We start from the raw sequence: 57,671 nt of genomic DNA on the forward strand, positions 1-57,671 counted from the left end.
ATCATTGCCGCTCCGACGAGCGTCACTTTGGCCCATTCTCACGACAACAATATCGCAGCTCCCTTGGGTGCTCGATTCGGGCTCAGGGCGTTGGGAGATTCGGATAGACCAGAAAAAATGGGTCTATCCGAATCTCCCAACAGAGGTGGTCAAACCTTCACAACATCCCTCTTTTTCCAGGACTATGATCGATCAGGTAAGCACCATTTTTCCCCATAAATACTCTGAATCCGAGTTGAAAACTTTTAGCGAACAGCTGTTCAAGTTGCACTGTAAAATCTTCGCCGGAGTCGACAAGGAAGCTTTTGAACATTACGTTGTTAAATCACCAGCCTCCTTTACCAAAATCCGTATTTTAAAGAGCAAGGGGATATGGGTAGGGTATGTGGCTGTGCATTATTTTACTGTTCATCTTGAAGGAAGAGGTATTGTTGTCCTGAGGGGTGAAATCGGGGTGCTGAGAGAATACCGGAAACAAATTAACGCCACAAAGATTGTTATCCACGAGGCTTTACGGTGTAAGTTGAAAAACATCGGCAAAAAGGTCATGGTTCTCGGTTGTTTTGTGAATCCTGTCATGTATTACGCTTTAGCCAAACTGCTCTATGAGATTTACCCGAACTACCGCAGACCAACGCCAATAGCAGTTATCAGGCTCATGGAAAAGCTGGCAGGAATTTTCCATCTTGAAAAGGTCAACGAGGAAAATCCATTCGTTCGACGAGTCGGTTGGCAGGTGAGAGAGCAACTTGATGAGCATAGGGCTGCGGCACACAGCAACAAGTCCGAAATCTTATTTTTTATTCAACAAAACCCCTGTTACAACAAAGGGTATGGACTAGAAATCATCGCACCTGTTACCTTTGCCAACCTGTTTATCTCATTCTACAATTCAATTATCGTACAACTGAAACCTCAGTGGCGATACTTTAAAAACCTGTTTGAGGTTTCAGCCTAGCGCAATGACGTGTCTGGCTTAGAGGGGTTCTGCTTGTAAACCGAGACACTCCATAAAAAATAAGAAATGGCTAAGAGCTATTGAAGCAGGAAACATCCCTCTTAGCAGTCATGATTTCCTGGAAAAAGGTTGACTCGATTTCAGGATGAAGAAATGGGTATCGTCTCACCGAATCTCCCGCTTACAGAATAAGGCAGAATAACTGGCTGGACGCAAACAGGACAAAAGGATTAGACATGAAATACATAGAAGGTGGTCGATTCGGAAGAATCACCAAACACTTACGGAAACAAGGACATGAAAAGGAGATGGAAGAAATCCTCTATGATTCCAAAAAATTTCCCAAATTGAAAAAGCCCGAACAAACCAAATATGTTGAAACTGTGATCAGTAGAATGGAGGAGATCATTGGCAAAAAAAATTCCGAAAAAGTTCTCTTTGAATGCGGAGCACAATGCTGCGGTAAATCGTGGTCAAACTTTGTCAAGCGTATTTGGAATCAATCCGATTCAACAACCGACTTTTTGAAAAAACTGAATAAAGAAGAGGAAAAGTACCACACTCATTTCACCTATGATACAGAGAGAAATTCAATCACAGTAGCAAGAAGCAAATGCATATGCGGCCTGATAAACAAGGGAAACCGCTTCAGAGAAAATAACAGTTACTGCAAATGTAGCATTGGACACATGTTCGCTTTTTTCAACGCCGTGCTCAAAGTCAAGAAGATAGAGATACAGCAATCGATATATTCAGGTTCTGAAAAATGCAAATGGAAAGTCCAACTCAACTAATTTTAGCCAACAACACGACACGCTGACACATCAGAAAACAAACGACAGCTTTGAACATCCGCCTAAAGTGAAGGTCTTTGTTGATTAGTTGCGTATTGGCAAAGGATCCAGGGTAACCAAATAGGGAATTACCGTCTGACCGGGACCGGTTCTGATTACATGGAAACAGCTTGACCCGATTTCAGGATGAAGAAATGGGTATGTGTCCCCGGGGCTGCTGCCTTTGAGCACCGGCTTGCCGCCCTGGCGGCGAATCCGGGATCCGATGACCTTCATCCCTGGAACATCAACCAAATGCCTGGCGTAAAGCTTCCCCACGGCTTGCCCTTGACTGAAAAATCTAATCTTCCAAATCACCCATTAGACAAAAAATGAGCATATACGAGCCATGAGACCTGAGCAAATTATTAACTTTATCCAAGTAATTGAATCATTTAAAACATGCGAGAGAACATGCCGAACGACGGGCAAAAATAGGTTCGAAAGTGACGCCGAACATTCCTGGCACCTGGCACTATTTTTAATGTTAATTGAAAGCGATTTTAAAAACGTAGATTCTTTAAAGTTACTTAAACTTGCCTTGATACACGACCTTCCTGAAATTTACGCAGGAGACACTAATCCATACAGAGATGACACTAAAAACAAGGAAGAAAACGAGGCAAATGCAGCAAAAAAGTTATTTTCAAACTTAGCAACTGAGGATAACTTACATTTCAACTCTTTATTTCAAGAATATATCGACCAGAACACTACAGAGTCCAAAATTGTAAAGTCGGCCGACAAGCTCATGCCACTCATTCAAAACTTATGCACAAACGAATCACATTCTTCTTACAGAGAGAAGCAAGTAACTTACCAAGAAGCAAAAAACTATATGGATGAATATTTTACATCAGACGATATACTGAAAGATTTTTATGAGATACTGATTTCAAGAGCTGACACCGCAGGAGTTTTTTTTGATAAAAAGGCAGACACATAACAATAAAGTATCTATCTAAAAACAGTTAAAACCTGAACCCTGGCTGGCCCAAAGCAACCAGCTTAATTCAAATATAAAAATATTAAATTCTCATCTTCACTGCTAATTAGTCAGCCACTCCCGCTTAAAGCGGGAGTGGCTGACTAAGAGAGGGCCAACCTCCCGGCAACCCCTTTTCCGTACCTGATTGACCAACCACTGAGCAAGCCTTGCTTGCTCAGCAAAATATCTACCTCCCCCCCCAAATTCCGGAGTCTGCAAGGGTGCCCAAATTTGCGCGCTTTTCATTGACCGCTAGAGTAAGGCTCTGCGGTCAATGAAAAGCGTGTGAAGGTGGTGCGCCTTTGAAGGCTCCTACTATTCGACGGTGACGCTTTTGGCCAAATTCCGCGGCTGATCAACATCACAACCCCTGCGATGGGCGATCTCATAGGAGAGCAGCTGGGCCGGAATGGTATAGAGCAGCGGATTGAGATCCTCCAGCACCTCGGGCAGGTAGAGCACATCCTCGGAGAGCCCGGCCAGGTGTTGGTCGCCACCCGTGCCGATCAGCACCAGCCGTCCCTGGCGGGCCTTGATCTCCTCCAGGTTGGAGACCGTCTTCTGGTAGACCCCGTCCCGGGGCACCAGGCCCAGGACCGGCATATCATCATCGATCAGGGCAATGGGCCCGTGCTTCAACTCTCCGGCTGCATAGCCCTCGGCATGGATATAGGAAATCTCCTTGAGCTTGAGCGCCCCCTCCAGAGCGATGGGGAAGTTGACCCCGCGGCCGACAAAAAGAAAGTCCCTGGCCGTGTAATATTTTTCGATCAGGGCCCGGATCTCTTTCTGGAGCCGGGGCAGCTCGGCCTCGATCACCCCGCAGAGAGCGATCAGACCACTGCCATACTCCCGGCGAAGCGCACTGTCCATGGTACCCCTGACCTGACCCAGGTAGAGGGTGAAGAGAAAGAGGGCAGCCAGCTGGGAGGTGAAGGCCTTGGTCGAGGCCACCCCGATCTCGGGTCCGGCATGGGTATAGATCACCCCATCCGCCTCACGGGTCATGGTGGAGCCCACCACGTTACAGATGGTCAGGACCTTGGCACCCAGGGAGGAGGCCCTCCGGATCCCGGCCAGGGTATCGGCGGTCTCACCGGACTGGGAGATGGCAATGGTCAGCACCCGCTCGTTGAGCAGCAGGTGGCGGTAGCGAAACTCCGAGGCAATATCCACCTCCACCGGGATACCCACCCACTTCTCCAGCCAGTACTTGGCCACCAGGGCCGCGTGCCAGGAGGTGCCGCAGGCCACCAGGGAGATCCGTTCAAGCTGGCGGATGTCTGCCTCGTCAAGGCCGATCTCGGGCAGCTCCACCAGCCCGGTATCCGGGATGATCCGGCCGCTGACCGTATTGAGGATGGCCTGGGGCTGTTCAAAGATCTCCTTGAGCATGAAGTGCCTGAAACCCGCCTTTTCGGCCATGGCAGCGTTCCAGTCGATGGTGGTGACGGCCTTGTCCAACAGCTGCGCATCATCCACCCGGCTGATGGTATAGCGCCCCTTCTCCAGCACGGCCAGCTCCATGTCATCCAGGAAGATCACCTCACGGGTGTAGGGCAAGAGCGCCGGGATGTCCGAGGCGATGAAACAGGCCTCCTCACCCACGCCCATGACCAGAGGGCTCTGGTTTCTGGCCGCCACCAGCAGCTCCGGCTCCCTGGCCCAGAGCACACCGACCGCGTAGGAGCCTTCCACCTCGGCCAGGGCTGCCCGGACCGCAGCCACCAGGTCATCCTCCAGGTGTTCTTCAATCAGGTGGGCCAGCACCTCGGTATCGGTCTCCGAGCTGAAGACATGCCCCTTGGCCGTCAGCTCACTGCGCAGGCTGCTGTAGTTCTCGATGATGCCGTTATGGACCACCACCAGCTCACCGCTGCAGTCGGTATGGGGATGGGCGTTGTCCTTGGTGGGCGCGCCGTGGGTGGCCCAGCGGGTATGGCCGATGCCGGTGCCGCTGGCAACCCCGATATGTTCGTCCACCACCTCCTCCAAATTGACCAGCTTACCCTTGGCCCGAAATCGCTGCAACTGCCCCTGGTGGTGATAGACCAGGCCGGCTGAATCATAGCCCCGGTACTCAAGCCGACGCAATCCCTCGAGAAGAATCGGCACTACCCTGCGTGGTCCTACATAACCGACTATTCCGCACATATCCTGCTTCCCCTTGTTGGTAACCTTGTTATTAATGTACTCACTGTCCAAGAGCGGCTGCCTTGATCCCCGTTGTTCTGCGCCAATGACGCTCCTTGAGACAGAGTGACGGCGGCAGGGCGGTCTGCCCGGCTCAACAACACCCTGGCCTGGTCATGGCAAAAAAAACGGATTCTTGAAGTTAGCCTTCGGTAATTCGAGAACAATGTAAAAAATTATGGTATCACAGCAGGCAAATTATCGACAGACAAATATGGGGTGCCTTGAATAATTGCCGGCAGGGAAAGCACGGTTTCAGACTCAATCTTTTAGCCAACAATATTAAAAAGATAAGCCGGAGAAACTGTTCCCGGGCACCCGGGGCCCTGCTGAGCAGGGCGGGCAGACCATCCCCTCTCAGGGGGGATGACTCCCCATCGACGCCGGTGCAAAAATCATTTTGCATGCACAAAAAAAACACTGTATCCTTAACCAAACATCTAACCAAGGAATATTCCGCATGAATGAACGACAGCGACTTCAAGAGCTGCTTCTCGACAAGTCCTACCGCCAGGGCACCTTTACCCTGACCTCGGGCAAGACCTCTGATTTTTACGTGGACGGCAAACAGACCACCCTGGACGCCGAGGGCGGCTACCTCTGCGGCCGACTGCTCTACAAGCTGATCCAGGACCACTCCGAAACCATCAGCGGAGTCGGCGGCATGACCCTGGGGGCCGATCCTCTGGTCACCGCGGTCTCCCTGGTCAGCCACCTGGCTGACAACCCTATTCCGGCCTTTATCGTCCGTAAGGAGGCCAAGGGCCATGGCACAGGAAACTATATTGAGGGTAAGAACAACCTGGCTCCCGGGGCCGTGGTCGCCCTGGTGGAGGATGTGGTGACCACCGGCGGCACCCTGCTCAAGGTGATTGAAAGGGTCGAAAACGAAGGCTTCAAGGTCGGCCTGGTGGCCACCATTGTCGATCGCCAGGAGGGTGGCGCCGAGGTCCTGGCTGCCCAGGGCTACCCGCTGAAGGCGGTCTTTACCCGTGAACAACTCATTGGCAAGGGATAGATCGTGAAGTGTCGAAAATGTGAAGGTACCCTGAAGGTCCTGCGTCGCTGTCGTCAGGTCCGGCTCCAGTGCAGCAGTTGCTGCCACGAGTACCGGATCCATGAGGTTGCCGCCGATCTGGATGCGGCAACCGAGGCGGAGCTGGAACGGTACACCGCCATCATCTATGACTGAGCTGCCCCGCTGCCATGGCCACCGTTAAAGCGTACGTCCGTGCCAACCACACGGCCACCATCTCCTGTCCCGCCTGCGGCGCGACCAAGACCATCCAGCTCAATCAGCTGAAGAACCGCAGGCGGGCCATCAAGATCCGCTGCCGCTGCCAGGCCGTGTTTGAGGTCCAGTTTGACTACCGCCACACCTTCCGCAAACTGGTGAACCTCCCCGGGACCTACCTGATCCTCCAGGGCGGTCAGGGCGGCGGGGTGATCCACATCCAAAACATCTCCAGGGGAGGGATCGGCTTCACCGTCTCCGGAATGCACCAGCTCCGTGCCGGCCTGCTTGTGGGGATCGAGTTTCAACTCAACGACAAGAAACAGACCATCATCAAGAAAAAGGCCGAGGTGCTCTCTGTGCAGCAGAACAAAATCGGCTGTCAGTTCAGTGAACAGGGTGATATCGGTAAGGACCTGGGCTTTTTCCTCCGCTCCTGAGCCCCTGGCCAAGCCCCTTTAGAGGGACAAGGCCGGCCGACCTGAGTCAGCAGCGACCCTGTACCGCCCCCCTGTAAGCCCTCCTTAACCTGCCTGCAAGGAGCGCTGCAGCAGGTGCTGGGCCTTGACCAGGAGCGGCTCCAGGCTGGCCGCATCAACGGCACTGATCCCCACTCCCTGCTCCCGGGCCATCTCCTTCAAGGCCTCCTCCTCCACCTGATCCAACTTGTTAAAGACCTTCAGACAGGGCAGTTGCCCCAACTCCAGCTCCTGGAGCAATGCCTCCACCACGGCCACCTGCTGCTGCCACTGGGGATTGGAGAGGTCGATCACATGGAGGAGCAGGTCCGCCTCAAAGAGCTCTTCCAGGGTGGACTCAAAGGCCTTGAGCAACTCTGCGGGCAGGTTGCGGATAAAGCCCACCGTATCGGTGATGATCACCTCCAGATCCTGGGGAAAACGCAGCCGCCGGCTGGTGGGGTCCAGGGTGGCGAAGAGCAGATCCTCGGCCTGGATCTCGCTGCGGGTCAGGGTGTTGAGCAGGGTGGACTTGCCGGCATTGGTATAGCCCACCAGGGAGATCACCGGCACATCCCGCTTGCGGCGACGGTTGCGGCGATGGTAGCGCTGGCTGCCCACGGCCTTGAGTTCCTTGGCCAGCCGGGCGATCCGGTCATTGATCCGCCGCTTATCGATCTCCAGCCTGGTCTCGCCGGGACCACGGGCTCCGATGCCGCCGGTCAGCCTGGAGAGGGCATCATCGCGGGTGGTCAGCTTGGGCAGCATATACTTGAGCTGGGCCATCTCGATCTGGAGCTTGCCCTCCCGGGAACGGGCCCGGCTGGCAAAGATATCCAGGATCAGCTGGGTGCGGTCGATCACCCGCAGATCGGTGTGATCGGTCACCGAGCGGATCTGGGAAGGGCTGAGTTCCTGGTCAAAAAGGAGAAGATTGACCCCCAGGCGCAGACTGGTGAGCATGATCTCCATCAGCTTACCGCGGCCCAGGATGAAGCGGGGATGCATCTGCTTGCGCCGCTGGATCACCTCGCCCAGGACCTCCACCCCGGCCGAGCGGGCCAGCTCCACCAGCTCGGCCATGGAATCCTCGGCCAGGACCCGGGAACCGGTGGTGACGCTGATCAACAGGGCCCGATCCTTACCCCGGGCCACCTCCCTGATGGGCCGTTCCCGGACAAACTCCCGCTCCAGGGATTCGATCAGCTCCAGGCAGGAGCCCTGCTGGTTGGCCGGATGCACCGGGCTCAGCTCGGCCCAGTCACGGCCATCCTCCTGGCGAGGCAGGAGGTGAGCGGTGTAGAGCAGCTCGGGCAAGCCCTCTTCCATGGTCATGACCGCCATCAGGTCCAGCCGCAGGCAGGCCATGTCCATCACATCCTCTTCATTGACCCCGGCCTTGCGAAAGCTGGTATGCACGCAGCGCAGACCGCGCAGGCGACCGCCGCCGGTGCCCACCTCGGACAGGGCAGGGATCACGATCCGATCATGGTCCCCCACCACCACCTTGGCAATGGCGCCGGAACGATGGATCAGCAGCCCGATCTGGCGATTCAGCTCGGTGGAGAGGGCTGCCATGGTGCGGGCCGTCTCCCGGCCGATCACCTCCTGGGGACTGATTTTTTTCTGGGCCAGCCGTTCAAGGGCACGAAGCTGCTTGCTCTTTAAACCGCCTTTATTGCCGACTACTGCAGCGATGGGTTCACCTCCACGTCTCTACTCCTCCTCTTCTTGTCAACCATGCCATCAGCAGGGGGCATTGCCCGGAGTACGGGGAAAGGGGATGACGTCGCGGATGTTCTGCATCCCGGTCACCAGCTGGACCAGTCGTTCAAACCCCAGGCCAAAGCCGGCATGGGGCACCGAACCGTAGCGGCGCAGATCCAGATACCAGCCATACTCCTCAAGATCCAAGCCCGCCTCGATCATCCTGGCCTTGAGCACCTCGTAACGTTCCTCCCGCTGACTGCCCCCAACCAGTTCTCCGATGCCGGGCACCAGGATATCCATGGCAGCCACGGTCTCGCCGCCCTCATCAAGACGCATATAAAAGGGCTTGATCGTCTGGGGATAATTGGTGACAATCACCGGCACCCCGGCCACCTCTTCGCAGAGGTAGCGCTCATGTTCTGCCTGGAGATCACCCCCCCACTGCACCGGAAATTCAAACTCCCTGGCAGCCTTCTCCAGTTCCCGGACCGCCTCGCTGTAGGTCATGCGGACAAAGGGTTTGCTCCGGATGGTCTCCAGTCGCTGGAGCAGCCCCTTGGAGACAAAGCGGTTAAACAGATCCAAATCATCGCCGCACTCCTCCAGGACCATGGCCACCAGGTTTTTGATCATCTCCTCGGCCAGATCCATGTTCCCCCGGAGATCGCAGAAGGCCATCTCCGGCTCCAGCATCCAAAACTCGGCCAGATGCCTGCTGGTGTTGGAGTTCTCTGCCCGAAAGGTGGGGCCAAAGGTGTAGACCCGACCATGGGAGAGGGCAAAGATCTCGGCCTGGAGCTGACCGCTGACCGTCAGACCGGCCCGGCGCTGGAAAAAATCCCGGGCAAAGGGGTCCTCGCCCCTGATGGCCTCCGGCTCCAGGGCGGTGACCGTGAACATCTCCCCTGCCCCCTCGCAGTCCGAGGTGGTGATCACCGGGGTCTGGACCTGGAAGAAACCCTGCTCCCGGAAAAATCGATGGATCCCGAAATTCAAGGCACTGCGCACCCGGGTCACACCACCCAGGGCGTTGGTGCGGGCCCGGAGATGGCTGATGGAGCGCAGGAACTCGAAGCTGTGCCGCTTCTTCTGCAGAGGGTAGTGTTCCGGGTCTGCCCAGCCCACCACCTCAAGTGCTGCCGCCTTGAGCTCGACCTCCTGGCCCTTGGCCGGTGAGGCCACCAGCTCGCCCCGGACACAGACCGCACAGCCGGTGGTCAAGCGCCTGACCTCGGACTCATAATTGTCCAGGTCCCCTTCGGCGACCACCTGGAGGCTGGCCAGACAGGAGCCGTCGTTGAGCTCCAGAAAGGAGAGGCTGCCCGAATCCCGCCGGGTCCGGATCCAGGCCTTGACTTCAACCCGGCTCCCCACCGGTGCGGACTGAAGCAGGGTCTTGATGGTCTGCTGTGCTGCTGATAAACTCTTCATGGCATCTGGTCTATTGTATATGGGTTCAATCGTTAAATTTCCCCTGAAAGGAGGGAGCGCCCCTGGCCTGATCAGGCCGCCGTAGCTGCCCCCTAGAGGTGGAGGACCGAGGCTTCCAGCATCCCGGTGCGAACCGGGATCAGCCAGTAGCGGTCAGGATCCTCCAGGACAGCCTGCTCCAGCCTCTTGCTCACCCGATGGGAATCCTCCACCAGGCTGTAAAAGACCGAGTCCACACCGATGAAGCCATCCAGCAGATGGGTCAGGGTATGGAGCGCCTTGGTCAGGTAGCCCTGCTCCATCTCCAGCAGGTCGCCCAGGGTCTCGACCCCCTCCTGGTGGAGAATATCCACCATGGAACGGCCGAACTCCATGTTCTTGGCCACGGCCCGCTCCACCGTCGGCCAGAAACGCGCCTCCCTGGCAGCGATGATCTCTTCCGCTCGGATCACCAGGTCGGCATAGCTGATCAGTTGGTTACCCTTGAGGTAATGGGCCACCTGCTCCGTAGCCTGGCTCGGGTTTTCGGCCAGGACCAGGAAAAAATGGGATATCTTGTATCGGGCCTGTTCTGCATTCATGGCTTCTGTGGAGTTGGATTATCTAGAGGTGATGTATCAGGGGCAGGCATAGTACAGACCGGAACCACAAAGTTCAAACAATTTATATCCAGGACTCCGGCATAGCCCATGTCCAGGTTGACATACCAGCCCTCATGGTTGCCGTGGAGGTCACAGCTCCACAGCCAGCGGGAGCCATCCCGGATATGGGGAAAGTCCCCGGCGCTCCCCTCCAGCTCCAGCAGGCTGAGCAGCTCATCGACCGTGGGCAGGCGCCAGTGGTCATGGCCCAGGTGGTGATGGCGATTGAGTTGATCGATATATGCCCGGGCCTCACCCTGGGTCAGGGGATAGGAGCTGGCCCGGCGGCGCCAGATCAACCTGGAGAGGGGATCACGGGCCAGCTGATCCCTCAACTCGAGACAACGCTCCACCACGGTGATGGGCCGAAACTGCTCATTGAGCCGGAACCGCTCGCCTGCCCTGGAGCGGCAGACATTGAGCGGCTCACTCCTCAGCCTCAGCTCCTCGCCCGGGGCGACCCGGCTGCAATGAAGGGGCATCCGGGTCTCCTCCCGAAGCAGGCGAAGCCCTTCAAAGGCTCCAAGCATCTCGCCGGCCGAAGCAAAGCGCTCATCGCGGTTCCAACTCAGGGCCTTGCGGAAAAAGGCGTCCCAGCTCTCATCGTAGAGGGGGTTGACCTGGGAGAGGCAAAAGCTCTGCATCCCGGGAAAGGTGCCGGTGAGCATCCGGTAGAGCAGCACTGCCGCGGAGTAGAGATCTGCCCGCCCATCCACTCCCGAGGGTTGGCTGCGCTGCTCCGGCGGGGTATAGAAGGGAGAGCCGATCTGCATGGTCTCCGGTCCGCAGAAGGCCACCCCCTCCACCAGGGCCATGCCGAAGTCACAGATCTTGACCTGATTCTGGTCAGTCACCAGGATGTTCTGGGGCTTGATGTCCCGATGGATGATGCTGTTATGGTGGAGAAAGGCGAGGGCCTTGAGCAGCTGGCCGCCATAGTGGAGAACCTCCTGGGCAGGGATCACCCGGCAGTTCTTCTCCATCTGGAACTCTTCGCCGATCATGTCGCCCAGATTTTTACAGATATACTCCATCACAAAGAAGGGACGCCCCTGTGCGTCTTCGGCAAAGTCGTGGGCCGTGACCAGAAAGGGGTGCTGGAACGAGGCCATGGTCCTGGCCTCAAAGGTGAAGATCTCCCGAAGCTTGGCCATCCCCAGGATATCTTCCATGATCTCGGCAGGATCAAGAATCTTGATCGCCACCACCTTCTCAATCACCGGCACGATCCCCTTATAGACCGCACCCATGCCGCCCTTGCCGAGACGACGGATAATCTGATATCGACCGATTTGCCTCATACCTTCCTCATCGCAGTCGCCTGGCATTGGAGAGGGGAAAGCCCCGCTCTTTCAACAGACGGATGGTGGTCTCCACATCATAGTCCAGCCCCCTGATCTCCACCTCCCGGCTGGCCTGATCCCAGAGCAGGTACTTGGCCTGGGGGCCTAGGGCATCACGGGGTTGGCCTACACTGCCGGGGATGATGATATAGCGGCTCTCAGGCGCCAGGGAAAAGCTTCCCAGCTTCAGCCGGTTCTGGCTGAACTGTTGCCCCTGGTAGCGATAACAGAGCAGGCTATGGGTATGACCGCAGAAGCAGAGCTGTTCAGGATAGGAGGAGAAGATCCGCTCCAGCCGCGGGGCTGAAGGGGAAAAGAGGTAGGTGGTCATGGATTGCGGCGGACAGCCGTGGACAAAGCGGCTGTTGTGAGCCAGCAGAAAGTCTGGCAGATCCTCCAACCAGCTACAAGATCCTGCGCTGAGCAGCCCCCGGCTCAGATCCAAGGACTCCCTGGGAGCCGGGTTGAGGCGCTTATAGTAACCGGCAGAGATCAGGGCCAGTTCATGGTTGCCCATCACGGAACGCACGCCGCGCGCCATCAGGGCCCGGACCACCTCCTCGGGCTGGGGACCATAGCCCACATTATCGCCCAGGGAGATGATCTCTCCCACCCCCTGACGGTCCAGGTCCCTGAGCACCGCCTGCAACGCCTGATAGTTGCCGTGGATATCAGCCAGAATCGCAATCCGCACGCTTTACCCCGCCTGCAGGGTTTCGGAGGCCAGGAGCACGGCTGAGCCGATGCGAAGATCCGCCTGGGGGTGGTCTGCCCGGAGATGGGCCAGGACCGAACTGCACTTGACGGTAAAGAGGAAGACGATGGGAGCCCGGGCCTCGGAGAGGCATTCAAAGTTGCCCATGCCCTTGCTGATGATGAGCTCGGCCCCTGCAAAGGCCTGGCGAAACTCTGCTGAACAGCGCTCAAGTGAGGTTCCGGGCACATCCGCTCCGTTGGAGATCACCGGGCACAACTCCTCCAGGCCGCAAAAGCGGGCATCCTCCAGGGTGGCATCGTTGATGACCGGCGAGGCCCGCACTGCCAGGGTGAGGCTGCAGCCCCGTTCAAGCAGGACCCTGATCACCTGTTTATCAAAGACAATCTCACCACAGTTATCGGCAAGATAGAGCACCCTGGGACGACGGGCCAGGGCAGCCTCCAGCTGGGGATAGTGGTCTATGGCCAGCCCGCCCTGCTGACATTCGGCCAGGGTGGTATCCAGGTCGAGCTGCCTCTGGGCACCGTTATCCAGGACATTGGCGCCTATGGCAAAACGAATCGCAGCCAGCAAGGGATCGGCGGCCTGGGCCACGGCAGCGCTCATGGCAGGTTCCATGGACAGGGCCAGCCGGTTGGCCTGATCCTTGATCTCGGCAAAGGGGTCCGCCACCCCGGTCATCTCGGCGATCAGCCGATAGTAGGCAGCGGCATTCTCCGGTGGCGAGGCCTCTGCCGGAAAATCCTCCAGCATGGCCCCCACCCGGGTCAGCACCCGGCGTTGAAGTTCGGGGTCTTGGCTGCAGAGCTTGACCGTGGTCAGCACCTGCCGCATAAAACAGACAAGACAGTCATTACCGGTCTGCATCAGGTCCTCTTGGTGGTGTTGGGGGAGAGCAGATATTCCTGCCGCACATTGCCCAGGGCCGCAAAGATATGTTCCTTGGCATCGGGTACGCTGGCATAGATGGTCTGCACCAGTTGATGGATCTCTTCCCGCCGGGTCTGCTCGGACAGGGGACAGGCCGAACGGATGGGGCTAAAACCGAGCCTGCGGCCCAGCTGATCGACATCCTCCTTGTCACAGTAGGCCAGAGGACGGATGATGGAGAGTCGTCCGGAGAACAGGGCCTGACAGGGCGACATGGTACTGAGGTTGCCGGCAGAGGTCAGGTTCAGGAAGAAGGTTTCGATGATGTCGTCCCGGTGATGTCCCAGGGCCAGTTTGCTGAAGCCGTGGTCCCTGGCATGGGCAAAGAGTTGGCTCCTCCGGGAACGGGCACACTGAAAGCAGACATCCTTGCGAGCCCCGCTGGCCAGTTGTTCCGGGCTGGGGCGCCAGGCAGCCGGCAGGACGACCGGGTTAAGCCCCAGCCGCTCCATGGCCGCCCGCACCTGGAGAGCGGCAGGCCCGGGTTGGTCGGCATCGCCCTCCATATCGACATGAACCGCGGTCAGTTGATAGCTGATGGGGGCCTTGTTGTGCCAGGAGTCGAGCAGCCAGGCCAGGATGAGGGAGTCCATGCCTCCGGAAACCGCCACCAGAACCCGATCGCCGTCGGCCAGCATCCCATAGTCGTGCATGGCCCGCCCTACCCGCCTGTTCAACCGACGCAGTTCGGCCTTCATGCCCAGGGACGCACCAGTAGTTTCAGCCACAATCTCACCTGCCCCCGGGTCAGGGTGCCTGGAGATAGGGGCACTGGTCGATTTTTTCCTCAAGTCCCTCCTTGAGGAGCTGCTCACCGGTAATCCAGGTAAAGCCGGGGCTGCGGGCCCGTTTCCAGTTGTAGAGATTTTCCATGAAGGTTTGCTGGACCTCGTCGAAGCTGCCGTGACAGAGGACCTGACCGCTCTCAACCTCGTAGAGACGATAGTCAAAGGCCACCGAGGCAGGAGTCTTGGCCGTATAGTCGCCACCCACCCGGTCGTGATAACGGCTGATAATGACCTCCATCATCCCGTTGCAACTGAGCTGCTCTGCAACCAGTTTGACCCCGACCGGCCCGTCGGCCTCACTGCTGTTCTTGAGGCCATAGAGCTGGCTGCTGGTGACAAAACGAACATCCCGCCGCCCGGCAAAGGCCCTTTCCAGCAGGCTGTCCAGCAGGGTCGCCCCCTCTTTGAGCTGTTTGCTCTGGGCAATGGAGAGGCTGTCATCGTAGTCGACGGCTGTTTGCACCGGCAAGACCCCGATACAGTTCAAGACGACCTTCGGATCCCTGGACACGGACTCCTGGGCCTGTTTCTGGCTGCAGGCAGGCAGCAGGAGCAAGGATGCTGTGCCGAGAAGGAGTATCCCCTTAAGATGTTGAATCATTGTACCTCCTTAAAAGAGTGGTCTACGGGCTATCTTCTATACTTGGATTATGCCATCAAGGTCAAGTTCCCCTCAAGGCAGGTGATCGGTTCCTGCCCAGACGCCTGGCAACGGTGGTCGGCTGAGCTGGTTGTGCATGGCGCTCACCCCCTTGAAAAGAGCGCTATCCGGTGGCGTGGCGGCCCTGTTCTCCCTGGCCCTATACAAGAGGAACAAGAAGAGGGAGGACTAGAGGCTCCCCTTGGAGGAGAGTTGACCGCTGAGCTGCCCATGGGCTGTCACAGCCTGGGCAACGGCCCGTCCCAGCCCCTTGAAAATTGCCTCGATGATATGGTGGGAGTTTTCCCCGTGGAGGAGGTCGACATGGAGGGTGAGGCCGCCATGGAGGGCAAAGGCCCGCAGAAATTCCTTGGCCAGGGGAGTATCAAAGGTGCCGACCTTCCGATCCTCCAGCTCCACCTGATAGTGGAGGTAGGGGCGATTGGAGAAGTCGACGCATACCCGCGCCAGGGTCTCATCCATGGGTACATAGGCATGACCGTAGCGACAGATCCCGCCCTTATCACCCAGGGCCCGGGCAAAGGCCTGGCCCAGACAGATCCCCACATCTTCCACGGTATGATGATCGTCAACCTCCAGGTCGCCCTTGGCCTGGATGGTCAGGTCGAAAAAACCATGCACCCCGAACAGGGTGAGCATATGATCCATAAACCCCACTCCGGTATGAATATCGGTGGTACCGGAGCCGTCGAGCTTCAAGACGAGTTGGATGTCGGTTTCCTTGGTGGCACGGACAATTTCCGCCGTGCGGGGGGACTGTAGCACCATTGGCCACTCCTGTGTGGTGAAAAGATAATCTGCCCCCGGCTGCAACATCTCACTGTTATACCGGGTTAAGCGAGCAAAAAGAAGAGTTTAACAGCACCTCTCTGCAACGCCTGTTGCTCCCTTCATACTATTCGGCTTCGGGAAGATTCGCAACTGTTCTTGCTCGCCGAAAACGGGTTTCACCGGCCTGGATTCCAGGAAAAAGAGCCCGCCGTGTTTTTTTTCATTGACACAGACCGGCTAACTCTGCTAATTTGCCCGGCGTCAACAGCACACGACTGAGCGGGAATAACTCAGTGGTAGAGTGTAACCTTGCCAAGGTTGAAGTCGCGAGTTCGAATCTCGTTTCCCGCTCCATCAAATATACTCAAGGTTCGGACCACCGTTCGAACCTTTTTTTGTTAATTCGCGGGGCGCAAATAATGAAAACATATTATACGCCAGTAGATGAAATTTCCCGTCGCTGGTTTGTCGTCGATGCCGACGGAAAAGTTCTCGGTCGTATCGCTACAGAAATTGCCAATCACTTGCGTGGCAAACACAAGCCAACTTTTTGTAACTTTGAGGACAATGGTGATTTTGTTATCGTCATCAATGCCGATAAGATTCACCTGACCGGCAACAAGTGGGATGACAAGATGTACTATCGTCACACCGGTTATGTGGGCGGAATCAAATCCATTACTGCCAAAAAGCTGCTTGAGAAGAAGCCTGAAGAGCTGATCCGCAACGCCGTTAAAGGCATGTTGCCCAAAAACAAGCTCGGCCGGGCCCAGTTCAAGAAGCTGAAGGTCTATACCGGAGCAGATCATCCTCATCAAGCACAACAGCCTGAAAATCTCGAGCTTTGATAACGGAGCATACCATTATGTCGCAGGAAAAAACCTACGCCACCGGAAAACGTAAAAGAGCCGTTGCTCGCGTCTGGATCAGCCCTGGCAGTGGCAACATGGCCATCAACAAGATGTCTCTGCAAGATTACTTTGGCAACATCTATTTTGAGCCCAAAGTGGCCAAGCCCTTTGCTGTCACTGAGAGTATCGACAAGTTCGATATCCAGGCCACAGTGTGCGGTGGTGGTAAGTCTGCCCAGGTCGATGCCTTGGTTCATGGTATCGCCAGAGCCCTGCAGGAGCGGGATCCGGACATGCGTCTGCCCCTGAAGAAAGCAGGCCTGCTGACTCGTGACCCACGAGCCAAGGAACGGAAGAAATACGGACAACGTGGAGCACGCGCCCGGTTCCAGTTCTCCAAGCGTTAAACGGTGTCAACGGCTGCCTCTGCAGCCGTCATCGTTCATTTGTTGGCTCAAATGTTCAGGGAGTAACGATTTCTTCGTTACTCCCTTTTTTTTTGCCGGGTGGTTTGTCCAAACCTCTACCCTTACAGGAGCATTGTCATGTTGAATGTCGGTATCGTTGGTGCCTCGGGATACACCGGGGTCGAGTTGGCCCGCATCCTTGCAGGTCACCCTGAAGTACGAATCACCGCCGCCACCTCCCGAAAATACGCCGGTCAACCCTTGAGTCAGGTCTTTCCCAACCTGCGCAAGCGGGTGGACCTGGTCTGCGAGAATCTCTCGGTGGAGCAGTTGATCGAGCGCGCCGACTTTTTCTTTACCGCCGTACCCCATAAGACGGCCATGGATATCGTCCCCCAACTCCTTGCCGCCGGCAAGAAGGTGGTCGATCTCAGCGCCGACTACCGCATCCGCAGCGCCGCCACCTATGAGGCCTGGTACCAGGAACACTCCAGCCCCCAACTGCTGACAGAGGCGGTCTACGGTCTGCCCGAGCTGAACCGCGAGCAGGTCACCGGCTGCAGGCTGACCGCCAACCCCGGCTGTTACCCCACCTCGGTTATCCTGGCCCTGGCGCCCCTGCTCCGCAACAGGCTGATCGCCCCGGAGACCCTGGTCATCGACTCCAAATCCGGCACCTCCGGGGCTGGACGGGCCGCCGCTGTGGGGACCCTCTACTGCGAGGTGGCCGATGGATTCCGCGCCTACAAGGTGGGCGGCAGCCATCGGCATATCCCGGAGATCGAGCAGGAGCTGTCCCTGTTGGCCGGAGAGGAGCTCACGGTTTCCTTCACCCCCCACCTGCTGCCCATCTCCCGGGGGATCCTCAGTACCATCTATGCTTCCCTGAAGACAACCGTGGAACAGGCCGAACTCCAGGAGCTCTATGCCGACACCTACCGGGACGAGCCCTTTGTCCGGGTGCTCCCCCAGGGCAGCTTCCCGGCCACCCAGCATGTGCGCGGCTCCAACTGCTGTGACCTTGGCGTCCAGATCGATCAGCGCACCGGACGGGTCATCGTCCTCTCAGCCATCGATAACATCGTCAAGGGCGCCTCGGGTCAGGCTATCCAGAACATGAACCTGATGCAGGGGTTTCCAGAGACCACCGGCCTGATGCACGCGCCCTTCTTTCCCTGATGTCCCGCCTTATCCGCCTACTGATCTCCTATGACGGCAGCGGCTATCACGGCTGGCAACGACAGCACAACGGCATCACCGTACAGGAGGTCGTGGAAGAGCAGCTTGCCGTTATCTGCCGACATCCGGTGGCTCTCCATGGTGCCGGTCGAACCGACGCCGGTGTCCATGCACTGGGAATGGTTGCCCACTTCCAGACCAGTACCTCCATCCCGGTGCAGGCCTTCAGCAGGGGGCTCAACTCCATGCTGCCCCGGGATATCCGCATCCTCGCCGCCCAGACAGAGCAGCCCGACTTCCACAGCCGTTTCAGCGCCCTGGGCAAGACCTACCGCTACGATTTTTTCTGCGGCGAGGTCCAGCTGCCGATGAGCAGAAAGTACTGCGCCCACTATCCCGGTGCGTTCGAGTCCGAACGCATCCAGCCTGCGATCGAGGCTCTCATCGGCAGCCATGATTTTGCCAGCTTTGAACGCAGCGGCTCCAGGGATCCCTCCCGAACCGGCGGCCGGGGTGCGGTCCGCACCCTCTACCAGCTCAGCTGTACGCCACAACTCGGCCGGCCCGAACACTGGTCCATCAGGGTGAGCGGCGACGGTTTTCTCCGCCAGATGGTTCGGATCATCGCCGGCACCCTGATCCAGATCGGCTGCAGCAGGCGTGAGCCCGACTCCATGGCTGCGGTCATCGCCGCCCGTGATCGTACCGCCGCCGGGATGACCGCACCGGCCTGTGGGCTGTACCTGGAAAAAATCTATTACCACCACCTCTTTGACCACTAATCCCGGCCCACCATGAGCGCACCCATGTTTGAGCAGACCTGTCCCTTTATCCTGGCCTCCGCCTCTCCCCGCCGCAAGGCCTTTCTCCGGGATCTGGCCCTCAGCTTCACCACCCGCCCGGCGGTCATCGACGAGACGCCCCACCAGGGAGAAGCACCGGAGAGCTTTGCCCGCCGCATGGCCCGGGAAAAGGCCCAGGCCCTTGCCGCGAACCACCCGGAGAGCTGTATCATCGGCGCCGACACGGTGGTGACCCTGGAGCAACGGATCTTCGGCAAACCCGAGACCGCTGCAGAGGCCGTAACCATCCTCAAGACCCTGAGAAACCGTAGCCATGAGGTGATCACCGGAGTGGCACTTATCCAGCGTCAACGCCGGATAGAACACGTCTTCAGCGTCCGTACCCAGGTCTGTTTTGCCGATTTCCCGGATCAACTCCTCCGGGCCTACGTTGCCAGCGGCGACCCCATGGACAAGGCCGGGGCCTACGGCATCCAGACCATGGGCGGCCTGCTGGTCGAATCCATCCACGGCTCCTACTCCAATGTGGTGGGCCTGCCCATGTGCCAGCTGATCAGGGAGCTTGTTGACGCAGAGCTCCTGCTCCCCAAGCCCGAATGAGGCTGAAGATGTTCCCTTGACTTCAGAGTTCGGCATGCTATTCTATTTGGAGACAGTCCATCTAAAGGATAACAAGAGAGGTTGGAGCCATGCCGACATTCCTCAACAAATATTATCCTGTCCGCAAGATCCTCTTCTTCTTGGGAGAGAGTCTGCTCATCTTCACCACCTTTCTCTGCGTCACCCTCGCCGCCACAGGCTGGCGAATCTTTGTCCTTGATCTTCTCCAGGTCAGCATCCGGGCAACGGTGGTCACCATTATCTTTCAGATCACCCTCTACCTCTTTGACCTCTACGACCTGAAAAAAACGCCCGAAGCCACCGCTGACACCGCCGTTCGCATGGTCCAGTCCTTTGGTGTCGGTTGTGTCATTCTGGGTCTGATCTATTACCTCCTGCCCTCACTGATCATCAGCACCAAGATCTTCTGGTGGGCCTATGTGATCGTCTGCGGGGTCCTGCTGGCCTGGCGCGCCCTCTACTATATCATCCTGAAAAACAAATACTTCACCAAGGAGATTGTCATCGTTGGTACCGGCGAGATGGCTGCCAAGATCCACCAGGAGATGTGCGCTGACCAGGAATGCGGCTTTAACCTCCTGGCCTTTGTCCTCGGCAGCAGGCAACCAAGCTTCCAACTGGAGGGAATCCCCCTGCTCCCTGACCTGGCTGCCCTGGAGCAGCAGCAGTTCGCCCACCGGATCAAACACATCGTGGTCGCCCTGGACAACCGCCGGGGGACCATGCCCATCCCTGAACTGCTCGAGCATAAACTCCAGCAGATGGGGATTGAAGACGGGATCGCCTTCTATGAGGGGCTCACCGGCAAGCTGCTGGTGGAAAATGTCAACCCGGCCTGGCTGATCTTCTCCGATGGCTTTGCCTGCGGCTGGTTGACCGCCCTGCTCAAACGGCTGATGGATATCACCATGGCCATCCTGGTCCTGGTCTGCTCCCTCCCGTTCTGCCTGCTTACCGCCCTCCTGATCAAACTGGAATCCCCGGGCCCCATATTTTATCGTCAGGAACGGGTCGGTCTGCGTGGCCGGAATTTCCAGGTCATCAAATTCCGCTCCATGCGCAACGATGCCGAAAAAAACGGTGCGGTCTGGGCCAGTAAAGATGACGCCCGGGTCACCAGGGTGGGCGGCTTTATCCGTAAGGTCCGTATCGATGAGATTCCCCAGATCTGGAATGTCATCAAGGGGGAGATGAGTTTTGTCGGTCCTCGCCCGGAACGTCCGGTCTTTGTCGAGCAGTTGCTTCGCTCCATACCCTACTATTCCCTCCGCCACTTTGCCAAACCCGGACTGACCGGCTGGGCCCAGGTCTGCTACCCGTACGGCGCCTCAGAGCTCGATGCCCTGCGTAAACTGGAATATGACCTCTACTACATCAAAAACCAATCCATCTTCCTGGACCTGCTGATCATCTTCAGAACCGTGAAAACCGTGCTCTTCCGGAAAGGATCCCGCTGAGCCCTGACCGCTCCTCCCCCTATGCCTTGGGCATTGCTTGCTAAGCTGGAGGTATTATTGTATCCTCAGCACAATCTATTATCTCAATTGTCCAGCGACGATGGTGAGCGGAATCATGCACAGTCCCCCTTCCAGGCCCCCTCAAGAGAGCAGTCAAGATCTGCTCGAATTTCCCCTGCGTATCTATACCGCGCTGCGGACCATGCGTCTCTATCCTCCGACCAACCCCCAGGTCATCCGCACGGTGGATAGTGCCTACCAGGCATGCAAGAGGTTGCTCGATGCCCAGCCGGAAGAAGATCTCAGCCTGGCCCTGAGCGGAGACACCCTCCTGATAGCAGGCCAGCAGCTCGATGAAAAAGATCAGAACCGGCCGCAGATCAAAGGGCTGATCACCTTTCTCCTCCGCCTGAATATCCACAGCCTCACCTTTAAGCAGTCATTTTCCGGCCATCAATGCAGTCTGCTGATAGAGGTCCTGGCCCAACTCTTTGCCCAGCAGGAGATCAGCGTCAAACTCGCCGAGCTGTTGGCAGAAAAAGATATCCAGTCCGTCCATATCGATGAAAAGCGCTATGTGGCGGTCCACAAAGGCGAACAGGTTGTCCGTGACGACCAGGTCGGGAGCGGCCCCGGCATGCCGATCAACGATGAGGAGTTGAGCCAATATATTCTTGGCCACCCCATCCAGGCCGGCTCCCTTGGCCAGATCTCCTCCCATGAGCTGGAGCCCTTTCTCGAGCAACTCGCTGCGGTGAGCAAACACCATCAGGCTCCGGAGGAGCTCAACGCCACCCTGCTCAAGGCCTTGCAGGGCGGAGAGCAGGATGATGGCGGCGACCCCAGCCAGGCAAACCATGAGCTGCAGGCCTCTGCCACCTCCCTGGCAGGCCTGGACCCGACCCTGCTCAACCGGCTCCTGGCCGCCCTGCCGCCAAGCAGGCAGAGTGAGCAGGTGCTGAACACCACCCTGGAACAACTCTCCCCCCATCAGCTCAACCGCCTGGTTGGCCGACTGCTCAACCAACTCAACCAGGAACAGCAAGAAGGAGAGGGAGAGGAATCAGCAGCCACGGGGCCGGATAAGCGCTTCATCAAGCGTCTGCTCCACTCCAACCGGAGCAGGGAAATTAAACAATCCATTGCCCGCAACGCCGATGCCAGACAGCTCCTGGAGAACCCGGACACCACCCTGGCCCAGCTTCCGGCGCACCTGCTGGAGCGCCTCCGGGAGCCCCAGTGGTCCGCACCGGTGCTGGTCGAGGGGATCAGCCAGGCCATGGAGCCTGCTGCAGACGGCCAAGCCGTCGATCCTGCGGCAATCAACCGGATGCTCAGCCACTATGAACAGCTCCTGGACCAGAATCAACAGCAGCAGGTGGCGGTCCAGGCAGGCGCCCAGCTGGCCCAGCTGGCCTCCGGCCAGGGGCTGGCCCTGGGCAATATCATGGCCCAGCGATTCAAGGGCCTCTTTGGCGAACAGCTCTACAGCCAGCTCATCTCCCAAGTCTCGGACGAGCTCCTGGATGAGACCATCGAGCACCTGGACAGCAAACAGCTCAACCGGATGGTGGCCATGCTCTCCGCCAACATCCCCCTGGCCGTCAACAGGGAGGGAGACCCGGATTTCACCACCCTGGATGACGAGGCCCTGGCCAGGCTGACCAAGAGTTCCAAGGGCGACGAGGTCAGGCAGGCCATGACCCGGACCATGGATGCCAGACAGCTCCTCGAGAATCCGGATATCAGCCCTGAGGCGCTCCCCCCCCACCTCCGGGAGCGCCTCAGGGAGCCCCAGTGGTCCGCACCGGTGCTGGTCGAGGGGATCAGCCAAGCCATGGAGCCTGCTACAGAGAGCGAAGCCGTCGATCCTGCGGCAATCAACCGGATGCTCAGCCACTATGAACAGCTCCTGGACCAGAATCAACAGCAGCAGGTGACGGTCCAGGCAGGCGCCCAGCTGGCCCAGCTGGCCCAGCTGGCCTCCGGCCAGGGGCTGGCCCTGGGCAATGTCCTGGCCCAGCGATTCAAGGGCCTCTTTGGCGAGCAGCTCTACAGCCAGCTCATCTCCCAGGTCTCGGACGAGCTCCTGGATGAGACCATCGCACACCTGGACAGCAAACAGCTCAACCGGATGGTGGCCATGCTCTCCGCCAACATCCCCCTGGCCGTCAACAGGGAGGGAGACCCGAACCTCACCGCCCTGGATGACGAGGCCCTGGCCAGGCTGACCAAGAGCTCCAGGGGCAACGAGGTCAGGCAGGCCATGACCCGCACCATGGATGCCAGACAGCTCCTCGAGAATCCGGACACCAGCCCGGAGCGGCTCCCCCCCCACCTCCGGGAGCGACTCCGGGAGCCCCAGTGGTCCGCACCGGTGCTGGTCGAGGGGATCAGCCAGGCGGTTTCTCCGGATAGATCCGCTGACAGAGAACAACTCAACCGACTGCTGGCCAACTACGATCAACTCCTCAGCCCCAACGAGCAGGCGCAGGTTGCCCAACTGGCAGGCCTCCAGCTGGCTGACCTGGAAGAAACCGAGCTGGGCCTGCTCCTGGTCCGGCGTTTCAAGGGAATCTTTGGCAAGCAGCTCTACAGCCAAATCATCGAGCACCTCAGCGATGCCCAGCTCGGTCAGCTGGGCCAACAGCTCCACCGCTTGGCCACCGGCCTGGAGGAGCTCCCTGCCGACCGGTCCAGTGAGGAGATCAGCGCGGCCTACAACCGGCTCAAACAGACCGCACAACAGCAGAAGATGCGCGCTGTGGTGGACTTACATACAAAACATACCAGGCAACAGGAGCAGCAACGTCAAAAACGTGTCCAGGAGGGTATCCAGTCATTGCTGGCAGGTGAAGGCGAGGTCCTGGAGCAGGAAGAGCTCTGTCAGGCCATCCCGGAAACCATCAGCCGCCTCTTAGACGACAAGGAGAGCCAATCGGCAGATAATCTTCTGATCCAACTGGCCATCACCCTGCAGTCCCCTTCCCGGCAACTCCGTCACAACGGGGCTGCAGCTCTGGCGAGCACAGCCGAGCAGCTGGCCGGCGACCTCCAGTGGCCCAGGCTGATCAAACTCCTCCCTGCCCTGGAACAGGCGCTGCAACTGCTCCGGGAAGATGAGCCCAGCATCAAGAAGATCATTACCTCCATCAGCCGGTTGGCTGAACATTATCTGGATGAACAGGACTACTCCAAGGCCTATCAGATTGTCCATCTTGTCAAGACCTTCAGCTGTGCAGCCCCGGGCACCCTCAGCCATGCGGTTCAACAGCATGGCATCTCTGCCCTGGACCGAATAAGCTCCAGGAAGCTCCTGGAACAACTGCTGGCAGACTTCCTCCATGGCTCTGAAAACAGTGAATATGCCGCCAACCTGCTCACCGACCTGGGGAAAAAATCCGTACGCCACCAGCTCCAGTACCTCATGGCCAGCGACAGCAAGAGTGAACGCAAGCAGTTGCTCAGCCTGATCCGGCAGAGTGGTCAAGGGGCGGGTGAGGTACTCATCGAACAACTGGAACAACCCTCACCCTGGTATGTCTGCAGAAATATCATCCGCCTGCTGGGGGAAATCGGTCGCCCTTCCCTGCTGCCCGCCATGGCCTCCTTTACCGGCCATAGCGACCTCAGGGTTCAACAGGAGACCCTGAGCACAGCCGCCAAGCTGGGAGGCAAGGAGATTCAACCCTTTCTGGTTCAGGCCCTGGCCGCCGTGGATGATTCCCTCAAGGTACGGGTGGTCCACCAGATGAACAATTTTCCCGCTGCCTCCTATGTGGCTCCCCTCAGCGATATCCTGGAAGGCAGGCAGGTCGTGCAGCCGAAGAATAAACAGATCCTCCAGCTCGCCATCTGCCGGACCCTGGCCACCATCGGCTCCAAACGGGCCATACCGGCCCTGCAACATATTCTCAGGAGTAAAAACCTCCTGGGACGTCCTAACTATAGTGACGAACTCCGCAAGACCGCCAAGTATGCCCTGGATCGCCTCAGACGATCAGGAGATCCCGACAACCATCAACCTTCTGTGACCACAAGCATGAGCGAACAGCAACCACCCCCCGCCCAGGATCAGGACCAGCCCCTCTCCATCCAGGAGGCAGAGGCTGCCCTCTTTCGCCTGGCTGAACAGGGGAAAACAGAAGAGGCCAAGAGAACACTCTTTGAACTGATCGTTGCCACGGCCAAGGCCGGCGACTTTGCCGATGCCGAACGCTTACGGGAACGGATCTACGAGATTGACCCCATGGCCCTGAGCGAAATCATTCGCTCAGGTGAGATTATTGAGCAGGAAAAGAGCGGCTCCATCAATGAGGAGGACCTCACCATCTGGGCTGAGCTCACCGATCAGCTGAGCAGCGAAGAGTTTCAGACCATCTACCACGAATTCCATGAGCAGATCTATGCCCCGGAGGAGAACATCGTCAGCCAGGGCGACGAGAACGATGCGCTCTACTTTATCAACCAGGGAAGCATCAAGGTCTCCCATCAGGTAAACGAGAGGGAGATCTTCATCACCAGTCTGGGCCGCGGCGAACTCATCGGCGAAAATTTTTTCAGTCCCTCGGTCTGGACCATCAGTCTCACCGCCCTGACCGAAGTTCGGCTCTACAGCCTCAAACAGCAGCAGCTCGACAAGTGGCTGGAACGCTTTCCCGGCCTGCGCGCTAAACTCAAGACCTTTTACGACCACTGCAACAAGGTTCCGGCCACCCTGAAGAAAAAACGGCTGGAACGCCGCCAGGATCAACGTTTTACCCTCTCCCGCAAGATCCAGGTGCAGCCCCTGGACAAACAGGACAAGGCCATCGGCCGCGGCTTCAGGGCTGAAATTGCCGATATATCCCGGGGAGGTCTCTCTTTTCTGATCCGAATCAGCAAACAGGAAAATGCCAGGCTCCTTTTAGGCAGAAGGCTGCAGGTCATCCTGCCGGTGGGCGGCAAGGCCAACTACCTCTACCTCAAGGGGCGCTCCATCGGGGTCCAGCCCCATGATGCCCTGACCAGTGACTACTCGGTGCATTTTCAATTCGCGAGCCAGCTTGATCAGGAGAGTCTGCAACATATCTTAGGCTGAGCCCCCACAGGCTGCCCCGGGTGGCGACACTCTCCGGAGTTTGCACGCTCCTCCTGCACCGGCCCTCTTCCCGGTCAGGTCCATTTCTCCCCATGCCGCTTTAGCGGCCGAACAGAGCAGAAAAATATCACCCGGAGGTGCCTGTATGTCGGATGCTGTCAGCGAATTCTACCAAAACGCCGTACCTGAAGCGCTCCTCAGCAACAAGGTCCTCAAGGCGCCCTGTCCCTTCTGTCGTCTCCAGGGGAAAGAAAAACCCGGTCAGTTGACGGTCTTCCTCAATGAAGAGAGCTTCTTTCACGGCTATTTCCAGTGTCAGAGCCGCTGCAGCCCGGGAGGATTCCCCCTCTCCTTTGCCCGGCAGCTGGGGCTGGATCTCCACACAGTTCCGGGCTACGACCCTGAGCGGGAATACCTGGGAGGCGAGGTTGATCTTCCCGTAAAAAACATCAACCAGGAGGTCATCGATTTTACGGAGAAGATGACCACTGAACTGCGCCAGAAGTTCGAGCGCTACGGCATCTCCCCCCAGGTATTGAGCGCCCTGCAGATCGGCTATAACGGCCGTTACCTGGTCTATCCCTATATCCAGAGCGACGGCAACTACTATGCCGCGCGCTGTGTCCACCCGGATAAGGCTGAAGATGCCTTCTGGTACGGCAACGAGCAGTTCACCACCCCCAGGTTCCATCTGTTCAACCAACTGGAGATCCAACGCTGTGAAAACGGCGCCCTGATTCTGGTGGAGGGCGAACAGAGTCTGCTCACCCTCAAGGAACTTGGCCTGCCGGTCATTGCTCTCCCTGCAGCCTCTGACCTGGAGCAGCTTGATCCCCTCCACTTCCGGTGGATAGAGACCCTCTACCTCTGGGTCAACAACAGCGCCGAGTCCATGGCTGCTGCCCGCAACTTTGCCACCAGGACAGGCTACAAAGTCCGCCTGGTCCGCTGGCAGGAGAGCCAGCCCCGTGACTACTCCCTGCCGGCCATGGCCCATGAGTATGGTAGCCGCTTCCAGCACCAGGTCTTTGCCATGCTCCAAAAGGCCCGGGCCTTTTCTCCCTTTGCCACTCCGGAGCAGGAGTATCAGCACTTCAAAGAACGGCTCCACCGGGAGACAGAAAACAGCCTGACGGCTCCGCCCCCCGAGTTCCTTCGGCTCAGCCAGGCCCTGGGAGGTTTTAAGGGGATCAATATCATGGGCGGCACGCCCAAATCCGGAAAATCGTGTCTTTTCATCCAGCTCGCCTCAGAGCTTGCCCGACAAAAGAGAGCGGTGATCTACTATGACTTTGAAAACGGGAAGCAGAAGATCTACCAGCGTACCCTGGCGCGACTCAGTCGACTGGCCGTGGGGCAACTGGCCGCTGGCGGTCTCGATGCAGAGGAGCAGCAACGCCTGGACCGTGCCCGCAAACAGCTGCAGGGATTGCTGCGCTGGTTCCGGGTGGTGAATGACCGCAAGTTGAGCCCGGAGACCATGCGCCGCCACATCGATTTTCTCCAACACGAGACCCGCAGCAACCATACCGTGGTGGTGGTGGACAGCCTCCACAAGCTCCCGTTCAAGGATCTCAGCCAGCGCCGCTCGGGGATCGACGGCTGGCTACGCCAGATGGAAGCGATCCGCGACGAACAGAACGTCACCTTTCTGGTCATCTCCGAGTTGACCCGGGGCCAGGACGGCCAGTTCGAGCGAGTTCCCCAGCTGGGCTCCTTCAAGGGCTCAGGGGACATTGCCTACTCTGCAGACAATGCCCTGGTGTTCCTGCCCCAGTGGGATCCCTTTGAGCAGAGCCCCCCGGCAACCAGATGCAACGATCTCTGGCTGGTTGCCAGTCGGGAGCAGCCCCCGGGGAAAATCAGCTCCTATCGACTGGACTACCCGTTCTGGGGATTTGTGGAGCTCTGCGAGTAGCCCGCCCCTGGGAGAGCTCAGCCCCTGGCGGAGAGGCTCTCCTGCCACGACTCCAGCAGTTCCAGGGCCAGCTTGGCCCGGAAAGGGCCCCGCTCCTTTTTGCGCATCTTCTGCCTGAGTGGAGGAAAGAGGCCGAAGTTGACGTTGCTGGGCTGAAAATGGCCGGCATCGGAGGCGGTGAGGTGTCGCACCAGGGCCCCCAGGGCGGTGGCCGCAGGTGGTGGCGGAGTTGGAGCGCCCCCCAGTGCCAGGGCCGCGGTATTGATCCCTGCCAACAACCCCATGGCCGCACTCTCCACATACCCCTCCACACCGGATAACTGGCCGGCAATAAAGAGGCCGGGCCGCTCTAAGAGCTGGAGAGAAGGGTCAAGCAGTTTGGGGGCACAGATAAAGGTATTACGATGGATCGATCCCAGGCGCAGGAATTCGGCCTGCTCCAGTCCTGGAATGGTCCGGAAAACCTCCTGCTGGGCGCCATAGCTCAGCTTGGTCTGGAAACCGACCATATTGTAACTGGTCTCCTCCCTATTCTCCGCCCGCAGCTGGATCACGGCATGGGGCATCTCACCGCTTTCCGGGTGGGCAAGGCCCACTGGCTTCATCGGTCCGAACCGCAGGGTCTCCGGCCCCCTGGCGGCCATCACCTCGATGGGCAGACAGCCTTCAAAATATTTCGCCTCTTCAAAATCCTTCAAGGGAACCGTTGGCGCCGCCATCAACCGGGCCAGAAAGGCGGTATACTCCTCTTCGCTCAGGGGGCAGTTGAGATAATCCCCGGGTGTGTCATCATCCCAACGGGACTTGCGATAGATCTTGGCCCGGTCAAGGCTGTCCGCGTCGATGATGGGAGCAATGGCGTCATAGAAGGCCAGGTTGTCCTTGCTGATGCGCTGCAACTCTTCTGCCATGGCTGCCGAGGTCAGGGGACCGGTGGCCAGGATGACCGGAGCCTGCTCCGAGGCCTGGGGCAGGCTGGTTACCTCCTGACGACGGATCTCGATGGCCGGATGGGCCTCCAGGGCCCGGGTGATATGGGCGGCAAAGCCCTGTCGATCCACGGCCAGGGCCTTGCCCGCCGGTACTGCCGTGGCAGCGGCGGCCTCCATGACCAGGGAGTCCAGGCGCCGCATCTCCTCCTTGAGCAGGCCCACCGCCGAATTCAGGCCATCGGCTCGCAGGGAGTTGGAACAGACCAGCTCTGCCAGGGCCTCGGATTCATGGGCCGGGCTGAATCGATGGGGCTTCATCTCATAGAGCACCACGGAGGCCCCCCGTGCTGCCGCCTGCCAGGCAGCCTCACAGCCGGCCAAACCGCCGCCGATGATGGTAATGGTCGTATTGTCTTTCACGTCTTGTTCACCAATCTATTTGTACTTCAAGATGTTTGCGGCCCCACTGCAGGGCCTCTCCATGGGACTCAAAGTAGAGATCCAAGCGCGTCGGCCCCTGGATGGCCCCTCCCCGGTCGGTGACCACCCCCCAGCCATAGCCCGGGATATGTATCCGGGTGCCGAATGGGTAGTAGTCGGTATCTGCAGCCAGGGTGCCGTCACGCTGACTCCATAACCAGGGAAAGATGAGCCGCACCGGGATCATCCAGGGGTGGGTCAGGCTGTCCAGAGAGAGAAGGCCGGCCTGGGGCTCCACAGGCACGGTGTTTGCCGCGGTCTTTCCGCTATAGGGTGCGCCCCTGCGTGATCCTGCACTCACATACCTGTTCCAGAAGTCGAGTTTCAAGAACAGCCACCTCCCCCGCTCCCAGGAGCAGCAGGCGCCGCAGCCGCAGTAGGCGGTGGTTTCCATCACCCTGGTCTGGTAGCCTGTACAGCTACAGAGACCAAGGACAACAACCAGCAGGATCGAGCAGACAGAGATATGGCGCATAAAAAAAAAGGGCAGAATGGTATGCTCACTCTGCCCTGTACCCAAAAAAATGGAAAAAAAAGACCCGTTAATACCGATAGTAATCCGGCTTAAAGGGACCGCTCACCGCTACCCCGATGTAGTCGGCCTGCTCCTGGGTCAACTCGGTCAAAGTGGCACCGATCTTCTGAAGATGAAGACTGGCCACCTTCTCATCCAACTGCTTGGGCAGGAAGTAGACCTGGTTCTCATACTGCTGATGATTCTGCCACAGTTCCATCTGGGCGAGCACCTGATTGGTAAAGGAGTTACTCATCACAAAGCTGGGATGACCGGTGGCGCAGCCCAGATTGACCAGCCGTCCCTCTGCCAGGATGATCAGCCGCTTCCCATCGGGGAAGATCACGTGGTCCACCTGGGGCTTGATGTTCTCCCAGGTCAGTTCGCGCAGACTGGCGATATCAATCTCCGAGTCAAAGTGACCGATGTTACAGACAATGGCCTGATCCTTCATCATGTCCATGTGATGACGGTTGATCACCCGGAGGTTACCGGTACAGGTGACGAAGATCTCACCCACCTTTGCGGCCTCCTCCATGGTCACCACCCGGTAGCCTTCCATGGCCGCCTGCAGGGCACAGATCGGATCGATCTCGGTGACCAGGACCGTGGCTCCCATCCCCCGGAAGGCCTGGGCACAACCCTTGCCCACATCTCCGTAGCCGGCGACCACGGCAATCTTGCCGGCCACCATCACATCGGTGGCCCGCTTGATGCCGTCCAGCAGGGACTCGCGACAACCATAGAGGTTGTCAAATTTTGATTTGGTCACCGAGTCATTGACGTTGAAGGCCGGGGCCAGCAGACTGCTGTCATTGGCCATCTCGTTGAGGCGCAGTACCCCGGTGGTGGTCTCCTCGGAGATCCCCCTGATCTCCTCCATCAGCTCAGGATACTTCTGATGCATCACCAGGGTCAGGTCGCCGCCGTCATCCAGGATCATGTTGGGGCGCCAGTTCTCCGGGCCAAAGATGGTCTGTTCGATACACCACCAGAACTCCTCCTCGGTCTCTCCCTTCCAGGCAAAGGTGGGGATACCGGCGCCGGCCATGGCGGCAGCGGCATGATCCTGGGTGGAGAAGATATTACAGGATGACCAGCGCAGCTCGGCACCCAGGGCAACCAGGGTCTCCATCAGCACGGCGGTCTGGATGGTCATATGGAGGCAACCGGCAATCCGGGCACCGGCCAGGGGCTGCTGGGCTGCAAACTCCTCGCGCAGGGCCATCAGGCCGGGCATCTCGGTCTCGGCAATGGCAATTTCCTTGCGGCCCCAATCGGCCAGGTTCATATCGGCTACTTTATAATCGGTCATGCTCTACTCCTGCACTCCCCGGAGGGGGCGTACTCAAATTGTGGATAAATGGGGCTTACAGTCCGGCGGCCGCTTTCAAGGCCTCTACCTGATCGGTTCGTTCCCAGGTAAACTCTGCCAGTTCCCGACCGAAATGACCATAGGCCGCGGTCTTCCTGTAGATGGGCCGTAACAGATTCAGGTGCTGGACAATGGCCTTGGGCCGCAGGTCAAAGACCTGGCCGACAATACGCACCAGCTCCGCCTCGCTGACCTTACCGGTGCCAAAGGTCTTCACATTGATGGAGACCGGTCGGGAGATGCCGATGGCGTAGGCCACCTGCACCTCCACCTCACTGGCCAGGCCGGCGGCCACGATATTCTTGGCCACGTAGCGGCCCATGTAGGAGGAGGAACGGTCGACCTTGGATGGATCCTTGCCGGAAAAGGCCCCACCGCCGTGGGAGCCCCGACCACCGTAGGAGTCGACGATGATCTTTCTGCCGGTGATCCCGCAGTCACCCACTGGTCCGCCGATAACGAAACGGCCCGTGGGGTTGATGAAGTACTTGGTATCGGCATCGATCATTGCCGCAGGCAGGATGGGCTTGATGATCTCTTCCATCACGCCTTCCTTCAGATCGGCATAGTTGACCTCAGGGCTGTGCTGGGTGGAGAGGACCACGGCCTCCACCCGCTTGGCCACATTATCTTCGTACTCGATGGTCACCTGACTCTTGGCATCGGGACGCAGCCAGGGCAACACCCCGGCCTTGCGCACCTCGGCCTGACGCTTGACCAGGAGGTGGGAGTAGGTGATGGGCATGGGCATCAGCACCTCGGTCTCATCACAGGCATAGCCAAACATCAATCCCTGATCACCGGCGCCCTGATCCAGATCAAGGCCGCTGCCCTCATCCACGCCCACCGCGATATCGGCAGACTGCTTATCGATGGAGGTCATCACCGCGCATGACTGCCAGTCAAAGCCCATATCCGAAGAGTTGTAGCCGATCTCCCGAATGGTCTGACGCACGATATCAGGCATATCCACCCAGGCCGAGGTGGTAATCTCTCCGGCAATGAGGGCCATGCCGGTGGTCACCAGACTTTCACAGGCCACCCGGGCGTGTTGGTCCTGTTCGAGGATGGCATCAAGGATGGCATCAGAGATCTGATCGGCAACCTTGTCAGGATGGCCTTCAGATACCGACTCTGAGGTAAAAAGATGATTTGACATAGAGATATGTTCCTTACAGTTTAAAGAAAAGTATGGTGAAGATGATGATAGTATTAATCAGGTTCGAAGAGGCGTCTGCGGCGGCAGCTCACCCGGGGGGTTGGGCTGTCGCGGAGCTACAGCCGCGCCTGCAGGGGATACCTGTTACAGGTACAGTAGAGCAAGAGGGTCCCGCCTTCTTCCCCTACCCCTTGCCGCCGGCAGCCTGCAGCTGCTCCCCGGGTCTGAGAAAATACAGCTGCAAATGATCTCAAGATTTCAGCTGAAACGACCCTATAGCTCTACCTGCATCTCAAAAAAAACTCAACCCCAATGCGCAGCTTAGGCGAAAATAATCTGTCTGGGTAGAAAAGGCGCTGCAGAACCCGCTCCTGGCCATGATTCGGTGACGATCCCTGGTGCCTGGCCAACTGGAAGAGTACAGGCCACCTTGCAAGATTGCCTTTTCTTCCTATCTTTGCGTTATGGTGAAAATTGTACCCTCGGAATAGGTATCATATGCCTGGGATACAAGTTTCCCCATGCCTTGAGCTTGATCGAAAAATCTCATTTTTCAAGGTACCCTAAAGTTTATCAGGCCAAGGTACATTGATGCCACCACCGAATTCCGCAGGCTCAGGGCCTGGAGTTCAAGAGCAGGCGACGCAGACTGTTCTTCAGGAAACGAAAGGGGTTGAAACGAATGGGCATGAGTTCATCGGGCAGACAAAAGCCGCGAACCGCCAGCTCCTCGGGCCGCTGAAAGAGCCAGGATATTTCCTCCAGTTCGACCCCTGCCCTGCCCAGCCGCCGGGCAGCACCCCAGAGGGGGCAGCTGGAGGGAGCCACGTCCAGGACCTTCAACAGCGCCGTATCCAGGGCCACCCCATTGCGGGCACAGCCCAAGAGACCGAGCTGAAAGGGTCTGCCATGGACCGGGCCGGTGACATGCATGGCCCTGATGCCGTCCAGGAGGGCGACCCCGGGCGGCAAAACTGCCGGGAGCTCAACGATCCGTTCCAGGAACGATCCCGCTTCACCGCCATGGACCATATGCCACCAGGGCTTGCGGAAACCGACCACACAACCAAACAAATTTTTCACCGCCATGGTCAGCCTGGTCTGGGCATGGGCCTTGAGGCGCGGCAGGTTGACCAGCAGATCACACTCCCGGGCAGCCGCGGCCAGGCCTACCTTCCCCCCTCCGGGCAGGACCAACTGCTCCGCCTGGTCAAATTCCCGAACGCCCACCCCGAGTCGTTGCAGGGGAGCCAGGGCCCCGATGCGATCAAGGACGTTCCCGGCAGTGCCAAAGGCCGGTGAATCACCCACCTCCACCCGAGCGCCACGATCGATGAACCAGCCACAGACCGCAGCCAGGACGGCAGGCTCGGTACAGGCCAGGGCCCTGCTCGCACTGATCAGGTTCGGCTTCACCAGGACATGACAGGAATGCCAGGAAGACCTGGCAAGAACAGCCGTCAGGAGTTGATCCACCCCCAGGGCCAATCCGCTGGAATCATAGTCTGCACAGGCGAGCAGGCCGACGCTGCTCTTCTCTTCAGCCATCCAAAAACCCCCACGAAAAAAAAACCGGCTTAACCCAGAGAAGAGTCAAGCCGGTAAAGGAGAGAAGAGATGAAGTATCTCTGCCCTGGAAATATGCAGAAATGATACCACAACAAAAACAGAAGCCTCAAACTTTTTTCCTGCCAATACAACAACCACTTACAAGAGACCAGCAGAGAGAATCCCGGGATAGCGGCTCGACCTTAAGTTCAAATATTTGAACCTCACGTTTCGATGATTCAAGCCCCTCCTTTAAAAAAATGTGTTTCAACAGAAAGTTACCTTTTTTTTTACCTCACCGGCAGCTGTTGGATATTTTTTACCCGGTTTGACCACGAAATCACTGGAAGGCAATAACCCGGGTCCGCAGCACCCCTTCCTGCTGGCAGATCTCTTTCTCCACCTCGGCAGGAACCGGACCGGCACAGTCGATGATGTTGTAGCCCAGGGAACCGTTGCTCTTGTTGGTATAGTTCATAATATTGATATCATACTTGCCCAGGATATTACTGACCAGGGCGATCATCCCGGGCTGGTCGCGGTTGACCACGGTCAGGCGGGTATGGACATCCACGGTGGGGATGGTCTCCACATTGGGAAAGTTGACGCTGTGGACGATATTGCCGTACTCCAGGTAACTCATCAGCTCCTTTACCGCCATGGTGGCACAGTTTTCCTCAGACTCTGAGGTGGAGGCACCCAGATGGGGCGTGACGACGATCTTCTCATGACCGATAAAGTTGACCGAAGGAAAATCAGAGATATGACCACGCAGCTTGCCGCTGGCCAAGGCCGCCAGGACCGCCTCTTCATCGACGATGGGACCGCGGGCATAGTTGATCAGGATGGCGCCGTCCTGGAGAAACTCCAGGAAATCCTTGGTCGTGACATAGCCGCGGGTATTTTTGTTAAGGGGGATATGGACACTGATGAAGTCCGCCTGCCCCAGGGCCTCCTTCCTGGACCTGGCCAGGATCACCTCCGAGGAGAGTCCGTGGATGTTGTCCATGGCAGGAAAAGGATCAAAACCGATGACCCGCATGCCGTGATGCAGTCCGGCATTGGCCACCCCGACCCCGATCTTGCCCAGGCCGATCACGGCCAGGGTCTTGCCGGCCATCTCCTCGCCCTTATAGAGTTTCTTCTGGGCCTCCACCTCCCGGTTAATGGACTCATCATCACCCAGTTCGGTGAGCTGCTTGCAAAAGGAGATACTCTTTTCCACGTTGCGCAGCCAGATGCCCAGGGTGGTATAGACCAGCTCCACCACGGCATTGGCATTGGCACCCGGGGTGTTGAACACACAGATACCCTTTTCCGAAGCCTCATCCACTGCTATATTATTAACACCAGCACCTGCCCGGGCTACGGCCAACAGTTCAGGGAACTGTGACAACTCCACCTTGGAACTGCGGACCACCAACCCCAGGGGGTTGCTCTCATCCGAATCCACACTGTAGCGATCTGTGAACAGGGACAAGCCTTCCCGGGCAATGGCATTCATGGTTTTAATTCGAATAGGCTGCATGGGACTTCCTCATGGTTGTAGTCGCCTGAACAACGCTTGGCTGCCGGCGCGATTTTGTGTTCTCCTCGCCCCATGATCCAGGCTCAGGGAGAGCTGAAGCAGATCCGGGGCAGCAGGGATAGAAACCGATGAAAAAAGAAGCAAAGATGAGCCAGAAACCTACAATGAACCATTGCGCATTGTCAAGAGCCAAGGGGGGCGCCAACCCAGGCTTCCCTTCCCTATCCCGGCAGGATGCTTATGGTTACCGCTATGATCCTCGCCCCTGCCAATCCCAACAAGGCGATACCCTATGAAAACAGTGACAGGCCTTCTCTGGCCCCTCCTCCTGGCCCTCCTCCTGAGCCTCCCCCTGGAGCTCTCCGCGGCCCAGCCCACCTCGCTGCACCACACCATCTCCATCAGCTTTGATCTCAAGGAGCAGCTCCTCCGGGGTACCTCACGGCTCTCCATTCCGGCCAACAGAGGGCTAGGGCTCCGTTGTGGGTCCTTGACCGTCACCGGCACCGTCCTTGAGCGGGCCGGACAGACCCCGCAGACACCGGCCATGGGAGCTGGCAACATCCTTCGGCTTCCGCCCTCTCCCCAGGCCAGGGAACTCTACCTCTCCTGGGAGCTCTCCACCAGGGATCAGCAGGACCAGGACAACCTGATCTCCGCCCAGGGAATCACCCTGGCCGGCTCATGGCACCCCCTGGCAGACCAGGCGATGACCTTCACCCTCAAGGCGCTTATCCCCAGGCACTTCACCGCCATCAGCGAGGCCGAGACCATCATCAGCCGGGTCCGCGGCAAGCAGAGAGAGATCCAAACCAGTTTCACGATCCCCTTGGCCGGCATCCATTTCGTTGCAGGCCCCTACCAGGTGCAGTCCCGCCGGCTCGGTGAGCTGACCCTGTCCAGCTATTTCTTTGCAGAAGACGCTCAGCTGGCTGCAGAATACCTGGATCGGGCCCAGGAGTATATCCGCTCCTATGAGGGGCTGATCGGCCCTTTCCCCTACAACCGCTACAGCATAGTCGAAAACCGGCTGCCAACGGGTTTGGCCATGCCCACCTTCACCCTCCTGGGCCAGGCGGTCATCCGGCTGCCCTTTATCAAAGACACCTCCCTGGGCCATGAGATCCTTCACTCCTGGTGGGGCAACGGGGTCTTTGTCGCCCCGGCCTCGGGCAACTGGTCCGAAGGGCTGACCAGCTACCTGGCAGATCATCTCCAGGCAGAGCAGGGGCAGCGGGCACAGAGTTACCGTAAAAACCGACTCCTCCGTTATGATGCCGCTGTGCCTGAAGACAACCTCTTCAGCCTGGCGCAGTTCCGCGACGCCGGGCATGACCAGGCTGATTCCAGACTCAAGCGGGCGGTGGGCTATGACAGGGCTGCGATGCTCTTTCATATGCTCCGCCAAAAACTGGGCACAACTCTCTTCCAGGAGGGGCTCAGGGATTTTTACCGGAACAACCGCTTCAGCTATGTGGGCTGGGAGGAGATTGAGGCCTCCTTTAGCCGGGTCTCCGGCCAAAACCTGTCCCCGTTTTTCAGCCAGTGGCTGCAAGGCAGCGATATCCCGAATCTCGGCCTTGAGCAGCTGGAGATCAGCCAGGAACAGGGTGGTTCGGTGATTCGCTTTGAGCTGGTCCAACAGAGCCGGGAGCCCTACACCCTGGAGATCCCCATCCGAATCACCACCCTGGGCGGAATCAGGGAAGAACGCATCACCACCAACAGCAGCAGGGAACAGGTTGAACTGCACAGCGACTACCTGCCCCGCAGTCTCAGCATAGATCCTGGTTATGATCTGCTCCGCCGCCTGTCCCGCCAGGAATGGGTCCCCACCTGGGCACACTACCTGGGAGCCGAGCAGGCCAGGATCCTGGTCCCTGCCGTCGATGCTGAGCCATATCAGCCCCTAATCCAAAGGCTCCGCCAACTGGGCGCCGAGCTGAAGAGGGAGGAGGAGGTCAGCAACCGGGAGCTGCAGCAGGGCGCCTGGCTCTTCCTGGGCAAAAGCGGCCAGCGCAGCAGTCTCTTTGCAGACCCAGGCGGAACAACAACCGGGTTTTCCCTGCAGGTCCGGGAAAATCCGCTCAAGCCGGAAGGAATCATGGTGCTGGTGGACAGTGCCTCCAGGGAGGAGACCCGCGCCGCGGCCGGCAGGCTGGACCATTACGGCAAATATTCCACTCTGCTCTTTCAAGGGGGGCAGATCCGGGAAAAAAGAGTCCAAGCGAGCGTGAACGGCATCCAGGCCCCGCTGATCGCTCCTCCCCAGGGCGTACCGACCCGGGCCTTGCTGGACTTCAGCCAGATCGTCGGCCGACTTGCAGCGAGCCGGGTCATCTATATCGGCGAGTCCCATACCGATTACAGCGCCCACCTGCTCCAGCTCCAGCTGATCCAGGCCCTCTACCTGCGCAACCCGAAGATGGTCATCGGCATGGAGATGTTCCCCCGCTCCTCCCAGGCAGCCCTGGACCGCTACAGCAGCGATCCCTCCTTCAGTGAGCAGGACTTTCTCCAGGCATCCCGATACTTTCAGGTCTGGGGCTATGACTACCGCCTCTACAGGGAGATCATCAGCTTTGCCCGGGCCCACCAGCTGCCCATGGTCGGCCTCAACCTGGACAAGGCCCTCACCTCCTCCCTCTTTCACAGCGGCAACACAGACCAGCTCTCCAGCGAGCAGCTGGCCACGGTTGCCGCCGAGCGGGACCTCAGCCTGCCCGGTTACCGCCAACGGCTGGAACCGATCTTCCGGATGCACCGGAGCCGTGGATCAAAGGGATTTGCAGGCTTTATCCAGGCCCAGGCGCTCTGGGACGAGACCATGGCCGAGTCGGTTGTCTTTGCCCTCAGGAAGTTCCCGGAGCACCAGCTGGTCGTCATCGCCGGCAGGGGTCATGTCGATCGCCGGAGCGGTATTCCTCCCCGGGTCCAGCGGAGACTGCCCGCGCTGGTACAGCGGGTGGTCATCCCGGAGGGTGGCAGCAATCCCGGAGGAGCAAGGGAGGAGGAAGCAGACTTCCTGATCCCTACCAGGCCCATGGAACTGCGGCCGGCGGGAAAGATGGGAGTCGTCCTGGAACAGCGGGATGAGGAGACGGTGCGGATCAGCCGGATCAGCCCCCATGGTCAGGCTGCTGAGGCAGGCCTGCAGGCGGGCGATATCATCACCGCAGTGGCCGGGACTCCGGTGACCAGCGTGGCTGATCTTAAATGCAGTCTCCTGGACCGCAGCCCCGGAGATCAGGTCGATATCCGGGTCCGGCGGCAGGGGCAGCAACTCCACTATCGGCTGGAGTTGTCCAACCTGCAGCCAGGGAGGATGCCCAGGGAGCATCCCCGGTTCAGCGTGCCCTGATACAGGCCACTGCCCCGGAGAGCTGGAAGCTCAGGGCGTGGCCGCCCCTCCACAGACCCGGGCCAGAGCCACGGCCTGACGGTTCTCTTTGACCGCGTGGACCCGGAGGATGTCCACCCCCTGGAGGGCACAGAGCGCTGACACCACGGCCGTGGGCAGGTCCCGCTCCAGCGGGGAGAGCTCAAACAGGGTGTTGAAAAAGGATTTTCGGGAATGACCGATCAGCAGAGGGCAGCCATGTGTTGTAAAGGACTGGATATGGCTGAGGATGGCCAGGTTATGGTCCAGGGTCTTGCCGAAACCGACTCCCGGGTCCAGGATCACCCGCTCACGCTTGATCCCCTGCTGCTCGAGCCAGGCCAGACGTTCGCTGAAAAAGGCGTTGATCTCGCTGATCAGATCCCCGTAGCTGGGGCTGAGCTGCATGGTGGCGGGATCGCCCTGCATATGCATGATGATCACCGGCCCCTGGTAGGCCTGGACGACCTCGACCATGGCAGGATCGTGCTGCAGAGCCGAAATATCGTTGACCATGGTGGCGCCGGCGGCCAGGGCGGCCCGGGCCACCCGGGCCTTGGTGGTATCAATGGAGACCGGGATGGTGCTGCTGCAGCCGCGGATGGCGGCAATGGCCGGCAGAACCCGGGCAAGCTCTTCCTCCTCAGCCACCGGCTCGGCAAAGGGACGGCTGGATTCCCCACCCACATCGATGATATCCGCCCCCTCGGCCAGCAGTCTTCGTACCTGGGCCTCCAGCTCCTTTGGCCGTACAAAGCGGCCACCGTCTGAAAACGAGTCCGGGGTGACATTGAGAATCCCCATGATCCGTACCTGCTCGTCTGCCATGCTCTCCTCCAGCTCGACCTTCTCCACCACTGCCATAAAAAAAGGGTTGATTGGCTGCACCAGCCAATCAACCCCTGATCATGCCGTTCTGTTCCTCTTACACCTCGATGGTCTCTTCCTCGTCCTTGCTCTCGACCACGGCTTCGGCCACCGGTTCCGCAGAATCGGCGCCCTCTGCGGGGAGTTCTTCACCCCGTAATTCGGCAATGATCCGATTCATGTCTTCCAGCATGATGGTCTCTTTTTCCAGAAGCTCTTCAGCCACGGCCTTGAGCACATCCATGTTGTCTTCCAGCAGGCGGGTCACCGAATCGTTGGCATCCAGGATGATCCGCTTCACCGCCTCATCGATCTTCTGGGCAGTGAGCTCACTGTAATCCCGGTGCTGGGCGATCTCACGGCCAAGGAAGATCTGTTCTTCCTTCTTGCCATAGGCCAGGGGACCCAGTTCGTCGCTCATACCCCACTCACAGACCATCTTGCGGGCAAGTTCACTGGCCCGCTCGATATCATTGCCGGCTCCGGTGGTGATCTCATCAAAGACCAGTTTTTCCGCCACCCGGCCACCAAAGAGGATGGCAATGGAGTTGAGCAGGAAGCCGCGGGCATGGGTATACTTCTCATCCATGGGCAGCTGCATGGTCAGGCCCAGGGCCCGGCCGCGGGGAATGATGGTGACCTTATGGATGGGATCGGTTCCCGGCAGAAAGCGCGCCACCAGGGCATGACCGGCCTCATGGTAGGCGGTGATTTCCTTCTCCTTCTCCGAGATCATCATGGAGCGGCGCTCCGCACCCATCATCACCTTGTCCTTGGCCCGTTCCAGCTGTTCGGCGTCAATCTCCTCCTTGCCCTGACGGGCAGCCATCAGGGCGGCCTCGTTGACCAGGTTCTCCAGATCAGCCCCGGAAAATCCAGGGGTACCGCGGGCGATGACCGCCATGTCCACATCATCGGCCAACTTGGTCTTCTTCCCGTAGATGTGGAGGATCTGTTCCCGACCCTTGACATCGGGAACCGGGACCATCACCTGGCGATCGAAACGTCCGGGCCTGAGCAGGGCGGGATCGAGCACATCGGGACGGTTGGTGGCCGCGATGATGATCACCCCGTCATTGCCCTCAAAACCATCCATCTCCACCAGGAGCTGGTTCAGGGTCTGTTCGCGCTCGTCATGACCGCCGCCGAGACCGGCGCCGCGATGACGGCCCACGGCATCGATCTCATCGATGAAGATGATGCAGGGGGCATTTTTTTTGCCCTGGTTAAAGAGGTCACGTACCCTGGAGGCACCAACCCCGACAAACATCTCCACAAAGTCAGAGCCTGAGATGGTAAAGAAGGGCACCCCGGCCTCGCCGGCAATGGCCCGGGCCAGGAGGGTCTTGCCGGTACCCGGGGAACCGGCCAGGAGCACCCCCTTGGGGATGCGACCGCCCAACTTGGTAAACTTCTGGGGATCACGGAGAAAATCGATAATCTCCTCCAGCTCCTCCTTGGCCTCGTCTATCCCGGCCACGTCCTTGAAGGTGACCTGGACCTCGCCCTCACCCTGGAGTTTGGCCCTGGTCTTGCCGAAGGAGAGCGCCCCACCCTTGCCCCCACCCATCTGCATCTGGCGCATGAAGAAGATCCAGACTCCGATCAGGAGCAGCATGGGGAACCAGGAGATAAAGATCGTCAGATACCAGGGAGTTTCTTCAGGTTCCTTCACCGAGATATCCACCCCTGACTGCCTGAGCATGGGGATAAGCTCGGCATCGTCGGGAGCCACGGTGACAAAGGGACGACCATCAAGACCCGCACCTGTGATTTTCTCTCCCCTGATATTCACCTTATTGATCGCCCCGCTCTCCACACTGGACCAGAATTCGCTGTAGGTCATGGAGTTGCTGGTGGAGTGGGGTTTGTTGAAGAGGTTGAAGAGGAGAATCATGGTCAGGCCAATGACCAGCCACATGCTTAGATTTTTATAGAAGGTATTCAAAAAAAACTCCCAAAATAGTGTCGTTAAACGAGTGTCGGCGGGGCCTGAGCAGTCCCACCGACACCTCTCGTGCACAGCTTTGAACTTATAGTAATACCATTTCCATCTCAGTCAATGCTTTCAGAGAATTCCTGAACCGTTTTCACCCCGACATCCTTGGCCATCAGCGACTCCACAGCCAGGGCCATGGACCAACCGCCGGTGATGGTGGTGGTATAGGGGATATGGTAGTCCAGGGCCGCCCGCCTGATGGTGTAGGAGTCTTCGGTGGTCCGGGTACCGGCGGAGGTGTTGAGAATCCACTGGACCTCACCGTCTTCGATCTTATCCAGAATATGGGGTCTGCCCTGGGAGATCTTGTTGATCTCGGTGCAGGCAATCTCCTCCTCCACCAGCCGGGCCGCGGTTCCCTTGGTGGCCAGCAGGGTGTAGCCCAGCTCCACCAGCTTGCGGGCAACCCTGACCACCGCGTCCTTGTCACCGTGACGAACCGAGAGAAAGACCGTGCCCTCCAGGGGCAGATCCGTGCCTCCGGCCAGCTGGGCCTTGGCCAGGGCCTGGCCCAGATCGTCATCGATGCCCATGACCTCGCCGGTGGACTTCATCTCCGGCCCCAGCAGGGTATCGACATTCTCAAAACGATCAAAGGGAAAGACCGCCTCTTTGACCGCCCAGTGGGACAGCTGCTTCTCCCGGGTAAAGCCCAGTTCCTTGAGGCTCATGCCCATCATCACCTTGGTGGCGACCTTGGCCAGCTGCACGCCGGTGGCCTTGGAGACAAAGGGCACCGTGCGGGAGGCCCTGGGATTGACCTCCAGGATGTAGAGGGTCTCGCCCTTGACCGCGTACTGGACATTCATCAGACCGATCACCCCGAGCTCTTCGGCCATGGCCTTGGTGGCCCGGCTGATCTCCTCCACCATGGCCGCAGACAGGGTATGGGGCGGCAGCACACAGGCAGAGTCACCGGAATGGATCCCGGCCTCCTCGATATGCTCCATGATCCCGCCGATCACGGTCATGGTGCCGTCACAGACCGCATCCACGTCCACCTCGATGGCGTCTTTGAGGAACTGATCCAGGAGCACCGGGGCCTCGCTGCCGGCCATGCCAGGGATATTCATGAAGTCCCGGATCCCGGCCTCGTTGTAGACGATCCGCATATCACGTCCGCCCAGGACATAGGAGGGCCGCATCACCACCGGGAAACCAATCTTTTCTGCCACCTGGAGGGCCTCTTCCAGGGTGTGGGCAGTGCCGTTGTCCGGCTGGCGCAGACCCAGTTTCTGGAGCAGCTGCTGGAAGCGTTTCCGGTCCTCGGCCCGGTCAATGGCATCGGGCGGGGTGCCGATGATGGGTACCCCCATCCTGTCCAGGGGTACGGCCAGGTTCAGGGGGGTCTGGCCGCCGAACTGGACGATGACGCCGTCGGGCTTCTCCCGTTCAATGATGTTGAGCACATCCTCCCGGGTCAGGGGCTCGAAGTAGAGCTTATCCGAGGTGTCGTAATCCGTGGAAACGGTCTCCGGGTTGGAGTTGACCATGATCGACTCCACCCCGATCTCACGCAGGGCAAAGGAGGCGTGGACACAGCAGTAATCGAACTCGATGCCCTGACCGATCCGGTTGGGCCCGCCCCCCAGGATCATGATCTTCTTCCGATCGGTGAGCCGGACCTCATCTTCCTGCTCATAGGTGGAGTAGTAGTAGGGGGTATAGGACTCAAACTCGGCTGCACAGGTGTCCACCAGCTTATAGACCGGCTCCAGCCCCAGCTGGAGACGCAGCTGGCGGATATCGTCCTCCGAGGTACCGGTGAGTTTGGCCAGCTGGACATCGGAAAACCCGTACTGCTTGGCCGCAAACAGGGCCTCCTGGTCCAGGCCGCTGAAACCCAGGTCCTCAATCACCTTGCCCTGTTCGACAATCTGCTGCAACTGGTCCAGAAACCAGGGATCGATCAGGCTGAGCTCATGGATCTGCGGGAGCTCCATGCCCCGACGCAGGGCCTCAAAGAGAAAGGCGAGCCGCTTGGAGTTGGGCTGGCTGAGGCCGCGCTGGAGATCATCCTGGTGGAGTTCGTTCATCTCCTCCTTGCCGTCAAAGCCAAAGCCCATCCGGCCGATCTCCAGGGAACGCATCCCCTTCTGAAAGGCCTCTTTAAAGGTCCGGCCAATGGCCATGGTCTCGCCCACGGACTTCATGGCCGTGGTCAGGAGATCCTCGGTCTCCGGAAACTTCTCAAAGGTCCAGCGCGGAATCTTGACCACGCAGTAATCGATGGTGGGCTCAAAGGAGGCATAGGTCTCCCGGGTGATATCATTCTTGATCTCATCCAGGGTATAGCCCACGGCCAGCTTGGCGGCGATCTTTGCAATGGGAAAACCGGTGGCCTTGGAGGCCAGGGCCGAGGAACGCGAGACCCTGGGGTTCATCTCGATGATCATCAGCTCGCCGTCTTTGGGATTGACGGCAAACTGAACATTGGAGCCGCCGGTCTCCACCCCGATCTCGCGGATGATGGCGATGGCGGCATCCCGCATCTCCTGGTATTCCCGATCGGTCAGGGTCTGGGCCGGGGCAACGGTGATCGAATCACCGGTATGGACCCCCATGGCATCGATGTTTTCGATGGAACAGATGATGACCACGTTGTCATTTTTGTCCCGCATGACCTCAAGCTCATACTCCTTCCAGCCCAGCAGGCTGCGCTCCACCATGATCTCGGTGGTCATGGAGAGGTCGAGGCCGGCGGTGGCCAGCTCGCGCAACTCGCTGCGGTTGTAGGCCACCCCGCCTCCGGTACCACCCAGGGTGAAACTGGGACGGACGATGATGGGGAAACCGATGGATTCACCGGCAGCCATGGCATCATCAAGGGTCTGGACGATGAAGGACTCGGGCACCTTGAGCCCGATCTTGAGCATGGCATCACGGAACTCTTCCCGGCCTTCGGCCTTCTGGATGACAGCGACGTCTGCGGCCAGCATCTCCACCCCGTACTTCTCCAGCACCCCCATCTCCGCCACCTTGATGGCGGTGTTGAGGCCAGTCTGGCCGCCCAGGGTAGGCAGCAGGGCATCGGGCCGCTCCCGCTCGATCACCTTGGCCACACACTCGGGGGTGATGGGTTCGATATAGGTCCGGTCAGCCAGGCCGGGGTCGGTCATGATGGTGGCCGGATTGGAGTTGATCAAGATCACCTCAAATCCTTCCTCCTTCAGGGCCTTGACCGCCTGGGCCCCTGAGTAATCGAATTCACAGGCCTGACTGATGATGATCGGACCGGAGCCAATAATTAAAATCTTCTGGATATCTGTTCGTTTAGGCATGGATATATGTCAGCTAAGAGGAGAGATCAACGGGACTGCTGCATCAGTTCTATGAAACGGCTAAAGAGGTACTCCGCATCATGGGGGCCGGGTGCATATTCGGGGTGGTACTGCACCGAGAATGCCGGATAGTCGCGGTGGCGCATCCCCTCGAGGCTGTTGTCGTTGAGGTTGATATGGGTGACCTCAACCTCAGGGGGCAGACTTTCGGGATCGACGCAGAAGCCGTGATTCTGGGCCGTGATCTCCACCTTGCCGGTGGTCAGGTCCTTGACCGGCTGGTTGCCGCCGCGGTGGCCGAATTTCAGTTTATAGGTGGAGCCGCCATAAGCCAGGGCGAGCATCTGATGGCCCAGGCAGATCCCGAAGATGGGTTTTTTCCCCAAGAGTTGGCGGACGTTTTCCACCACGCCCTGGACTCCGTCCGGGTCACCCGGGCCATTGGAGAGAAAGATACCATCAGGTTGCAGGGCCAGAATCTCGGCGGCACCGGTGGTCGCCGGCACCACCATCACCTGGCAGCCGTACTGGCTCAGCAGCCGCAGCTGGTTGTACTTGGCACCAAAGTCAAGCGCCACCACCCGAAAGGCAGCAGAGCCGCTTGCCGGAAAGGCAGCCGCCTCCCGGGGACCTTCCGCAGTCCAGAGATAGGGGCGAGCACAGCTGACCCTGGCCACCATATCCCGGCCCACCAGGCCGGCCCAGCTCCGGGCCTTGGCCACCAGGGAGTCGCCGTCCAGGTCCTCGGTGGAGATAGCCGCCTTCATGGCCCCGCTCTTGCGGAGCAGACGGGTCAGCATCCTGGTATCAAACCCCTCTATCCCCAGAACCTGATGGCGCTGCAGGAGGTCGACCAGGGTCCCGGTGGCCCGATGGTTACTGGGCAGGGCCTGGTACTCACGCATCAGAAAGGCTCTGGGGTGAACCCCGGCAGACTCCATATCTTCTTCGTTTACGCCATAGTTGCCGATCAAGGGGTAGGTCATGGTCACCAGCTGGCCGGTATAGGAGGGGTCGGTCAAGACTTCCTGATAACCGCTCATGCTGGTATTAAAGACCATCTCTCCCATCACCTCACCGGGTCCGGTAAAGGATTTTCCGGATATCACAGTGCCATCTTCAAGCCCGATCAATGCTTTCATAAATCATTCGTTATCTAAGGGTTAACTGAAAATTCCGACCAGCAGCCAGGTGTAGCCTCATGCCCCACAGCTAGGCTTCAGGCTGCAGCAGCTCTTTCACCAGGGCAAGCTGCTGCTGGACAATTGCGGTCTGCCCGCTCTTCAATGCCTCTGCCTGCAGACAGGCAGCTTGATACGCCTTCCGGTCGGTCTGGTGGTGCAGGAGCAGCGCGGCCAGGGCCTCACCATCCTCTACCCGGAAACCGCAGCCGGCTGCCTCCAGCTGGGCAGCGGGACCCTGAAAATCAGCCATACTCGAACCATAGTACACCGGACGCCCCCAGCGGACGGCTTCCATGATGTTATGGCCGCCCTGGTCCACCAGACTGCCGCCGCAGAAATTATAGGCACCAACGCTGTAGAGTTCGGCCAGTTCACCCATGGTGTCGATCAGGACCACGGCATGGCCGCGCTGCCCCCCCTTCTCCAGGGTGGAGTAATAATCAAAGCCGATCCCGGCCCGGTACAGGAGCTCTGCCACCTCTGCCAACCGCTCGAGGTGCCGCGGAGCAAGCAGCCAGACCACGGGACGGCAGGCAGCCAGTTGCTGATAGACCTGAAGAAGCAGGGCCTCTTCGCCCCTATGGGTAGAGCCGCAGATAAAAACCTGTTCACGGTTCAATTGCAGCAGCCGGCGATAATGGGCCCGGGCCGTACCGCCCGGAGGCGCGACGGCTGCCGACTTGACATTGCCGCAAACCCGTACCCGCGCAGGGGCGACTCCCAGACCGATGAATCGGCGGCCATCCTCCTGACCGATGGCCGCGACCCCGGCCACGCCCTGCAGCAGCCAGGACATCAGCCCGGCGACTCGAGAGTAGCGGAGAAAGGAGCGTTGGGAGATCCGACCGTTCAATACCACCACCGGCACCCCGCTTCGCCGGCTCTCCCGCAGCATCGCCGGCCAGAGCTCGGTCTCCAGACAGATATAGAGATCAGGCTGCAAACGCTCAAGACTCTTGCGGACCAGCAAGGGCACATCCAGGGGCGCCATCAGGCAGGGGATATCCTCTCCCAGACGCAAGCGGGCCACCTTGTTGCCCTGCTCGGTGGTGGTGGTCAGCAGATACTGCAGCCCCGGCACCTCCCGGGCCAAGGCCTCAAGGATAATGAGCGCTGCCTGCACCTCTCCCACCGAGGAGGCATGCACCCAGAGACGCTGCTGCCCGTTTTTCGCTGCTAACAGCCCCTGGGGCACGCCATCCAGGCGCTGATCAAGGCCATGGCTGTAACGGCTTGGCAGGCGTCTGAGTAGAGGGCGCAGCAGGCGCAACACCATCAGGCCTGCAAGGCCCAGGAGGCCGTAGCCGCTATAGAAAATTTGTACCACCGTAGCACCGATCCCAAAATGCGAATTTGCAAAACCATCCATTAAAACAGGATTCAATCTAACCGTCAACACTGTTCGGCCATTATGCGGTAAAAGGGTACTTTTATGCCTTTGCCCTCCCCCTGACGCTCTTTATAACAGCAGCCGGAGCCGAGACCGGCCAGGGGTCTTTTTCATTGACAAGCCGTGATCCAACCTGTAAGCAAGCCTGACCATTCAAGGCTTCCCCTGAAGGCCATCCCAGGCCCAAAAATGGGCATCCCTGTTGATGTTCCCGGGTAGGTTCTTCTCCAAGCCATAATGACTGGCCCCTGTACCACCAGTACCCTAAGGCGACCGTGGGCGACCTTGAACAGCTCTTTTTTCTGGAAAACCCGGCCTCACGGACAAGGGTTGATCATCGGCTAGCCGGCCGCTGCCCATGACCGACAGCTGATCCTGAGCCGGAGACCGGCGGAAAAAATCTTTTCAAGCTCCCCTGCACAACCCTAATCACCTGCTCATCCAACTTTTTTGTACCGGAGAACTCAATGAACAAATTGCTCATCCCACTGGTGCTGACAGCCTTGCTTTTTTGTTCCGGACAACCGGTATCAGCCCTTGAGGAAAAAAAAATGAAAGACGGACTCTACGCAAAGATAGCAACCAACAAGGGAGACATCCTCCTTAAGCTCTACTACGACAAGACCCCCCTGACTGTGATCAACTTTGTCGGCCTGGCCGAAGGCTCACTGGAGTTGGGCGGCGCTGACAAACCGACAGGCACACCTTTCTATGATGGCCTCGCCTTCCACCGGGTGATCAACAACTTCATGATTCAGGGCGGTTGCCCCCTGGGCACCGGCACCGGTGGCCCCGGCTACACCTTTCCCGACGAGTTTGATCCGGCCCTGAAACATGACCGTCCAGGCATCCTCTCCATGGCCAATGCCGGCCCCGGCACCAACGGCAGCCAGTTCTTCATCACCCATCTGCCCACCCCGCATCTGGACGGCAAGCACACGGTCTTCGGCAAGGTACTCGAGGGCCAGGAGGTGGTGAACGCCATCAGCCAGGGAGACACCATCGAGACCATCGAAATTATCCGCAAGGGTAAGGCGGCAGAGCAGTTCAAGACCGACCAGGCTGCCTTTGACGGGGCTGTGGCCGAGATCAAGGGTGCCAAGAATGACCAGCTCAAGGAAGAGCAGGAAGAGATCGCCAAACAGATCAAGAACAAGTGGCCCAACGCCAAGAAGACCCGAAGCGGTCTCTACTATCAGGTGGAGCAGGAGGGCAGCGGCCCCACCCCCAAGGCCGGCACCACCATCAGCGCCCACTACACCGGTCGGCTCCTGGCCAACAACCGTAAGTTCGACAGCTCCTATGACCGCAACGAGCCCATCCAGTTTCCGGTGGCCACCGGCAGGGTTATTCCCGGCTGGGACGAGGCCCTCAGCCAGATGAAGCGGGGGGAGAAACGCACCCTGATCATTCCCCCGGACCTGGCCTACGGCGAACAGGGCGCCGGCGGAGTCATCCCGCCCAATGCCTGGCTGGTCTTTGACGTGGAGCTGGTTGATTTTTAAAGGGCGGCTCTTGCCTTAACAGCTAAGCACCCACCTAAAAAGGCAGGCCCAAGGGCCTGCCTTTTTGCTTTTCCACCTTCATCCCTGCCAAAGAGAACAGCTGCCATGTCCAAACCTGGAGCAACCAGCGCTGGAGCAACCAGCGGCGTCTACCTCCGCCTGGTTCTGACCATGATCTTCTGGGGCGGCACCTTTGTAGCCGGTCGGATCGCCACCGCTGAGATCCATCCGGTCACCGCTGCCAGCGGCCGTTTTCTGCTGGCCTCTCTGCTGCTGCTCCTCTTTATCTACTCTACAGAGGGACGGCTGCAACGGCTCAGCCTGCGTCAATGGGGAGCCATGGCCCTCTTGGGCCTGTCCGGCATCTTTGCCTACAACCTCTTCTTCTTTGCCGGACTCCAACGGATAGAGGCAGGCCGGGGCGCGATGATCATAGCTGCCAACCCGGTGATCACCACCCTGCTGGCCATGCTCTTCTTTGGAGAACGGTTCAACCTCCGCCGCAGTTTCGGCATCTGCTTTTCCGCGGCCGGGGCCCTGGTGGTGATCTCCCGGGGCGACCTGCTGCTGCTCTTCAGGGGAGAGATAGGGGCGGGAGAGCTCTGCTTTCTGGGGGCGGTGCTCAGCTGGACAGCCTACACCCTGGTGGGCAAGCGGGTGCTCCGGGCGATCTCCCCCCTGACCGCAGTCACCTACTCCTGCCTGACCGGCTCGGCCCTGCTCCTGCCGACCATGCTCCTGATGGGTAAGGGCCATGAGCTGCTTACCCTCTCCCTGAGAGGAGGCGGCAGCCTCCTCTACCTGGCCTTCTTCGGCACGACCCTGGGCTTTATCTGGTTCTACCAGGGGGTTCGGGAGCTGGGGGCCGGCCGGGCGGTGCTCTTTGTCAACCTGGTCCCTGTCTGCGGGGTCGTGTGGGGGATACTGCTGCTCAACGAGGGACTGGACCTCTCCCTCCTCTCCGGAGGAGCCCTGGTCCTGATCGGCCTGCTGCTCCTCAACTACCAGCCCCGGGCCCAGAGATCAGCAGGCGGGTCAGGCCCCACCACCCCTTCCCACGCGGCCGACGATCTTTAAGGCGCCTCCGCTCAAGGGGCGCGCCTGAGCTGTCCCTCCTGTCCAGGCAGGGAGCTTGAGGATGCGCTGAGACTATCTTCTCCCATGACGCGGAGAGTGCGGCTGCAGAGGCAAGGTTTCAAGCTCGCCCTCAGTATTTCAACCCCATCCTGTCCCGGGCCAGATCCAGGGTCACCACGGCCTTGGCCCGGGCCTTTTCCGCTCCCCTGGCCAGGATCTGGCGGAGATAATCGGGGTTGGCCAGCAGTTCCCTCTTCCTCGCCCTGGCCTCGGCAAAGTAGTCGTTGATCAACTCAAAGAGATCCTGCTTCAGATAGCCGTAGGCTGCTCCCCCGTTGAGATAGAGGTCATGGACCTCGGCCATCTTTTCCGGGGAGGCAAAGAGCTTGAGCAGGGCATAGAGATTACAGTTCTCCGGATCCTTGGGCTCCTCCACCGGGGTGGCATCGGTCTGGATGGACATCACCACCTTACGCAGGGGCTTTTCATCCATGAAGATGGGGATGGTGTTGCCATAGGACTTGGACATCTTCTGGCCGTCGACCCCGGGAACCGTGGCCAGAGATTCACTGATGGCCGGTTCAGGCAGGACAAAGGTCTCGCCAAAGGCGTTGTTGAACTTCTGGGCAAGGTCCCTGGCCACCTCAAGGTGTTGTTTCTGATCCTTGCCCACCGGCACCACCTCGGCCTGGTAGAGGAGGATATCTGCAGCCATCAGTACCGGATAGGAAAAGAGCCCATGGGTGGGGGCAATATTCTTGGCCACCTTATCCTTATAGGAGTGGCAGCGCTCCAACAGTCCCATGGGGGTGAGGGTGGAGAGCATCCAGGTGAGCTCGCAGACCTCGGGCACATCCGACTGCACCCAGAAGGTACAGCGCTCCGGATCGAGCCCCAGGGCGAGGAAGTCTGCAGCAGCCTCCAGGGTGCCGGTCTGAAGACGCTCCCGGTCATGGACCGAGGTCAGGGCATGGAGATCGACAATGAAGACGTAGAGGTCCGAGGTGTTCATCTGCTGGACCATGGTCTTCATCATGCCGAAATAGTTGCCGATGTGAAGTTTACCCGATGGCTGGATGCCGGAAAGTATGCGTTTCATAGCTCGTGTTGCCTTGTATCTAGGATTACTCTAAAGGCCCTCTGGGGACTGCTCTTTTTCGCTCAGCTTTCAAAACGGCCCGTAGACCGGGCCCGTTGGATACGTTTACCACAGGGATATCATGGTGATCGCCAGGATAGACCCAGATTAGACCCAAAATAGAATTTTTCAGAGCAGATCGAGATCAAAAAAGGCAGGCAGAGCGGCTCAGCTGAAAAACTGCGACCCATCCCTATAGCGCAAAACCAAAAAAAAAGGGAGTGTAGATTTACTCTACACTCCCCTCCTCTACAGCCAAACTCCCCGAGGGGAGCAGAGGCGCTTACTTCACCTCTTCAAAATCGGCGTCTACGACATCATCGTCATCCTTGCCGCCGCTCTTGCCTGCACCGGCCTGACCGGCAGCGGCTCCCCCGGCGCCGGCTCCTCCTCCGGGCTGATCCTGGGAGGCCTGGGCATACATCAGCTCAGCGAGCTTGTGGGAGGCCTGGGTCAGGGCCTCGGTGGCGGCCTTGATGGCCTCCACGTCCTCACCTTCCAGGGCCTTTTTCAGATTTTCGATCTCCCGCTCCACATTGCCCTTGGTCTCGGCATCGACCTTGTCACCCAGCTCCTTCAGGCTCTTCTCGGTCATGTGGATCATGGCATCGCCATTGTTCTTGGCTTCCACGAACTCCTTGCGCTTCTTATCTTCCTCGGCATGCATCTCTGCATCCTGCTTCATCTTTTCGATCTCTTCCTCGGAAAGACCGGAGGAGGCGGTGATCCGAATGGACTGCTCCTTGTTGGTGCCCAGGTCCTTGGCAGAGACATGGAGGATACCATTGGCATCCAGGTCAAATCCCACCTCGATCTGGGGTACACCGCGGGGTGCAGGGGGAATATCCGCCAGCTCAAAGCGGCCGATGGTCTTGTTGTCCTGGGCCATCTCGCGCTCACCCTGGAGCACATGGATGGAAACCGCCGGCTGATTATCGGCAGCCGTGGAAAAGACCTGGCTCTTCTTGGTGGGAACGGTGGTGTTCTTCTCGATCAGCTTGGTCATCACCCCGCCCAGGGTCTCGATACCCAGGGAGAGCGGAGTCACGTCGAGCAGGAGGACGTCCTTGACATCACCCTGGAGCACCCCACCCTGGATGGCGGCACCGATGGCAACCACCTCATCGGGGTTGACCCCCTTATGGGGTTCCTTGCCAAAGATGGACTTGACCTTTTCCTGAACCTTGGGCATCCGGGTCATACCACCGACCAGGATGACCTCATCGATCTCCGAGGCACTCAGGCCTGCATCCTTGAGGGCGGTCAGGCAGGGCCCTGCGGTACGCTCCACCAGATCCTCAACCAGGGACTCCAGCTTGGCACGACTGAGCTTGACGTTCAGGTGCTTGGGCCCGGAGGCGTCGGCGGTGATAAAGGGGAGGTTGATGTCGGTTTCCATGGCCGTGGAGAGTTCTTTCTTGGCCTTTTCTCCCTCTTCCTTCAGCCGCTGGAGGGCCATCTTGTCGCTGCGCAGGTCAACGCCCTGGTCCCGCTTGAATTCGTCGGCGAGCCAGTTGACGATCCGCATATCAAAGTCCTCGCCACCGAGGAAGGTGTCGCCGTTGGTGGACTTCACCTCAAAGACCCCGTCGCCGATCTCCAGGATGGAGACGTCAAAGGTACCGCCACCCAGGTCAAAGACCGCGATCTTTTCTTCACCCTTCTTGTCCAGGCCATAGGCCAGGGAGGCAGCGGTGGGCTCGTTGATGATACGCTGGACATTGAGTCCTGCAATCTTGCCTGCATCCTTGGTGGCCTGACGCTGGGCATCGTTGAAGTAGGCTGGCACGGTAACCACGGCATCTTCCACCGGCTCTCCCAGATACTCTTCTGCGGTCTGCTTCATCTTGCCCAGGATCATGGCTGATACCTCGGCAGAGGTATAGGCCTTACCCTCCACCTCGACCACGGCGTCACCGCCCGGTCCCTCAACGATGGTGAACGGGCTGACCTCTATGGACTTCCGGACCTCAGGGTCCGTGAATTTCCGGCCGATCAGTCGTTTGATGGCAAACAGTGTCCGGGTGGGGTTGGTGACGGCCTGGCGTTTGGCCACCTGGCCCACCAGCCGTTCACCGTTGTCGGGAAAGGCTACAATGGAGGGAGTGGTTCTGTTCCCCTCACTATTTTCAATGACCTTGGGGTCACCTCCCTCCATGATGGATACACAAGAGTTAGTGGTACCCAGGTCAATACCTATAATTTTTCCCATAACGCGTTCTCCTGCCTCCTTTTCTGTTCAGCGCCAAGCTGAGCAGTAGTCTAAATGTACAATATTGTAAGTGTGGTTATATGTCGTTATCCCGTGTGGCTACCATCGGGGAGCTATCCCGGGGTCCTGTCATGCCGGACCGCTGGAGACCACCACCTGCGCATGGCGCAGGACCCGATCTTTGAATTGGTAGCCCTTGGCAAACTCGCGAAGGACATGGTTGGCCGGGACCTCGTCACTGGCCTCCATGGTCAGGGCATCCTGCTCATCGGGGTTAAACTCCTTACCCACCGATTCCAGGGGCTCCACCCCGAACTTTTCCAGGGTAGCTGCCAATCCCTTCTGGGTGAGATCCAGGCCTTCGAGCATGGACTGCAGTTTGGCGCTATCTTCGCCGTTCCCTGCCTTACCCTGCTCAATGGCCCGGTCGAGATTGTCCAGGGTGGTGAGCAGTTCCCGGAGGATATTCTCTCCGGCATACTTGATCAGCTTGGCCTGCTCACGTTCCATTCTCTTTTTAAAATTTTCAAACTCAGCAGCGATACGCAACAGCTTATCCTGTGCCGCCCCGAGCTCCTCCTGGAGATGAGTGCTGTCCACCTCGTCGGCTTCTTCGACAACAACGCCTTCCACATCTCCGAGCTCATCAGGAGTCGTTGCCTCCTCCTGGTCAACAGGTTGCTGTTCTCTGGTCTCCTCTACCACGTGTTTCTCCTTCTCGATGGTTACTGTATCGCGTAATCGTTTAAGGCCTGCTCATTACAGAGCAAACAGGCTGTCCGGCCGAATCTGGACCAACAATAAGTATGGCAAAAACCAGTGTCAAGGGCGGAGAAAACTGATTTAAAGAGGAATAAAACAGGGCTGCTGATTTTTCCGGGAAGGCCGGAACCGGGCGGCCGGTCATGATCCGAAGCCAAGCCTCCTCCTCCGGCTATCAGGCGGAGCAGAGATAGCGTTGAATGGACTCGGCAATGGTGTTGAAGATAGCCCTGAACCGCTTTTCATCCTTTTCCAGGAGGGTAATACGGAAGCCATGAAGTTCGGTGGCAAAGGAAGAGAGCGGCACCACACAGATCCCGGTGGCGGCCAGCAGGTAGTAGACAAAACGCTTGTCCGGCTCCACCTCCGGACCGTCAACCAGCTCCTCGACAATGGCCCGGACCCGGTCATCTCTTATCTCCAGGGTCTGCCTGTGGTTGAGCAGCCCCTCTTCAAAGGCAGCGCTCATGTAAAAGGCCCCATTGGCACGGTTCACCAGCATTCCCTTCACATTCTTGAGGGTGTCGTAGGCAATGTTGGAGTAGCGCTCGTAACGCTCCACCCTCTGGCGAAGATACTCGGGGTAGAGCGGATGCTGCTTGATCCTGGGAAAGACCATCTGCGGCAGGGTGGTGGAACAGACCTCAAGCATCTTGGCATTGACGATGGATTGGACATAGCACTCAAACATGGGATCCCGATGGCCGTTGTAGACCTCGATCCAGCCGCAGCGGGCGCCGGGCCAGGGCATCTCCTTGGAGATGCCGCGCATGCAGAGGGCAGGCACCTTGTCGCCGATAACCGTACACAGGGGGACCGAGGTGGTGCCGTTGTAGGTCATATTCTGGTAGATCTCATCGCAGATCAGAAAGAGGTCATTCTTCTCACAGATATCAACGATGGCCCTGAGTACATCGGCGGGATAGACGGCTCCGGTGGGGTTGTCGGGATTGATGACCAGGATCCCGGCCACTGCCGGATTATACTTGATATGGTTCTCGATATCCTCCAGATCCGGATACCAGAGGTGATTGGGATCCAGAATATAGGTGACCGGCTCGGCCCCGGCATGGGCAGCCTCTGCAGAGGAGTGGGTGGTATAACTGGGGGTGGGCACCACCACCCGGGCGGTACGCTTCAAAAAGCCAAAGACCTTGGAGATGGCATCACCCAGTCCGTTGAAAAAGATCACATCCTCGGCATCGATCTGGGCCCCGCCCAGGCGGTTGGTCTCTGCGGCTATATATTCCCGGGTAGCCACCACCCCCTTGGTAGGGCTGTAGGCATAGGCTCCATCCTCCTGGACCACTTCGGCGACGATATCCTTCATCCATTGCGGTACCTCTTCCCCCTTGGCCACAGGATCACCGATGTTCTCCCAGTTCACCGGAACCCCCATCTTCTGGAGGCGTTCACCCACCATGACGATGTTCCTGATTTCATAGTTGAGCTCACCGGCTCCGATATGAAGAATATTGGTACGCATAACACCTCAAGATTTCAGTATTCAAAGAAATTAAGGGTACGTTGAAAAATAAGATTTTCCGACCAGGATCAAGGCGTGGGGAAGATTTTACCGCAGGCCTACAACGGATATTCCGAGGTTACAATGTTCATCATAACGCGGGGATTGGCAGGAAAAGCAACTTTTCAAGGTAGCCGTAAGCTTTCCCGAGAAGGACCCGAGAAGAGCCGGTGGGGTGGCGACATGTCAGCAGGGCTCTTACCACAGAGCGCCCAAGCCGTCAATATTTCATGATTAGGATGGGTCGTTCCCCGGCCGGAGAGCTCAGCTTAAATCCCCCCCTTTGACCCATGGACCGGAGATGCCCGGAGATCGGATCCCTGCCGACTCGCCAGCGGCTGCTCTCCATCGCCCAGGCAAGCCAATCATCCGGAAATCTGGACCAGCGCTCTTATCCGGGAATTCCGGATTGACCGACACCGCTAAAGCCACTATCCTGTAAGGCGAAAAGAGGAACAGCCCCCTGGCCCTCAAGGGCCTCCAGGTCCTCTAGGGCCTGCTGACTGCACCCGCTCCTGGCGACAACACCATGACCAGCCCGATGACCCCACACACCTTAGCCAACTGCACCATAGCCAACTGTACCATAGGTGAACACCGACTGGCCTATCTTCGCCAGGGAGCAGGCAGAAGAGGGCTGCTCCACTTTGCTGCAGGGCTGGACAACCGACACCTCCTGGAAATCCGGGAAGAGCTGGATCGACTCCAACTCCCTGTCCTGATCATCAGGGGGGAGGCTGCCCCCTACCTGAGCCCTGCCATTTCCCGGCAACTGGCAGAGCAGCTCCCCCAGGCCGACCTCATCTCCAGCCGCTCTGCAGGCCACTCTATCCGGGAGGATGAGCCGGAACTGCTCGCCTCGGCCATGCTTGACTTTTTTCAGACCAGATCATGAGCACCCCCACCAGGCCAGACATTGAGCTGCTCCAGCAAAAACTCCGCCTCCTTGAAGCGGAGAACGCCATGCTGACGGAGCGAGCCGAAGAGACGCTCCTCCTCGGCCAGATCTCCAAGATCACCCAGGGAAACGACCAGGTCACGGAACTCCTGGAAAAGGTCCTTGAGCGGATCTCCATCCTCAAGTCCATCCCTGCGCTCTGCTGCGGCCAGCTGAGCGGCAACCGGCTGGAGCCCCTCTGCAGCTATGCCCGTTTTTCCGAGCAAAGCCTTCCCGGCAGCCCCATCACCATCAAAGCAGAGCTCCTCAGGGAGCTGAAACAGGGGCCAGTGCTTACCCGGATCCAGGACAGGATCAGCTGCAGCTTTCCCCCGGAGCTCTTTGTCCCCTCCAGGGCCGCGCTGCTCCCGTTTACGACCCAGAGCCAGCCAAAAGGCATCTTTCTCCTCTTTGCAGACGCACCGGCGGTCGACCGGCTCTGCTCCAGCCTGATGGTGGTAGAGCAGGTCGTGGAGATGGTTGCAGCCAAAATGGACAACCTCTACCTGCTCAAGGCCCTGACCCGGGCCAACAAAAACCTGGAACTGCGGGTTGCCCGCAGGACTGGCAAGCTGAGCCGGGCCAACACCACCCTGGCCCATGAGATAGCCGTGCGCAGACATTCCGAACAGGCCCTCCATGAGTCCCACCAGACCCTGGTGACGGTGCTCAACAGCATAGACGCCACCATCTACGTGGCAGACCTTAAGACCCATCGCATCCTTTTTATGAACAAGGCCATGCTCGATGCCTTTGGCCAGGACCTTACCGGCAAGACCTGCTACAGACACTTCCGCGGCAAATCATCGCCCTGCAGGCGATGTACCGGCCTGGAGAGCTGCAGCGACGGCCAAGCCCCTGGCGAGGTCCGGGTCTGGCAGGAGAAGAACCCCCTCACCGGCAGGT

General features: G+C 58.7%; 43 protein-coding genes, 1 tRNA gene and 1 pseudogene (1 of these 45 running past the window's edge). 20 read left to right on the forward strand and 25 right to left on the reverse strand.

Annotated elements, in window-relative coordinates; all coding sequences use genetic code 11:
- The 3 genes and pseudogenes from G494_RS0111575 to G494_RS23125 form a co-directional block, all read left to right on the forward strand.
- Positions 1–958 (forward strand): annotated as a pseudogene (locus G494_RS0111575) (hypothetical protein); the annotation flags it as partial.
- Positions 959–1,194: 236 nt separating this feature from the next.
- Positions 1,195–1,752: a hypothetical protein gene (locus G494_RS0111580; protein ID WP_028584672.1), complete on the forward strand. Its 558-nt coding sequence runs from the start codon at positions 1,195–1,197 to the stop codon at positions 1,750–1,752.
- Between the two features lie 388 nt (positions 1,753–2,140).
- Positions 2,141–2,737 carry an HD domain-containing protein gene (locus tag G494_RS23125; protein ID WP_051305632.1) on the forward strand — a complete coding sequence of 199 codons (597 nt, stop codon included), beginning with the start codon at positions 2,141–2,143 and terminating at the stop codon, positions 2,735–2,737.
- Positions 2,738–3,094: 357 nt separating this feature from the next.
- On the opposite strand, the gene glmS is transcribed toward G494_RS23125, so the two are convergent.
- Positions 3,095–4,933, reverse strand: a complete 1,839-nt coding sequence (glmS, locus tag G494_RS0111590) for a glutamine--fructose-6-phosphate transaminase (isomerizing) (RefSeq protein WP_028584673.1) — start codon at positions 4,931–4,933, stop codon at positions 3,095–3,097.
- A gap of 499 nt (positions 4,934–5,432) precedes the next feature.
- Here glmS and pyrE point away from each other — a divergent pair, with 499 nt between their 5' ends.
- The 3 genes from pyrE to G494_RS0111605 are packed head-to-tail and all read left to right on the forward strand — an operon-like array spanning position 5,433 to position 6,646.
- Complete coding sequence (gene pyrE, locus G494_RS0111595; RefSeq protein ID WP_028584674.1) at positions 5,433–5,990, forward strand: orotate phosphoribosyltransferase; 558 nt, start codon at positions 5,433–5,435, stop codon at positions 5,988–5,990.
- 3 nt (positions 5,991–5,993) lie between these two features.
- Entirely contained in the window at positions 5,994–6,164 is a 171-nt protein-coding gene (locus G494_RS27265; RefSeq protein WP_167331683.1) for a dual CXXC motif small (seleno)protein, read from the forward strand.
- A gap of 14 nt (positions 6,165–6,178) precedes the next feature.
- Complete coding sequence (locus G494_RS0111605) at positions 6,179–6,646, forward strand: PilZ domain-containing protein (protein ID WP_028584675.1); 468 nt, start codon at positions 6,179–6,181, stop codon at positions 6,644–6,646.
- 84 nt (positions 6,647–6,730) lie between these two features.
- Here G494_RS0111605 and hflX read toward each other — a convergent pair whose 3' ends face one another.
- The 9 genes from hflX to hisB form a co-directional block, all read right to left on the reverse strand.
- Positions 6,731–8,269: a GTPase HflX gene (hflX, locus tag G494_RS0111610; RefSeq protein WP_232362541.1), complete on the reverse strand. Its 1,539-nt coding sequence runs from the start codon at positions 8,267–8,269 to the stop codon at positions 6,731–6,733.
- Positions 8,270–8,410: 141 nt separating this feature from the next.
- Positions 8,411–9,805, reverse strand: a complete 1,395-nt coding sequence (asnS, locus tag G494_RS0111615) for an asparagine--tRNA ligase (RefSeq protein WP_084456724.1) — start codon at positions 9,803–9,805, stop codon at positions 8,411–8,413.
- Positions 9,806–9,897: 92 nt separating this feature from the next.
- On the reverse strand, positions 9,898–10,386 hold the full coding sequence (locus G494_RS0111620) for a hypothetical protein (RefSeq protein ID WP_028584678.1): 489 nt from the start codon (positions 10,384–10,386) through the stop codon (positions 9,898–9,900).
- A complete protein-coding gene (locus tag G494_RS0111625) occupies positions 10,383–11,747 on the reverse strand; it encodes a protein kinase domain-containing protein (RefSeq protein WP_161629979.1) in 1,365 nt (454 codons plus the stop codon). Before G494_RS0111625 ends, G494_RS0111620 begins: the two co-directional genes overlap by 4 nt.
- 7 nt (positions 11,748–11,754) lie before the next feature.
- Complete coding sequence (locus G494_RS0111630; protein WP_028584680.1) at positions 11,755–12,483, reverse strand: metallophosphoesterase family protein; 729 nt, start codon at positions 12,481–12,483, stop codon at positions 11,755–11,757.
- Between the two features lie 3 nt (positions 12,484–12,486).
- Entirely contained in the window at positions 12,487–13,374 is an 888-nt protein-coding gene (locus G494_RS23130; protein WP_051305633.1) for a damage-control phosphatase ARMT1 family protein, read from the reverse strand.
- Complete coding sequence (locus G494_RS0111640) at positions 13,374–14,165, reverse strand: tRNA lysidine(34) synthetase (RefSeq protein ID WP_232362542.1); 792 nt, start codon at positions 14,163–14,165, stop codon at positions 13,374–13,376. The genes G494_RS23130 and G494_RS0111640 overlap by 1 nt, the downstream gene beginning before the upstream one ends.
- 19 nt (positions 14,166–14,184) lie before the next feature.
- Entirely contained in the window at positions 14,185–14,826 is a 642-nt protein-coding gene (locus tag G494_RS25480; RefSeq protein ID WP_028584682.1) for a hypothetical protein, read from the reverse strand.
- 228 nt (positions 14,827–15,054) lie between these two features.
- Positions 15,055–15,654, reverse strand: a complete 600-nt coding sequence (gene hisB / locus G494_RS0111655; RefSeq protein ID WP_028584683.1) for an imidazoleglycerol-phosphate dehydratase HisB — start codon at positions 15,652–15,654, stop codon at positions 15,055–15,057.
- A gap of 282 nt (positions 15,655–15,936) precedes the next feature.
- Here hisB and G494_RS0111660 point away from each other — a divergent pair.
- The 9 genes from G494_RS0111660 (at position 15,937) to G494_RS0111700 (ending at position 27,973) form a co-directional block, all read left to right on the forward strand.
- Positions 15,937–16,011, forward strand: a tRNA-Gly gene (locus G494_RS0111660).
- 65 nt (positions 16,012–16,076) lie between these two features.
- Positions 16,077–16,505 carry a 50S ribosomal protein L13 gene (gene rplM, locus G494_RS0111665; RefSeq protein ID WP_028584684.1) on the forward strand — a complete coding sequence of 143 codons (429 nt, stop codon included), beginning with the start codon at positions 16,077–16,079 and terminating at the stop codon, positions 16,503–16,505.
- Positions 16,506–16,522: 17 nt separating this feature from the next.
- The gene (gene rpsI / locus G494_RS0111670; protein ID WP_028584685.1) at positions 16,523–16,915 is read left to right on the forward strand and encodes a 30S ribosomal protein S9; all 393 of its coding nucleotides are present in this window, start codon (positions 16,523–16,525) and stop codon (positions 16,913–16,915) included.
- A 138-nt stretch (positions 16,916–17,053) separates the two neighbouring features.
- Positions 17,054–18,094 (forward strand): N-acetyl-gamma-glutamyl-phosphate reductase, encoded by a 1,041-nt coding sequence (argC, locus tag G494_RS0111675; RefSeq protein WP_028584686.1) that lies wholly within the window; start codon positions 17,054–17,056, stop codon positions 18,092–18,094.
- Positions 18,094–18,876, forward strand: a complete 783-nt coding sequence (gene truA, locus G494_RS0111680) for a tRNA pseudouridine(38-40) synthase TruA (protein WP_028584687.1) — start codon at positions 18,094–18,096, stop codon at positions 18,874–18,876. Before argC ends, truA begins: the two co-directional genes overlap by 1 nt.
- A gap of 24 nt (positions 18,877–18,900) precedes the next feature.
- The gene (locus tag G494_RS0111685; RefSeq protein WP_035246333.1) at positions 18,901–19,497 is read left to right on the forward strand and encodes a Maf family protein; all 597 of its coding nucleotides are present in this window, start codon (positions 18,901–18,903) and stop codon (positions 19,495–19,497) included.
- Between the two features lie 89 nt (positions 19,498–19,586).
- Positions 19,587–20,975 carry a TIGR03013 family XrtA/PEP-CTERM system glycosyltransferase gene (locus G494_RS0111690; RefSeq protein ID WP_028584689.1) on the forward strand — a complete coding sequence of 463 codons (1,389 nt, stop codon included), beginning with the start codon at positions 19,587–19,589 and terminating at the stop codon, positions 20,973–20,975.
- 115 nt (positions 20,976–21,090) lie between these two features.
- On the forward strand, positions 21,091–26,055 hold the full coding sequence (locus tag G494_RS0111695) for a cyclic nucleotide-binding domain-containing protein (RefSeq protein WP_028584690.1): 4,965 nt from the start codon (positions 21,091–21,093) through the stop codon (positions 26,053–26,055).
- Positions 26,056–26,200: 145 nt separating this feature from the next.
- On the forward strand, positions 26,201–27,973 hold the full coding sequence (locus tag G494_RS0111700) for a bifunctional DNA primase/helicase (RefSeq protein ID WP_028584691.1): 1,773 nt from the start codon (positions 26,201–26,203) through the stop codon (positions 27,971–27,973).
- Between the two features lie 17 nt (positions 27,974–27,990).
- Here the strand turns inward: G494_RS0111700 and trmFO are convergent, their stop codons facing one another.
- The 6 genes from trmFO to G494_RS0111735 form a co-directional block, all read right to left on the reverse strand.
- The gene (trmFO, locus tag G494_RS0111705) at positions 27,991–29,325 is read right to left on the reverse strand and encodes a methylenetetrahydrofolate--tRNA-(uracil(54)-C(5))-methyltransferase (FADH(2)-oxidizing) TrmFO (RefSeq protein ID WP_153305855.1); all 1,335 of its coding nucleotides are present in this window, start codon (positions 29,323–29,325) and stop codon (positions 27,991–27,993) included.
- A gap of 7 nt (positions 29,326–29,332) precedes the next feature.
- The gene (locus G494_RS0111710; RefSeq protein WP_035246335.1) at positions 29,333–29,860 is read right to left on the reverse strand and encodes a 3D domain-containing protein; all 528 of its coding nucleotides are present in this window, start codon (positions 29,858–29,860) and stop codon (positions 29,333–29,335) included.
- Positions 29,861–29,927: 67 nt separating this feature from the next.
- The gene (gene ahcY / locus G494_RS0111715) at positions 29,928–31,214 is read right to left on the reverse strand and encodes an adenosylhomocysteinase (RefSeq protein WP_028584694.1); all 1,287 of its coding nucleotides are present in this window, start codon (positions 31,212–31,214) and stop codon (positions 29,928–29,930) included.
- A gap of 55 nt (positions 31,215–31,269) precedes the next feature.
- A complete protein-coding gene (gene metK, locus G494_RS0111720; protein ID WP_028584695.1) occupies positions 31,270–32,433 on the reverse strand; it encodes a methionine adenosyltransferase in 1,164 nt (387 codons plus the stop codon).
- 615 nt (positions 32,434–33,048) lie between these two features.
- Positions 33,049–33,981 (reverse strand): DUF362 domain-containing protein, encoded by a 933-nt coding sequence (locus G494_RS0111730; RefSeq protein WP_028584697.1) that lies wholly within the window; start codon positions 33,979–33,981, stop codon positions 33,049–33,051.
- Positions 33,982–34,321: 340 nt separating this feature from the next.
- Positions 34,322–35,509, reverse strand: coding sequence for a 3-phosphoglycerate dehydrogenase family protein (locus G494_RS0111735; RefSeq protein WP_028584698.1), 1,188 nt, complete (start codon positions 35,507–35,509; stop codon positions 34,322–34,324).
- 292 nt (positions 35,510–35,801) lie between these two features.
- Between G494_RS0111735 and G494_RS0111740 the strand changes: the two genes are divergently transcribed.
- The gene (locus G494_RS0111740; RefSeq protein WP_028584699.1) at positions 35,802–38,870 is read left to right on the forward strand and encodes a ChaN family lipoprotein; all 3,069 of its coding nucleotides are present in this window, start codon (positions 35,802–35,804) and stop codon (positions 38,868–38,870) included.
- A gap of 30 nt (positions 38,871–38,900) precedes the next feature.
- Here the strand turns inward: G494_RS0111740 and folP are convergent, their stop codons facing one another.
- From folP to G494_RS23150, 5 genes are all read right to left on the reverse strand, one after another.
- Complete coding sequence (folP, locus tag G494_RS23140) at positions 38,901–39,776, reverse strand: dihydropteroate synthase (RefSeq protein ID WP_232362543.1); 876 nt, start codon at positions 39,774–39,776, stop codon at positions 38,901–38,903.
- Positions 39,777–39,813: 37 nt separating this feature from the next.
- Positions 39,814–41,703: an ATP-dependent zinc metalloprotease FtsH gene (gene ftsH, locus G494_RS23145; protein WP_035246338.1), complete on the reverse strand. Its 1,890-nt coding sequence runs from the start codon at positions 41,701–41,703 to the stop codon at positions 39,814–39,816.
- Between the two features lie 107 nt (positions 41,704–41,810).
- On the reverse strand, positions 41,811–45,035 hold the full coding sequence (gene carB, locus G494_RS0111755; protein WP_028584700.1) for a carbamoyl-phosphate synthase large subunit: 3,225 nt from the start codon (positions 45,033–45,035) through the stop codon (positions 41,811–41,813).
- Positions 45,036–45,061: 26 nt separating this feature from the next.
- The gene (gene carA / locus G494_RS0111760) at positions 45,062–46,177 is read right to left on the reverse strand and encodes a glutamine-hydrolyzing carbamoyl-phosphate synthase small subunit (protein WP_028584701.1); all 1,116 of its coding nucleotides are present in this window, start codon (positions 46,175–46,177) and stop codon (positions 45,062–45,064) included.
- Positions 46,178–46,247: 70 nt separating this feature from the next.
- The gene (locus G494_RS23150) at positions 46,248–47,546 is read right to left on the reverse strand and encodes a 3-deoxy-D-manno-octulosonic acid transferase (RefSeq protein ID WP_161629980.1); all 1,299 of its coding nucleotides are present in this window, start codon (positions 47,544–47,546) and stop codon (positions 46,248–46,250) included.
- 614 nt (positions 47,547–48,160) lie between these two features.
- On the opposite strand from G494_RS23150, the gene G494_RS27920 reads away from it, so the two are divergent.
- Positions 48,161–49,114: a peptidylprolyl isomerase gene (locus G494_RS27920; RefSeq protein ID WP_208597670.1), complete on the forward strand. Its 954-nt coding sequence runs from the start codon at positions 48,161–48,163 to the stop codon at positions 49,112–49,114.
- A gap of 105 nt (positions 49,115–49,219) precedes the next feature.
- A complete protein-coding gene (locus G494_RS23155) occupies positions 49,220–50,191 on the forward strand; it encodes a DMT family transporter (protein WP_051305635.1) in 972 nt (323 codons plus the stop codon).
- A 130-nt stretch (positions 50,192–50,321) separates the two neighbouring features.
- On the opposite strand, the gene trpS is transcribed toward G494_RS23155, so the two are convergent.
- The 4 genes from trpS to G494_RS0111795 form a co-directional block, all read right to left on the reverse strand.
- A complete protein-coding gene (gene trpS / locus G494_RS0111780) occupies positions 50,322–51,290 on the reverse strand; it encodes a tryptophan--tRNA ligase (RefSeq protein ID WP_028584703.1) in 969 nt (322 codons plus the stop codon).
- Positions 51,291–51,612: 322 nt separating this feature from the next.
- Complete coding sequence (gene dnaK / locus G494_RS0111785) at positions 51,613–53,541, reverse strand: molecular chaperone DnaK (RefSeq protein ID WP_028584704.1); 1,929 nt, start codon at positions 53,539–53,541, stop codon at positions 51,613–51,615.
- Positions 53,542–53,670: 129 nt separating this feature from the next.
- A complete protein-coding gene (locus G494_RS0111790) occupies positions 53,671–54,246 on the reverse strand; it encodes a nucleotide exchange factor GrpE (RefSeq protein ID WP_051305636.1) in 576 nt (191 codons plus the stop codon).
- 232 nt (positions 54,247–54,478) lie between these two features.
- Positions 54,479–55,789, reverse strand: a complete 1,311-nt coding sequence (locus tag G494_RS0111795; RefSeq protein ID WP_028584706.1) for a pyridoxal phosphate-dependent aminotransferase — start codon at positions 55,787–55,789, stop codon at positions 54,479–54,481.
- Positions 55,790–56,369: 580 nt separating this feature from the next.
- Here G494_RS0111795 and G494_RS0111800 point away from each other — a divergent pair.
- Positions 56,370–56,723 (forward strand): alpha/beta fold hydrolase, encoded by a 354-nt coding sequence (locus G494_RS0111800; protein ID WP_028584707.1) that lies wholly within the window; start codon positions 56,370–56,372, stop codon positions 56,721–56,723.
- A protein-coding gene (locus G494_RS25485) for a response regulator (RefSeq protein ID WP_051305637.1) crosses the window boundary here: on the forward strand, positions 56,720–57,671 show its start. It continues 1,226 nt past the right edge of the window; only the first 952 of its 2,178 coding nucleotides appear in the window; the start codon lies at positions 56,720–56,722; its stop codon lies beyond the right edge, outside the window. The genes G494_RS0111800 and G494_RS25485 overlap by 4 nt, the downstream gene beginning before the upstream one ends.

Origin of the sequence: Desulfogranum mediterraneum DSM 13871, assembly GCF_000429965.1 — a bacterium.
GTDB lineage: Bacteria > Desulfobacterota > Desulfobulbia > Desulfobulbales > Desulfobulbaceae > Desulfogranum > Desulfogranum mediterraneum.

What these genes read in the sequence shown, in the direction of transcription:
- G494_RS0111580 (WP_028584672.1), top strand. Translation starts at nt 1,195, where the DNA reads ATGAAATACATAGAAGGTGGTCGATTCGGAAGAATCACCAAACACTTA.
- G494_RS23125 (WP_051305632.1), top strand. Translation starts at nt 2,141, where the DNA reads ATGAGACCTGAGCAAATTATTAACTTTATCCAAGTAATTGAATCATTT.
- glmS (WP_028584673.1), bottom strand. Translation starts at nt 4,933, where the DNA reads ATGTGCGGAATAGTCGGTTATGTAGGACCACGCAGGGTAGTGCCGATT.
- pyrE (WP_028584674.1), top strand. Translation starts at nt 5,433, where the DNA reads ATGAATGAACGACAGCGACTTCAAGAGCTGCTTCTCGACAAGTCCTAC.
- G494_RS0111605 (WP_028584675.1), top strand. Translation starts at nt 6,179, where the DNA reads ATGGCCACCGTTAAAGCGTACGTCCGTGCCAACCACACGGCCACCATC.
- asnS (WP_084456724.1), bottom strand. Translation starts at nt 9,805, where the DNA reads ATGAAGAGTTTATCAGCAGCACAGCAGACCATCAAGACCCTGCTTCAG.
- G494_RS0111620 (WP_028584678.1), bottom strand. Translation starts at nt 10,386, where the DNA reads ATGAATGCAGAACAGGCCCGATACAAGATATCCCATTTTTTCCTGGTC.
- G494_RS0111625 (WP_161629979.1), bottom strand. Translation starts at nt 11,747, where the DNA reads ATGAGGCAAATCGGTCGATATCAGATTATCCGTCGTCTCGGCAAGGGC.
- G494_RS23130 (WP_051305633.1), bottom strand. Translation starts at nt 13,374, where the DNA reads ATGCAGACCGGTAATGACTGTCTTGTCTGTTTTATGCGGCAGGTGCTG.
- G494_RS25480 (WP_028584682.1), bottom strand. Translation starts at nt 14,826, where the DNA reads ATGATTCAACATCTTAAGGGGATACTCCTTCTCGGCACAGCATCCTTG.
- hisB (WP_028584683.1), bottom strand. Translation starts at nt 15,654, where the DNA reads ATGGTGCTACAGTCCCCCCGCACGGCGGAAATTGTCCGTGCCACCAAG.
- rplM (WP_028584684.1), top strand. Translation starts at nt 16,077, where the DNA reads ATGAAAACATATTATACGCCAGTAGATGAAATTTCCCGTCGCTGGTTT.
- rpsI (WP_028584685.1), top strand. Translation starts at nt 16,523, where the DNA reads ATGTCGCAGGAAAAAACCTACGCCACCGGAAAACGTAAAAGAGCCGTT.
- argC (WP_028584686.1), top strand. Translation starts at nt 17,054, where the DNA reads ATGTTGAATGTCGGTATCGTTGGTGCCTCGGGATACACCGGGGTCGAG.
- truA (WP_028584687.1), top strand. Translation starts at nt 18,094, where the DNA reads ATGTCCCGCCTTATCCGCCTACTGATCTCCTATGACGGCAGCGGCTAT.
- G494_RS0111685 (WP_035246333.1), top strand. Translation starts at nt 18,901, where the DNA reads ATGTTTGAGCAGACCTGTCCCTTTATCCTGGCCTCCGCCTCTCCCCGC.
- G494_RS0111690 (WP_028584689.1), top strand. Translation starts at nt 19,587, where the DNA reads ATGCCGACATTCCTCAACAAATATTATCCTGTCCGCAAGATCCTCTTC.
- G494_RS0111695 (WP_028584690.1), top strand. Translation starts at nt 21,091, where the DNA reads ATGCACAGTCCCCCTTCCAGGCCCCCTCAAGAGAGCAGTCAAGATCTG.
- G494_RS0111700 (WP_028584691.1), top strand. Translation starts at nt 26,201, where the DNA reads ATGTCGGATGCTGTCAGCGAATTCTACCAAAACGCCGTACCTGAAGCG.
- G494_RS0111710 (WP_035246335.1), bottom strand. Translation starts at nt 29,860, where the DNA reads ATGCGCCATATCTCTGTCTGCTCGATCCTGCTGGTTGTTGTCCTTGGT.
- ahcY (WP_028584694.1), bottom strand. Translation starts at nt 31,214, where the DNA reads ATGACCGATTATAAAGTAGCCGATATGAACCTGGCCGATTGGGGCCGC.
- metK (WP_028584695.1), bottom strand. Translation starts at nt 32,433, where the DNA reads ATGTCAAATCATCTTTTTACCTCAGAGTCGGTATCTGAAGGCCATCCT.
- G494_RS0111730 (WP_028584697.1), bottom strand. Translation starts at nt 33,981, where the DNA reads ATGGCTGAAGAGAAGAGCAGCGTCGGCCTGCTCGCCTGTGCAGACTAT.
- G494_RS0111735 (WP_028584698.1), bottom strand. Translation starts at nt 35,509, where the DNA reads ATGCAGCCTATTCGAATTAAAACCATGAATGCCATTGCCCGGGAAGGC.
- G494_RS0111740 (WP_028584699.1), top strand. Translation starts at nt 35,802, where the DNA reads ATGAAAACAGTGACAGGCCTTCTCTGGCCCCTCCTCCTGGCCCTCCTC.
- carB (WP_028584700.1), bottom strand. Translation starts at nt 45,035, where the DNA reads ATGCCTAAACGAACAGATATCCAGAAGATTTTAATTATTGGCTCCGGT.
- carA (WP_028584701.1), bottom strand. Translation starts at nt 46,177, where the DNA reads ATGAAAGCATTGATCGGGCTTGAAGATGGCACTGTGATATCCGGAAAA.
- G494_RS27920 (WP_208597670.1), top strand. Translation starts at nt 48,161, where the DNA reads ATGAAAGACGGACTCTACGCAAAGATAGCAACCAACAAGGGAGACATC.
- G494_RS23155 (WP_051305635.1), top strand. Translation starts at nt 49,220, where the DNA reads ATGTCCAAACCTGGAGCAACCAGCGCTGGAGCAACCAGCGGCGTCTAC.
- trpS (WP_028584703.1), bottom strand. Translation starts at nt 51,290, where the DNA reads ATGAAACGCATACTTTCCGGCATCCAGCCATCGGGTAAACTTCACATC.
- dnaK (WP_028584704.1), bottom strand. Translation starts at nt 53,541, where the DNA reads ATGGGAAAAATTATAGGTATTGACCTGGGTACCACTAACTCTTGTGTA.
- G494_RS0111795 (WP_028584706.1), bottom strand. Translation starts at nt 55,789, where the DNA reads ATGCGTACCAATATTCTTCATATCGGAGCCGGTGAGCTCAACTATGAA.
- G494_RS0111800 (WP_028584707.1), top strand. Translation starts at nt 56,370, where the DNA reads ATGACCCCACACACCTTAGCCAACTGCACCATAGCCAACTGTACCATA.